Annotated in this window: 55 protein-coding genes and 2 pseudogenes; 30 read left to right on the plus strand and 27 right to left on the minus strand. The window is 72.7% G+C overall.

Features of this window, described 5'->3' with window-relative positions:
• Nucleotides 1-468: 468 nt before the first annotated feature.
• Nucleotides 469-1,683, plus strand: a complete 1,215-nt coding sequence (locus J7E94_RS25325; protein WP_215019102.1) for a S8 family peptidase — start codon at nt 469-471, stop codon at nt 1,681-1,683.
• 61 nt (nt 1,684-1,744) lie between these two features.
• Nucleotides 1,745-1,915, plus strand: a complete 171-nt coding sequence (locus tag J7E94_RS25330) for a hypothetical protein (RefSeq protein WP_251057208.1) — start codon at nt 1,745-1,747, stop codon at nt 1,913-1,915.
• 40 nt (nt 1,916-1,955) lie between these two features.
• On the opposite strand, the gene J7E94_RS25335 is transcribed toward J7E94_RS25330, so the two are convergent.
• From J7E94_RS25335 to J7E94_RS25350, 4 genes are all read right to left on the minus strand, one after another.
• Nucleotides 1,956-2,474 (minus strand): intradiol ring-cleavage dioxygenase, encoded by a 519-nt coding sequence (locus tag J7E94_RS25335; RefSeq protein ID WP_308345447.1) that lies wholly within the window; start codon nt 2,472-2,474, stop codon nt 1,956-1,958.
• Between the two features lie 433 nt (nt 2,475-2,907).
• A complete protein-coding gene (locus tag J7E94_RS25340; RefSeq protein WP_215019104.1) occupies nt 2,908-3,444 on the minus strand; it encodes a hypothetical protein in 537 nt (178 codons plus the stop codon).
• 53 nt (nt 3,445-3,497) lie between these two features.
• Nucleotides 3,498-4,277: a VOC family protein gene (locus J7E94_RS25345; RefSeq protein ID WP_215019155.1), complete on the minus strand. Its 780-nt coding sequence runs from the start codon at nt 4,275-4,277 to the stop codon at nt 3,498-3,500.
• Between the two features lie 92 nt (nt 4,278-4,369).
• Complete coding sequence (locus J7E94_RS25350; protein ID WP_215019105.1) at nt 4,370-4,645, minus strand: isoamylase early set domain-containing protein; 276 nt, start codon at nt 4,643-4,645, stop codon at nt 4,370-4,372.
• A 282-nt stretch (nt 4,646-4,927) separates the two neighbouring features.
• On the opposite strand from J7E94_RS25350, the gene J7E94_RS25355 reads away from it, so the two are divergent.
• The 3 genes from J7E94_RS25355 (at nt 4,928) to J7E94_RS25365 (ending at nt 8,056) form a co-directional block, all read left to right on the plus strand.
• Nucleotides 4,928-6,301, plus strand: a complete 1,374-nt coding sequence (locus tag J7E94_RS25355; protein WP_215019106.1) for a cytochrome P450 — start codon at nt 4,928-4,930, stop codon at nt 6,299-6,301.
• Nucleotides 6,302-6,353: 52 nt separating this feature from the next.
• On the plus strand, nt 6,354-6,932 hold the full coding sequence (locus J7E94_RS25360) for a hypothetical protein (protein WP_215019107.1): 579 nt from the start codon (nt 6,354-6,356) through the stop codon (nt 6,930-6,932).
• 206 nt (nt 6,933-7,138) lie between these two features.
• Complete coding sequence (locus tag J7E94_RS25365; RefSeq protein WP_215019108.1) at nt 7,139-8,056, plus strand: Rieske (2Fe-2S) protein; 918 nt, start codon at nt 7,139-7,141, stop codon at nt 8,054-8,056.
• Nucleotides 8,057-8,104: 48 nt separating this feature from the next.
• On the opposite strand, the gene J7E94_RS25370 is transcribed toward J7E94_RS25365, so the two are convergent.
• Both J7E94_RS25370 and katG read right to left on the minus strand, forming a co-directional pair.
• Entirely contained in the window at nt 8,105-8,833 is a 729-nt protein-coding gene (locus tag J7E94_RS25370; protein ID WP_215019109.1) for a DUF72 domain-containing protein, read from the minus strand.
• A 123-nt stretch (nt 8,834-8,956) separates the two neighbouring features.
• Complete coding sequence (gene katG / locus J7E94_RS25375; protein WP_308345448.1) at nt 8,957-11,146, minus strand: catalase/peroxidase HPI; 2,190 nt, start codon at nt 11,144-11,146, stop codon at nt 8,957-8,959.
• A 273-nt stretch (nt 11,147-11,419) separates the two neighbouring features.
• Here katG and J7E94_RS25380 point away from each other — a divergent pair, with 273 nt between their 5' ends.
• Both J7E94_RS25380 and J7E94_RS25385 read left to right on the plus strand, forming a co-directional pair.
• Entirely contained in the window at nt 11,420-12,697 is a 1,278-nt protein-coding gene (locus tag J7E94_RS25380; RefSeq protein ID WP_215019110.1) for a molybdopterin-dependent oxidoreductase, read from the plus strand.
• On the plus strand, nt 12,694-13,176 hold the full coding sequence (locus J7E94_RS25385) for a hypothetical protein (RefSeq protein ID WP_215019111.1): 483 nt from the start codon (nt 12,694-12,696) through the stop codon (nt 13,174-13,176). Before J7E94_RS25380 ends, J7E94_RS25385 begins: the two co-directional genes overlap by 4 nt.
• On the opposite strand, the gene J7E94_RS25390 is transcribed toward J7E94_RS25385, so the two are convergent.
• From J7E94_RS25390 to J7E94_RS25405, 4 genes are all read right to left on the minus strand, one after another.
• The gene (locus J7E94_RS25390; protein WP_308345449.1) at nt 13,157-14,611 is read right to left on the minus strand and encodes a glycosyltransferase 87 family protein; all 1,455 of its coding nucleotides are present in this window, start codon (nt 14,609-14,611) and stop codon (nt 13,157-13,159) included. The genes J7E94_RS25385 and J7E94_RS25390 overlap by 20 nt on opposite strands.
• 312 nt (nt 14,612-14,923) lie before the next feature.
• Nucleotides 14,924-15,580, minus strand: a complete 657-nt coding sequence (locus J7E94_RS25395; RefSeq protein WP_215019113.1) for a methyltransferase domain-containing protein — start codon at nt 15,578-15,580, stop codon at nt 14,924-14,926.
• Entirely contained in the window at nt 15,577-16,197 is a 621-nt protein-coding gene (locus J7E94_RS25400; protein ID WP_215019114.1) for a DUF2064 domain-containing protein, read from the minus strand. The genes J7E94_RS25395 and J7E94_RS25400 overlap by 4 nt, the downstream gene beginning before the upstream one ends.
• Nucleotides 16,194-16,913: a glycosyltransferase family 2 protein gene (locus J7E94_RS25405; RefSeq protein WP_374224499.1), complete on the minus strand. Its 720-nt coding sequence runs from the start codon at nt 16,911-16,913 to the stop codon at nt 16,194-16,196. The genes J7E94_RS25400 and J7E94_RS25405 overlap by 4 nt, the downstream gene beginning before the upstream one ends.
• A gap of 123 nt (nt 16,914-17,036) precedes the next feature.
• On the opposite strand from J7E94_RS25405, the gene J7E94_RS25410 reads away from it, so the two are divergent.
• Nucleotides 17,037-17,882, plus strand: coding sequence for a response regulator transcription factor (locus J7E94_RS25410; protein WP_215019116.1), 846 nt, complete (start codon nt 17,037-17,039; stop codon nt 17,880-17,882).
• Nucleotides 17,879-18,991, plus strand: a complete 1,113-nt coding sequence (locus J7E94_RS25415) for a sensor histidine kinase KdpD (RefSeq protein ID WP_215019117.1) — start codon at nt 17,879-17,881, stop codon at nt 18,989-18,991. Before J7E94_RS25410 ends, J7E94_RS25415 begins: the two co-directional genes overlap by 4 nt.
• Here the strand turns inward: J7E94_RS25415 and J7E94_RS25420 are convergent.
• From J7E94_RS25420 to J7E94_RS25440, 5 genes and pseudogenes are all read right to left on the minus strand, one after another.
• Entirely contained in the window at nt 18,988-20,052 is a 1,065-nt protein-coding gene (locus J7E94_RS25420; protein WP_215019118.1) for an NAD(P)-dependent oxidoreductase, read from the minus strand. The genes J7E94_RS25415 and J7E94_RS25420 overlap by 4 nt on opposite strands.
• Nucleotides 20,053-20,145: 93 nt before the next feature.
• Nucleotides 20,146-20,898 (minus strand): MBL fold metallo-hydrolase, encoded by a 753-nt coding sequence (locus J7E94_RS25425; RefSeq protein ID WP_215019119.1) that lies wholly within the window; start codon nt 20,896-20,898, stop codon nt 20,146-20,148.
• 90 nt (nt 20,899-20,988) lie between these two features.
• Nucleotides 20,989-21,972, minus strand: a complete 984-nt coding sequence (locus J7E94_RS25430; RefSeq protein ID WP_215019157.1) for a GlxA family transcriptional regulator — start codon at nt 21,970-21,972, stop codon at nt 20,989-20,991.
• A 102-nt stretch (nt 21,973-22,074) separates the two neighbouring features.
• The gene (locus J7E94_RS25435; protein WP_215019120.1) at nt 22,075-22,692 is read right to left on the minus strand and encodes a class I SAM-dependent methyltransferase; all 618 of its coding nucleotides are present in this window, start codon (nt 22,690-22,692) and stop codon (nt 22,075-22,077) included.
• Nucleotides 22,693-22,785: 93 nt separating this feature from the next.
• Nucleotides 22,786-23,243, minus strand: a pseudogene (locus J7E94_RS25440) (potassium-transporting ATPase subunit C); the annotation flags it as partial.
• A gap of 632 nt (nt 23,244-23,875) precedes the next feature.
• Between J7E94_RS25440 and J7E94_RS25445 the strand changes: the two are divergent.
• The 18 genes from J7E94_RS25445 (at nt 23,876) to hypE (ending at nt 42,966) form a co-directional block, all read left to right on the plus strand.
• Nucleotides 23,876-25,288: a family 2B encapsulin nanocompartment shell protein gene (locus J7E94_RS25445; protein ID WP_215019121.1), complete on the plus strand. Its 1,413-nt coding sequence runs from the start codon at nt 23,876-23,878 to the stop codon at nt 25,286-25,288.
• Nucleotides 25,289-25,389: 101 nt separating this feature from the next.
• On the plus strand, nt 25,390-26,724 hold the full coding sequence (locus J7E94_RS25450; RefSeq protein ID WP_215019122.1) for a family 2 encapsulin nanocompartment cargo protein terpene cyclase: 1,335 nt from the start codon (nt 25,390-25,392) through the stop codon (nt 26,722-26,724).
• A 2-nt stretch (nt 26,725-26,726) separates the two neighbouring features.
• Nucleotides 26,727-27,641, plus strand: coding sequence for a geranyl diphosphate 2-C-methyltransferase (locus J7E94_RS25455; protein ID WP_251057210.1), 915 nt, complete (start codon nt 26,727-26,729; stop codon nt 27,639-27,641).
• A gap of 309 nt (nt 27,642-27,950) precedes the next feature.
• Nucleotides 27,951-29,723, plus strand: a complete 1,773-nt coding sequence (locus tag J7E94_RS25460; protein ID WP_215019124.1) for a hydrogenase maturation protein — start codon at nt 27,951-27,953, stop codon at nt 29,721-29,723.
• A 97-nt stretch (nt 29,724-29,820) separates the two neighbouring features.
• Nucleotides 29,821-30,876: a hydrogenase expression protein HypE gene (locus tag J7E94_RS25465; protein ID WP_215019125.1), complete on the plus strand. Its 1,056-nt coding sequence runs from the start codon at nt 29,821-29,823 to the stop codon at nt 30,874-30,876.
• 90 nt (nt 30,877-30,966) lie between these two features.
• On the plus strand, nt 30,967-32,751 hold the full coding sequence (locus J7E94_RS25470; RefSeq protein ID WP_215019126.1) for a nickel-dependent hydrogenase large subunit: 1,785 nt from the start codon (nt 30,967-30,969) through the stop codon (nt 32,749-32,751).
• The gene (locus tag J7E94_RS25475; RefSeq protein WP_215019127.1) at nt 32,748-33,287 is read left to right on the plus strand and encodes a hypothetical protein; all 540 of its coding nucleotides are present in this window, start codon (nt 32,748-32,750) and stop codon (nt 33,285-33,287) included. The genes J7E94_RS25470 and J7E94_RS25475 overlap by 4 nt, the downstream gene beginning before the upstream one ends.
• Complete coding sequence (locus J7E94_RS25480) at nt 33,284-33,955, plus strand: DUF5947 family protein (RefSeq protein ID WP_374224500.1); 672 nt, start codon at nt 33,284-33,286, stop codon at nt 33,953-33,955. Before J7E94_RS25475 ends, J7E94_RS25480 begins: the two co-directional genes overlap by 4 nt.
• Nucleotides 33,952-34,656: a DUF6084 family protein gene (locus J7E94_RS25485; RefSeq protein ID WP_215019128.1), complete on the plus strand. Its 705-nt coding sequence runs from the start codon at nt 33,952-33,954 to the stop codon at nt 34,654-34,656. The genes J7E94_RS25480 and J7E94_RS25485 overlap by 4 nt, the downstream gene beginning before the upstream one ends.
• Complete coding sequence (locus J7E94_RS25490; protein ID WP_215019129.1) at nt 34,653-36,083, plus strand: hypothetical protein; 1,431 nt, start codon at nt 34,653-34,655, stop codon at nt 36,081-36,083. Before J7E94_RS25485 ends, J7E94_RS25490 begins: the two co-directional genes overlap by 4 nt.
• Nucleotides 36,080-36,652 carry a hydrogenase maturation protease gene (locus J7E94_RS25495; RefSeq protein WP_215019130.1) on the plus strand — a complete coding sequence of 191 codons (573 nt, stop codon included), beginning with the start codon at nt 36,080-36,082 and terminating at the stop codon, nt 36,650-36,652. Before J7E94_RS25490 ends, J7E94_RS25495 begins: the two co-directional genes overlap by 4 nt.
• A complete protein-coding gene (locus tag J7E94_RS36030; protein WP_374224501.1) occupies nt 36,649-36,753 on the plus strand; it encodes a hypothetical protein in 105 nt (34 codons plus the stop codon). The genes J7E94_RS25495 and J7E94_RS36030 overlap by 4 nt, the downstream gene beginning before the upstream one ends.
• Nucleotides 36,754-36,867: 114 nt before the next feature.
• Nucleotides 36,868-37,263 (plus strand): hydrogenase maturation nickel metallochaperone HypA, encoded by a 396-nt coding sequence (locus J7E94_RS25500; protein WP_215019131.1) that lies wholly within the window; start codon nt 36,868-36,870, stop codon nt 37,261-37,263.
• 3 nt (nt 37,264-37,266) lie between these two features.
• Nucleotides 37,267-38,043 (plus strand): hydrogenase nickel incorporation protein HypB, encoded by a 777-nt coding sequence (gene hypB / locus J7E94_RS25505; protein ID WP_215019132.1) that lies wholly within the window; start codon nt 37,267-37,269, stop codon nt 38,041-38,043.
• On the plus strand, nt 38,043-40,445 hold the full coding sequence (gene hypF / locus J7E94_RS25510) for a carbamoyltransferase HypF (protein WP_215019133.1): 2,403 nt from the start codon (nt 38,043-38,045) through the stop codon (nt 40,443-40,445). The genes hypB and hypF overlap by 1 nt, the downstream gene beginning before the upstream one ends.
• The gene (locus J7E94_RS25515; RefSeq protein WP_215019134.1) at nt 40,414-40,746 is read left to right on the plus strand and encodes a HypC/HybG/HupF family hydrogenase formation chaperone; all 333 of its coding nucleotides are present in this window, start codon (nt 40,414-40,416) and stop codon (nt 40,744-40,746) included. The genes hypF and J7E94_RS25515 overlap by 32 nt, the downstream gene beginning before the upstream one ends.
• Nucleotides 40,743-41,876, plus strand: coding sequence for a hydrogenase formation protein HypD (hypD, locus tag J7E94_RS25520; RefSeq protein ID WP_215019135.1), 1,134 nt, complete (start codon nt 40,743-40,745; stop codon nt 41,874-41,876). Before J7E94_RS25515 ends, hypD begins: the two co-directional genes overlap by 4 nt.
• 100 nt (nt 41,877-41,976) lie before the next feature.
• The gene (hypE, locus tag J7E94_RS25525; protein WP_374224502.1) at nt 41,977-42,966 is read left to right on the plus strand and encodes a hydrogenase expression/formation protein HypE; all 990 of its coding nucleotides are present in this window, start codon (nt 41,977-41,979) and stop codon (nt 42,964-42,966) included.
• A 180-nt stretch (nt 42,967-43,146) separates the two neighbouring features.
• Here the strand turns inward: hypE and J7E94_RS25530 are convergent, their stop codons facing one another.
• From J7E94_RS25530 to J7E94_RS25570, 9 genes and pseudogenes are all read right to left on the minus strand, one after another.
• Entirely contained in the window at nt 43,147-43,518 is a 372-nt protein-coding gene (locus J7E94_RS25530) for a hypothetical protein (protein WP_215019136.1), read from the minus strand.
• 41 nt (nt 43,519-43,559) lie between these two features.
• Nucleotides 43,560-43,793, minus strand: coding sequence for a hypothetical protein (locus tag J7E94_RS25535; protein WP_215019137.1), 234 nt, complete (start codon nt 43,791-43,793; stop codon nt 43,560-43,562).
• Between the two features lie 173 nt (nt 43,794-43,966).
• Nucleotides 43,967-45,079 (minus strand): ABC transporter substrate-binding protein, encoded by a 1,113-nt coding sequence (locus J7E94_RS25540; protein ID WP_215019138.1) that lies wholly within the window; start codon nt 45,077-45,079, stop codon nt 43,967-43,969.
• Nucleotides 45,080-45,210: 131 nt separating this feature from the next.
• Nucleotides 45,211-45,836, minus strand: a pseudogene (locus J7E94_RS25545) (hypothetical protein).
• Nucleotides 45,837-46,455: 619 nt separating this feature from the next.
• Complete coding sequence (locus tag J7E94_RS25550) at nt 46,456-46,833, minus strand: hypothetical protein (protein ID WP_215019139.1); 378 nt, start codon at nt 46,831-46,833, stop codon at nt 46,456-46,458.
• A gap of 135 nt (nt 46,834-46,968) precedes the next feature.
• Nucleotides 46,969-48,258, minus strand: coding sequence for an MFS transporter (locus tag J7E94_RS25555; RefSeq protein ID WP_215019140.1), 1,290 nt, complete (start codon nt 48,256-48,258; stop codon nt 46,969-46,971).
• Nucleotides 48,255-49,349 carry a PLP-dependent cysteine synthase family protein gene (locus J7E94_RS25560; protein ID WP_215019141.1) on the minus strand — a complete coding sequence of 365 codons (1,095 nt, stop codon included), beginning with the start codon at nt 49,347-49,349 and terminating at the stop codon, nt 48,255-48,257. The genes J7E94_RS25555 and J7E94_RS25560 overlap by 4 nt, the downstream gene beginning before the upstream one ends.
• Before the next feature lie 76 nt (nt 49,350-49,425).
• Complete coding sequence (locus tag J7E94_RS25565; RefSeq protein ID WP_215019142.1) at nt 49,426-49,890, minus strand: hypothetical protein; 465 nt, start codon at nt 49,888-49,890, stop codon at nt 49,426-49,428.
• A gap of 185 nt (nt 49,891-50,075) precedes the next feature.
• On the minus strand, nt 50,076-50,456 hold the full coding sequence (locus tag J7E94_RS25570) for a hypothetical protein (protein ID WP_215019143.1): 381 nt from the start codon (nt 50,454-50,456) through the stop codon (nt 50,076-50,078).
• Between the two features lie 342 nt (nt 50,457-50,798).
• On the opposite strand from J7E94_RS25570, the gene J7E94_RS25575 reads away from it, so the two are divergent.
• A complete protein-coding gene (locus J7E94_RS25575; RefSeq protein WP_215019144.1) occupies nt 50,799-51,077 on the plus strand; it encodes a hypothetical protein in 279 nt (92 codons plus the stop codon).
• 43 nt (nt 51,078-51,120) lie between these two features.
• On the opposite strand, the gene J7E94_RS25580 is transcribed toward J7E94_RS25575, so the two are convergent.
• Both J7E94_RS25580 and J7E94_RS25585 read right to left on the minus strand, forming a co-directional pair.
• The gene (locus tag J7E94_RS25580) at nt 51,121-51,771 is read right to left on the minus strand and encodes a DUF305 domain-containing protein (protein ID WP_215019145.1); all 651 of its coding nucleotides are present in this window, start codon (nt 51,769-51,771) and stop codon (nt 51,121-51,123) included.
• An 84-nt stretch (nt 51,772-51,855) separates the two neighbouring features.
• Nucleotides 51,856-52,272, minus strand: coding sequence for a DUF6153 family protein (locus tag J7E94_RS25585; RefSeq protein ID WP_251057212.1), 417 nt, complete (start codon nt 52,270-52,272; stop codon nt 51,856-51,858).
• Between the two features lie 199 nt (nt 52,273-52,471).
• Here J7E94_RS25585 and J7E94_RS25590 point away from each other — a divergent pair, with 199 nt between their 5' ends.
• Nucleotides 52,472-53,026, plus strand: a complete 555-nt coding sequence (locus tag J7E94_RS25590; RefSeq protein ID WP_215019147.1) for a YbaK/EbsC family protein — start codon at nt 52,472-52,474, stop codon at nt 53,024-53,026.
• Here the strand turns inward: J7E94_RS25590 and J7E94_RS25595 are convergent.
• The gene (locus J7E94_RS25595) at nt 53,023-55,119 is read right to left on the minus strand and encodes a SpoIIE family protein phosphatase (RefSeq protein WP_215019148.1); all 2,097 of its coding nucleotides are present in this window, start codon (nt 55,117-55,119) and stop codon (nt 53,023-53,025) included. The two genes, J7E94_RS25590 and J7E94_RS25595, sit on opposite strands and share 4 nt — an antisense overlap.
• Nucleotides 55,120-55,795: 676 nt before the next feature.
• On the opposite strand from J7E94_RS25595, the gene J7E94_RS25600 reads away from it, so the two are divergent.
• Complete coding sequence (locus J7E94_RS25600; protein ID WP_215019149.1) at nt 55,796-56,122, plus strand: hypothetical protein; 327 nt, start codon at nt 55,796-55,798, stop codon at nt 56,120-56,122.
• Nucleotides 56,123-56,215: the final 93 nt, after the last annotated feature.

A 56,215-nucleotide genomic window follows, 5' to 3' on the forward strand; every position in this document is an offset into this window, starting at 1 on the left:
CGGCTGCCGGGAGGGCAGTCGTCAGGCGTGCCAAGCGCGTCAAGCCCGCTACCGCAAGGTAAGCAGGAACCTCCCGGCTTCAGCCGGGAGAGCACTTCAACGGACGTCCTCACGCAAACCCCCCGAGGCGCACGCATCTCCCGCACCTCGTGAACCCGTACCTCCCTGCGGTCGTGGAAGCCGGCCGGCAGACGTGCGCTGCTCGGGCGTGTGTTCGCGCGCATTCGCGAATGCACTGCGAAGTGGCGTGTATGTGTGGGCCGTTCGAAGAGTGTGCCCATTCCGAGGGGCCGACGGGGAGGTCTCATTGAGAAACCTTGTTGAAGAACACGCACGCGCCAGGCGGCCTTGAATCAACTCCGGCAATCGGTCAGGGTTTCGAAGGTCACTCCGGAGATGTTCCGGCTCGGGAGGGGCTGCGCAGCACGCTTTGACGCCCCACACGTCAACACGAGGAGCACTCTCTCCATGTCGACTCACAAGCACGCACGCACCCGTTCCCGCGGCCTCCGAATCCTTGCAGTGGCCACGGGAGTCGCCACTGCAACCGGTGTCTGCATGCTGTTGTCGCCCCTCGCCGGCGCGAACACTCCGGCGGAGGGGACGGTGTACGGGCTGGGCGCACCCGGAGCGCTCAGCGGCAGCTACATCGTCATCCTGGACAAGGACGCGGACAAGCAGGCGCTCGCCAAGAAGTACGGCGGCGAGCTGAAGCGCACCTACACGTCCGCCGTCAACGGCTTCTCGGCATCCGGGCTTTCGGAAACCGACGCCAAGCGCCTCGCCGCCGAGCCGGCCGTGGGCAAGGTCGTCCAGAACAAGAAGTTCTCCATCAATACCACCCAGGACAACCCCCCTTCCTGGGGCCTCGACCGCATCGACCAGGCGGCGACCGCAGGGGACAAGAAGTACACGTACCCCGACGCGGGCGGTGAGGGCGTCACGGCCTACGTCATCGACACCGGCATACGGATCAGCCACAAGGACTTCGGAGGCCGGGCCGCGCACGGCTTCGACGCCGTGGACAACGACCAGACCGCCGACGACGGCAATGGGCACGGTACGCACGTCGCCGGGACCATCGCGGGCTCCTCCCACGGGGTGGCCAAGAAGTCCAAGATCGTTGCCGTTCGCGTGCTCGACGACAACGGGTCGGGCACCACCGAGCAGGTGGTGGCCGGCATCGACTGGGTGACGCAGCATCACACCGGGCCCTCGGTGGCCAACATGAGCCTCGGCGGCGGCGCCGACGAGGCACTCGACGAGGCGGTGCGCCGGTCGATAGCCGCCGGTGTCACCTTCGCCGTCGCGGCGGGCAACGAGTCCTCCGACGCCGGGCAGGGCTCTCCCTCTCGCGTCCCCGAGGCCATCACCGTGGCGTCCAGCACGGCCGACGACTCCCAGTCCTCGTTCTCCAACTTCGGTTCGATCGTGGACCTCTACGCACCGGGCTCCGACATCACCTCCGCCTGGAACGACAGCGACAGCGGTACGAAGACCATCTCAGGCACCTCGATGGCGACCCCGCACGTGGTGGGGGCGGCCGCCCTCTACCTGGCCGGCCACAAGGACGCGTCGCCCTCGCAGGTCGCGCAGGCCCTGACAGTGGGGGCGACCCCGGGGAAGATCACGAACCCGAGCAGCGGCACCTCGAACAAGCTGCTGAAGGTGTCCGCGCAGTAGGCACAGCCGCCCGTGAACGCGCCGGGGCCGTCGCACCTGAGGGGGTTGCGGCGGCCCCGGCGTGACCCCCGTCCGGGCGATGGGCATCCGGAGCTTCTCCGCGTTCACCGATGAGGAGGAGTACAACCTCGCGCCGGGTACGCAGCTCACGGTGACGGACGTGAAGACCGAGCGCGGCGGCCTGTGCACGGTGAAGCTGACCGAGCTGGAGGAGCAGACCCTGGTGTCCTGAGCCTGCGTTGGGGGAGGCGTGGCGGCGCGGGATGCGAGGCTCAGGCGATTCCCACGGTGTACGCGGCGCGGTAGCCGTCGCCGTCGGGGACGGGGGCCAGTGTCATCGCGGCGCCGGAGGCCCGGTAGCGGCTGTCGCGGGCGTTGGGGTGCTCCGGCGCGCGGCGGCGGTCGTACGGCGGGCGGGCGTACACCTTCACCAGGAGCTCCTCGGGGAAGAAGAGCTGCGCGGTCGTTTCGGTCCGGCTGTCGGGGCGCACCTTGAAGTGGATGTGCGGTGCCAGCCCCGCGTACCAGCCGGGCACGATCGTCCGGAACGTGCAGCGGCCGGCGCCGTCCGCGACCTGCGTACCGCGCAGGAAGGCGGCGCCGCCGGTGGAGTAGGTGCCCGACGCGTCGGCGTGCCAGACGTCGACGGCGGCGCCCGCGACCGGCCGGCAGCCCGCCGAGACCCGTACCACGGTCAGGTCCAGCCGGAACGGCACACCGTCCCGGCCTTCCGTGATGTCCGACCGGACCCGGTCCAGGTCGAGGTAGTACGGGCCGGCCCCCGATTCCACGGTGAGAACGCAGGAGGGGGTGCTCCCACCGGGTGACGGCGACGGTGACGGCGACGCGGACGACGCTGCCGGGGCTGACGGCTGCCCGGCCGCCCCGCGGGTCCCGGCCGGGCCGGAGCACGCTGACGCCAGCGCTGCGGCCCCGGCCGATCCGGCGGCCAGCAGGAGCGCGCGGCGGCTGGTCGGGGAACTGCCGTTCTCGGTCATGCCAACCTCTCCCGCGCGCTGCGCGACCGTCGCACGGGACGGCCACCGACCGCGCCCACCGTGCCGGACGGAAGGCACACAGGCCACCACCGACACGCAGGCCGGGCCCGGAAACGGCGGAGCCCCCGCTCCCGTCGGACAGGAGAGGGGGCCCTGCGGTATCAGGACCGGCTCGGCACGTGCCGGCGAACCGCGCGGTTGGGCGGCCGGCACACGCGGCCAGGCGTCAGAGGACGTTCTTCGACGCGCTGGCGACGACGCATTCCTCGTACTCGCTGCCGTCGCCCTTCCCCGTGTACGTGGTGGTGGCCTCGGCCTGCCGGGACGCACCCGCCTTGACCGTGAGACCGGTGACCTTGGCCTGGGCCACGGTCGCGCTGGAAGCGGTGTCCCCGCGGAACTTCATGGTGATGTTGTAGGTGTAGTCCACCGAGCCGCTGTTGGTGACGGTGAGCCGGGCGACGAGGTTCTTGCCCGAGTCGTCCAGCTTGCACGCGTCGATCTTGATGTCGCGCTCGGCCTTGTTGCTGCTGCTGGAGCCGCCGGGGACGGAGGTACCGCCCGAGCTGCTCCCGCTACTGCTGCTGCTGCTGCTGTCGCTGTCGTGGTTGCCGCCGGTGGTACCCCCGCTGGAGCTGCTGGAGCCCGATCCGGAACCGTGGCTGCCGCCGCCGCAGCCGGCACCGTGTGAACCACGGGCTCCCGTAAGTGCGACGATGGCGATACCGAAGACGGCGACCGCGCGGACATGGCGAAGCTTCACGTCAACCCCGTTGAAATGTCGTAAGTGAGAGCGCCCAACTTGACGGGCGCACGTCACCCTAACAGCGGAGGAGGAGCCTTCGATTCACCGCCGAGGCCGAGGGGAAGGGCTGCGTTGAGGGTGAACAGCCCTCCGTCCGGGTCGCGCACGGCCACCCACTGCTCGGTGGCGTTCGAGGTGATGCCCGAGACGGTGCGCCCGCCGAGCGACGTGGCCACTTCGATCGCCGGCTCGAGTGCGGGCACGCGGAAATGGACGCGCCAGAGGGGCCTGGCGTGCGGTGCGTGGTCGGCTGTCTCGACGGGGCCGCTGCACAGGCGCGCGACCGGGTCCTCGCCTTGCCGCAGGACGACCTGGTCGTTCTCGTAGGAGACCTCGCAGCAGCCCACACGGCCGCTGGCCCATTCCAGTACCCCGCCGTAGAAGATCGCCGCGTCGAACGCGTTCCTGGTACGCAGCTCCAGCCAGGCGGGCGCCTGGCCCTTGCCCACCCGCCAGTCGGCGGAGACCGGCCCTTCCCAGATCCCGAACGCCGCGCCGTCGGGATCGGCGACGAGGGCGCCGCGGCCGCCGGCGGCGAACGAGAGCGGGCCGACGGCGATCGTGCCGCTGCGCTCGCGGATGCGGGAGGCCGCCACATCGGCGTCCTCGACGGCGAAATACACCGTCCACTCCACCGCCACCCCCAGGTCCCCGGCCAGCGCCCCGATGCCCGCGACCGGGACGCCTTCCGCCCTGGCCACGGTGAACGCCTCCCCGAGCCGGCCGGGCGTGAACTCCCAGCCCAGCACGGCACCGTAGAACCGCTGCGCCGTGTGGAGGTCCCTGGCCATCAGGCTGACCCAGCACGGCGCGCCGAAGACGTCCCGCGTCGAAATCGCCAAAGGTCACGCTCCGCTTTCTGGGTGGCTACGGCGGCGGTCGATCAGGTGTGCAGGCGGCTGTTCACGCCGTCGTGGCTGTCGGCGCTGTCATCGTTGAACCAGTAGTCGCCGGCCGCCAGGTAGCGGAAGGCGTGCGTGCTCTCGCCGGGCAGGGCCACGGTCACCGCCCTGCTGCCGTCCTTCCTGCTCCGCAGTTCGTGGGCGCCGGGCTCCCAGTCGTTGAAGTCACCGACCACACTGACCGGACCGGGCGGGGAATCGGCCGGAAGGACGAAGGTGATCTCGGTACGGTCCTTGCGTCGCTTGCGTTCCAGCACGGAAGCCTCCAGTCGGTGGTGCAGGTCGGGGCCCATCCTGCTGCCCGCGCCTGTCCGCGGCGCGACGGCGCGGCGGCGGAACACCCGTCAGAGTGCGAGCGGCACCCTTACGCACGCACCGGCGCCGGGCCGGACCAGGCCTGCGCGGTGCGGGTCCCGCCCGCGGCGCCGGCAGCAGGGCAGCCCCGGAAGTCCTTCCCGCTCCTGCCCCACCCGGAAGCGACCGGCTCACGCAGAAGGAATGTCCTGCGTGAGCCCGGGCAGGCGCCCCTCATGCTTCCGATGATCGACAGCACGCTTCCGCTGCTGACCCAGGGCTACGCATGGCTCCCGGACCTGCGCCGACGGCACGGCGGCGACACCGTCGTGCGCACGCGGCTCGGCGGTCGCGCGGCCGTGGCGCTGCACGGCCGCGAAGCGGTCGAGTTCTTCTACGACGGCCGTCACGTGATCCGACACGGCGCGCTCCCGACACCCGTGCTGGACACACTGTTCGGCCGGGGCGCCGTGCACACCCTCGACGGCGGCGTCCACCGCGTCCGCAAGGACATGTTCGTGTCCCTGCTGATGGCGGACCAGGGCATCGAAGCCCTGCTCAGCCGGGTACGGGAGTACTGGAGCCAAGCAGTCGAGAGCTGGGCGGGGCGCGAGGTGGTCCTCTTCGACGAGACGGCCGGCGTGCTGGCCCGGGCGGTCTGTGACTGGACGGGGCTGCCCGTCTCCGAGGCGCAGGCCCGTGAGCTCACCGCCGACTGCGTGGCCATGGTCGACGGCTTCGCGACCCCCGGACCGCGCCACTGGAGGGCTCGTGGTGCCCGGCGCCGGCAGGAGGGGCGGCTGGCCCGCACCGTCGAGGAGGTCCGCCGGGGAGTGGCCCACCTGGGCCTCGCCGTGCCTCGCGGCGACAGTGCGGGGGCCCGCAGTGCCGGGCCCCACAGTGCCGGGCCCCACAGTGCCGGGCCCCACAGTGCCGGGCCCCACAGTGCCGGGGCCCGCAGTGCGCTGAAAACAGTGAGCCGGCACCGGGATGCCGACGGGAGGCTGCTCGACGCCCGTACCGCGGCCGTCGAGCTGCTCAACGTCATCCGCCCGACCGTCGCCATCGCCTGGTTCGCCGTGTTCGCCGCGCACGCCCTCCACCGCGACCCCGCGCAGCGGATCGCCCTCCGCTCGGACCCGGGCCCGTACGCCAGGGCCTTCGCCCACGAAGTGCGGCGGTTCTATCCCTTCGTTCCCTTCCTCAGCGGTCTCGTCCCGCAGGACGTGGAGTTCCGTGGCGAAACGATCCGGCAGGGAAGCCTCGTGCTCCTCGACGTCTACGGGCACCACCACGACCCCGCGCTCTGGCCGGATCCCTACCGTTTCGACCCGCAGCGCTTCCTCGGCCGCGAACCGGCTCTGGGCGATCTCATCCCGCAGGGCGGCGGCGACGCACGGACCGGTCACCGGTGTCCTGGCGAGGACATCGCGGTGCAGGTACTGGCCGAGCTCGCCGCCGCTCTGGCCGGCCTCGACTTCGACGTCCCGGAGCAGGACCTCACGATCCCGATCCACCGCATCCCGACACGGCCGCGCAGCGGCTTCGTCGCGTCCTTCCCGGGCCGGGCGGACGTCGGCGCGGCGGCGGGCGCGCGTGAGGCGGCGGGGCGGGGGTAGTCGCAGGGGGGAGCCGCATCCCGGCGCCCGACCCGAAACGGGAGGTGAGGCCATGCGCACGACCTCGGCACACGACACCCCGCACGATGCCCGGAAACTGCTCGGCATCTACCTCAATGACCACCTGGCGGGTGCCACCGCAGGGGTCGATCTCATGCAACGGTCGGCAAAGAGCCACCAAGACAGTCCCCTCGGCCCCCAGCTGGAACGCCTGGCACGGGAGGGTGCACAGGACCGCGAATCCCTGAAGGAGATCATGCGGAGCCTGGACGTGCCCGAACGCCGCTCCCGGGCCGCCCTGGGCCGGCTGGTCGAGAAGGCGGGACGCCTCAAGCTCAACGGACGCCTCTTCTCCCGCTCCCCGCTCAGCGATGTCCTCGAACTCGAGGCCATGCGGCTGGACGTCCAGGGCAAAGCGTCCGGCTGGCTCAACCTGCGCGCCCTCGCCCAGCGCGACGACCGCATCGACACCGCGCGCCTCGCGCGGCTTCTGGAACGGGCCGAAGAACAGGCCGAGATGCTCGAAGAGCTGCGCACCCGGTGCGCCGTACGGACCTTCGCCACCGGCCACGCCGCCGCGACGGCCGGCCACCCCAAGGGCCACCATCCGAAGCCCCGCGGCACCTTCTGAAGGCCGTCCGTCTGAAAGAGGAGGGCACGGGACCGACAGCTCGGCTTGCCACCGTCGACGGCTTCCTCGAGGACGACCCGTGGCACGACGCCCCCCGTGGCCGTTCCCTGACCCGGGCCCGGCGGCGCCTCGCCGCGCTGAACGTCTCGCAGGGGGCGAGGCCGTGAAACGCACATAGGCCGGGCGGCCAGGGGTAGGCGGGGGCCATGGACACACTCCGCTTGCATCCTGCTGCCGGCAGCGGCCCCGGGCCCTTGCTGGCGGCCGTGGAACGCCTGGAGCAGACCTCGCTTCCCGACCCCCTGATCGGCGTCGTCCGCCGGGCCGTGCGGGCCGTCCCCCTGGGGCCGGTCCGCGATGTGCTGCACGGCCGGCCCCTGGGCCACCCGGCCCACCCCCTGCTCGTCCAGGTCCCGCTCGGAACCTGGCTTTCCGCGGCGGTTCTGGACCTGCTGCCCGGCCAGCGCCGCGCCGCCCACGTACTGGTCGGGACCGGTCTGGCGGCGGCGGCGCCCGCTGCGCTGGCGGGCTGGGCCGACTGGGCGGAACTCCCGCCCGAACAGGCCCGTACCGGCCTCGTGCACGCCCTGGCCAACAGTGCGGGAGTGCTGCTCTACGCGGGCTCCTTCATCGCCCGGACGCGTGGCCGGGCCCTGCGCGGCAAGGCGCTGGCCATGGCCGGCCTGGCCGCCGTGGGCGTCGGCGGCGCGCTGGGCGGACACCTCGCCTACCGCCAGGCGGCCGGGGCGAACCACGCCGAGCACGTGGCACACCTCGTGGGAGAGGGCTGGCACCGCGTCGGGCCGGTGGCCGACTTTCCCGTGGGCCGGGCGGTACGTGCCGCCGTGGACGGCGTGGACGTGCTCGTCGTACGCCAGAGCGGTGGCGCCGTCCGCGTCCTGGCCGACCGGTGCGCCCACATGGCCGGGCCGCTGTCGGAGGGAGAGGTCATCGACGGCTGCGTCCGGTGCCCGTGGCACGGCAGCCTGTTCCGCCTCTCGGACGGCTGGAACGTGGAGGGCCCGGCCACCGCACCCCAGCCCGCCTTCGACACGCGCATCATCGACGGGAACGTCGAAGCCCGGCTGCGCCACTTCCACCAGCCCCGCTCGTCGGCGCGGTGACCGCCCACTGGCCCGGCCCGGCGCGGCGGCCGCCACCGCGCCGGGCTCTCACCGCCCGCCCACAAGACGCCGGAATGCCCTGGCGTCGACCACGGCGGCTCCGCCCGGGTCGTTGTTGAAGTACGCGAAGACGTCGGCCTCGGCGGGCCACGCATCGGCGATGCGCTCGGCCCAGGACCTCAAAGCCGTCCGGCCGTACCGCGGGGCAGGCGTGGCCCGGCCCTCGTGAAACCGTACGTAACCCCAGTCGGCCGTCCGCCAGAGCGGCGTCAAGGGACGGGAGCCCCGGTCCGCCCAGCAGAGGGCGGCCCCCCGCCCGGCCAGTACCGCCCGCACCTCCGGGATCCACCAGGAGTCGTGGCGCGGTTCTACGGCCACGCGCGCCCCAGGGGGGAAGCAGGCGAGGCAGGCGTCCAGGGCCTCCGGGTCGACGCGCAGAGTCGGCGGCAGTTGGAGCAGGACCGGCCCCAGCCGGTCACCCAGTGCGCCATTGTGCTCCATGAGGCGACGGACCGGCTCTTCCGGCTCCCGCAGGCGTTTGATGTGGGTCAGGAACCGGCTGGCCTTCACCGCCATGACGAAACCGTCCGGAGTCCGCTCACGCCACGCGGCAAACGTCTCCGGACTGGGAAGCCGGTAGAAGGCGTTGTTGCTCTCCACCGTGACGAACTGCTGCGCGTACTCCTCCAGCCAGAGCCGTTGCGGCCGTCCTTCCGGGTAGAGGAGGCCCGCCCAGTCCCGGTACTGCCACCCGGACGTGCCGACGAGAACGGGCATGGCGCGCTCACCTGCCTTCGGAGGGGTACGACCGACCCCGCCGATGGGCGGCTACCCGCGTGCCGACCGCGCATGTACGGGGTCCCCGGCCGGCCGGTGGGCGGCCGACCCGGGACCTCGGGTTCAGGCGAGGTCGAACCGATCGAGGTTCATCACCTTGTCCCACGCGGCCACGAAGTCACGCACGAACTTCTCTCCCGCGTCCTGGGACGCGTACACCTCCGAGACGGCTCGGAGCTGGGAGTGCGAGCCGAAGATGAGGTCCACGGCGGTGGCGGTCCATGTGACCTCGTTCGTGGCGCGGTCCCGGCCCTCGAATACGTTCTCGGCCGAGGTCGACGCCTTCCACTCCGTGCCCGGGGCGAGCAGGTTGACGAAGAAGTCGTTGGTCAATGTCTCCGGCCGGTGGGTGAAGACGCCGTGCGGGGATGACCTGAAGCCGGCGTTAAGGGCCCGCATGCCGCCGATCAGGACCGTCATCTCGGGAGCGGTCAGCGTCAGCAGATTCGCGCGGTCCAGGAGAAGGGTCTCCGGGGACAACTTCTCTCCTGCGCGCAGGTAGTTGCGGAATCCGTCCGCCCTGGGTTCGAGCACGCCGAACGACTCCACGTCGGTCTGCTCCTGCGAGGCGTCCGTGCGCCCCGGTGCGAACGGGACCGTGACGGCGTGGCCGGCGTTCTTCGCGGCCTGCTCGACGGCCGCGCACCCGCCCAGGACGATCAGGTCGGCGAGCGAAACCTTCGTTCCGCCGGCCTGTGAGCCGTTGAAGTCCTGCTGGATCCCCTCGAGGGTCCGCAGCACCTCGGCCACCTCGGGCAGGTCGTTGGCCTCCCAGTCCTTCTGCGGCGCGAGCCTGATCCGTGCCCCGTTGGCCCCGCCCCGCTTGTCGGTGGCGCGGAAGCTCGCCGCCGACGCCCAAGCGGTGGTGGCCAGCTGGGAGACGGACAGCCCCGAAGCGAGGATGCGGGCCTTGAGGGCAGCGACGTCCTCGTCCGAGACCAGGGGGTGGTCGACCGCGGGGACGGGGTCCTGCCACAGCTGCGGCTCGGGAATCCACGGGCCGAGGTAGCGCGAGAGGGGGCCCATGTCGCGGTGCAACAGCTTGTACCAGGCCTTGGCGAACGCCACCGCGAGCTTGTCCGGGTTCTCGTGGAAGCTCTTCGAGATCGGCCCGTAGACCGGATCCAGCTTCAGCGAGAGGTCCGTCGTCAGCATCATGGGAGCGTGCCTCTTCGACGGATCGTGGGCGTCGGGCACCGTATCCGCGGCCGACGGATCCGTGGGAGTCCACTGGTGGGCGCCGGCGGGGCTCCTGGTCAGCTCCCAGTCGTAACGGAACAGGTTGTCCAGGTACCCGTTGTCCCACGTCGTCGGTGCGGTGGTCCATGCGCCTTCGAGCCCACTGGTGAGCGTGTCGGCGCCCTTGCCGCTGCCGTACGTGTTGGCCCAGCCGAGGCCCTGCTGTTCGATGGGGCAGGCCTCGGGTTCCGGGCCGATGTAGCTGGGATCGACCGCGCCATGGCATTTGCCGAAGGTGTGGCCGCCGATGATGAGCGCAGCCGTCTCCTCGTCGTTCATCGCCATCCGCGCGAACGTCTCGCGAATGTCCCTGGCGGCGGCCAGCGGATCCGGATTGCCGTTGGGCCCCTCGGGATTGACGTAGATCAGGCCCATCTGCACGGCACCGAAAGGACCGGTGAGTTCCCTGTCGCCGCTGTAGCGCTCATCTCCGAGCCAGGCGTCCTCGGGCCCCCAGAAGATCTCCTCGGGCTCCCAGATGTCCTCCCGTCCGAATCCGAAACCGAACGTCTTGAACCCCATCGATTCCATGGCGCAGTTTCCGGCGAAGACCAGAAGGTCGGCCCAGGAGACTTTCCGGCCGTACTTCTGCTTGACCGGCCACAGCAGACGGCGCGCCTTGTCGAGGCTCGCGTTGTCGGGCCAGCTGTTGAGCGGGGCGAAGCGCTGAGCGCCGGAGCCGCCACCGCCCCGGCCGTCGGCGATGCGGTACGTCCCCGCGGCATGCCAGCTCATCCGGATGAAGAGCGGCCCGTAGTGGCCGTAGTCGGCAGGCCACCAGTCCTGGGACGTCGTCATGACCTCGAAGACGTCCCGCTTCAGCGCCTCGACGTCGAGGGTCGCGAACTCGTCCGCGTAGGTGAAGTCCTCGCCCATCGGATTGGACCGCGACGAGTGCTGGTGGAGAACCTGAAGGTCCAGCTGATTCGGCCACCAGTCGCGATTCGTCCTGGGACGAGTCGGCGTGGCGGTCGGGGAGGGGATTGCCGGGTTCTCGCTTTCGCTGCCGGACACGTCCGTCCTTCTTCCTGTCTCGGTGTTTCTGGCGGCCGGCGAGAACCGTTCCTCACGCACGACGCCCATGATGGTGCCTGTGTCGGCGTCCGTATGGTCGCGCACCGCAGACCGCTGTGCCACGAGAACACGCAGGGGCGTCCCCGTGTAACAAGAACTCAAAAGGTGGCTTTTTCCGATCATCATCATGATTCCGCTGACGTGAGAAGCGGAATCGGCGGTTATAGGCTGGCCCGGCACCCGATGGAGCGGTGAATCTGCGGAGGTTGTCCGATGGACGTGAGCGATGGCGCCCCTCCGCCCGGTCCGGCGCGGCCGGAGTTCTGGCGCAGTCCGCTGCGGGGGCCGTGGCTGACCGCGGTGTTCGGCCTGGTCCTGCTGTTCGGCGTGACGGTCCTGTTCGTGACCGGGCTGCTGTCGTACGCCGCGTACAACCCGGATCTCGCGCCGGTCAACGATCAGACGCCCGACAAGGGGTGGCTCGGCTTCTACCTCTTCTCCTGGCCGACCTCGCCGTACTGGCTCTACCGGCTCACCCAGGGCGTGCACGTCGTCCTCGGGGTGGTGCTCGTGCCCGTGCTCCTCGGCAAGCTCTGGTCGGTCATCCCCAAGCTGTTCGCTTGGCCGCCCATTCGGTCGCTCGGCCAGGCCATCGAGCGGCTGTCCCTGCTGCTCCTGGTCGGCGGCGCGGGCTTCGAGTTCGCCACCGGCCTCCTCAACGTGCAGCTGCACTACATCTTCCCGGGCTCCTTCTACGCTTTGCACTTCTACGGGGCCTGGGTGTTCATCGGCGCGTTCGCGGTGCACGTGTCCCTCCGGCTGCCGCGCGCGATCCGCGCCGTACGCGCCGGACACGCCGCGCAGCCCGCCGCCGGCAGTGAGGAGGCGGCCGGTCTGGTCTCGCCGCGACCGGCGCAGCCGACCCTCTCCCGCCGGGGCGCGGTCGGCCTGGTCGGCCTGGGGTCGCTGGCGCTGTTCGCGGTGACGGCCGGGCAGAGCGTGGGCGGCCGGTGGCGCCGGACCGCGCTGCTCGCCCCGCACGGCGGCCGGGATCCCGGGCCGGGCCCGAACGGCTTCCAGATCAACAAGACCGCCGGATCGGTCGGCATCCGCGCGAGCGACATCGGTCCCGCCTGGCGGCTGACCGTACGCGGCGCGGGGCGGCAGGCCGTCCTGACCCGCGAGGAGCTGCTGGCCCTGCCGCAGCACGAGGCGGCCCTGCCCATCGCCTGTGTGGAGGGCTGGTCGACGACCGATCAGCTGTGGAGCGGGGTACGGCTCACCGACCTCGCCGCCCTCGTGGGACTCGGCGGGCCCGACGGCGACGTTCCGCACGTCCTGGTGGAATCCGTCCAGCGGGGCGGCCCGTTCGGCTCCGCCGCCCTGCGCGACAACCAGGTACGCGACCGCCGCGCCCTGCTGGCCGTACGCGTCAACGGCGCCGTCCTGTCCCACGACCACGGCTACCCGGCCCGCGTCATCGTCCCCGGCGCTCCGGGCGTCCTCAACACCAAGTGGGTCACCCGCCTCACCTTCGGGGAGCCGGCATGACCCGGTTCCGCCGGTGGTACGGAGCCTCGGCGCTCCACCTGGTCCTCCTGTCGGCGTCCTTCGCCCTGACCGGCTACGCGGGTGTGCGCCTGCTGAAGGGGGACATCCTGGGCGTGGCCCTCTGGTTCGTCGGCGCGGCCGTCCTCCACGACCTGGTCCTCCTGCCGCTCTACTCGGTGGCCGACCGGGCCGCGCAACGTCTGTCCCCGGGCAGTGCGAGCGTCAACCACGTGCGCGTTCCGGCCTTCCTCTCGGGCCTGCTGCTCCTGGTCTGGTGGCCGCTGATCCTGCGCCGGGTCGGCCACTACACGGCGGCCACGGGACTCCCGGCGGATGGGTTCCTCGGGCGCTGGCTGCTGATCACGGCAGGCCTGTTCACCGCCTCGGCGGCCGTGCTGCTGCTGCGGATGTGGAACGCATCGCGGCCGGCGCGCCGCGCGGCCCGGCGGCAGCGCCGGTCTACGCGCAACGCCCGCTGAAAGTACGCCGTCTGACCGCCGAGGCGAGGAGGACCAGGAGGACCGCGATGCCGTACGCGGTCGTGCTCAGCGCTGCCCGGTAGTCGAACTCCGGTGCGAGAACGTAGACGGCCGCGCCCGCGAGGGCGATGCCCAGCCACTCCCAGCGTCCGTCCAGGGCCACGAGGGCGATCAGCAGCAGGGCGTACCAGGAGTAGCCGGGAGTGAGGAGGGCGAAGGCCCAGCCGGTGACCAGGAGGGCGCCGCTCCAGGGGCGTTGCGGGTCGCCGCGCCACATCACGCGGAGGGACACGCCCGCCATGGCGGCGATGAGCACCGGGAACGCCCAGCTGTCGGGCAGCACCAGGCGCAGCAGGGCGTAGCGGGAGCCGGCGGAGGGCTCGTCGTAGCCCTCCTCGTCCAGGTAGCCGCCGAGGTAGCCGAAGACGGAGCCGTGCGAGAGGAGGACGTAGGGGAGGTAGCCGAGCAGGACGAAGGCCGCGGCGGGGACCAGGACCGCGGCCGCGTCGCGGAACCGGCGCACCCCGGACAGCGCGCCGGGCAGGACGATGGCGGGCATGAGTTTGGTGGCGACGGCTGCCCCCAGGGCCAGGCCTCCGGCTGCCCGGCGGGCCGGGCCGCCCGCCGCGACGAGTCCGAGGCCCGTCACGGCGAACAGCACGCCCAGGACGTCCACGTGCGCGTTGTTCACGGCCTCGATCGGTACGGCGGGGCACCAGGCCCAGCAGGCGGCTCTGCGGAGGTCCTGGCCCCGGCGGCGCAGGATCAGCAGGAGCGCGCCGGTCACGCCGAGGGAGATCAGGCCGGCTCCGATCTGGAGCGGCTTGTGCCGGGCTCCTTGCGGGGAGAGCCGGTCGACCGCGAGGAAGTACGCCTCGGCGACGGGCGGGTAGATGGTGTGCGCGGCGGGCCGGTTGATGCGGGTGCAGTGCGGGGCCGGGCCGTGGCCGGGGATGCGGGCCCGGTCCGGGCCCGCGCAGTCGGCGCCCGTGGGGAAGAGCCAGGCGTCGCGCAGCCGGGCCGGCTGCGGGTCCTGCGGGGCGTGGTCGTACGGGGAGATGCCGGCCGCCTGGACCCGGCCGTCCCAGGCGTAGCGGTAGGAATCGGTGCTGGTCCGGGGCGGCGCCACCAGCCCGGTCACCGCCACGGCGAGCGCACCGGCCAGGAGCAGGGGCACGACGCGGGCGGTCGGGACCCCGCGCAGCGCGAGCAGGGCGAGGGCGAACAGCGTCCAGCAGGCCGCGTACCACCGGAACAGCCCGGCGGGGTCGGTGTGGTAGCCGTCGTACCGGAGGGTCAGGACGAGGACGGCGGTAAGGGCGGCGAGGGCCGCGGCGGCCAGAGCGGTGGCGGTGCGAGCGGTGGCGGTGCGAGCGGTGGCGGTGCGAGCGGTGGTGGTGCGGGCGGTGGCGGTGCGAGCGGTGCGCGGGTTCACGTCCGCAGCGTTCCAGGAACGCACCCGGAACCGGGGGCCCGCAGCCCGCATGTCCGCAATCCGTAAGGTGTTCCACCCGCCCACTCGGGCACCGCCGGGGGTGCCCTGGGCGCATGCGCTCCACTCCGCCACCCGGCCCGCCGGTCGCCTTCACGGCGCGGCTGCACGACGCCCGTACCGCGACGGTGACCGGACACCTGCTCGGGCCGCTGGTCGCCGCCGCAGTCTTCGAGCTGTCCGCCGGGCTGCTGAACACCTTCCAGTGGTACCCGCGCACACGCGTCAGCCGCCCGAGGCGCCGGCACCGGCCTGTCAGCGCCGCAGGCCCACGAAGCTGCGGCCTGCGGCCTGCCACGTCACGGACCGGGTCCAGCCGGCATCCGCGGCTTCGGCGCACAGGGCGCGGCTGCCGAGGCGGGCCCACGAGAAGGGCGCTCCGCGGCCGCCGCGGCCGTCGTCGACGTGGACCTCGACGCGTTCGTCGACGTCGGCGGTGGCCGCCTCGACCAGCAGGGAGCCGCCCGGTGAGGCGAGTTCGGCGGCGCGGCGGAGCAGGGCGGCCGGGTCGCCTCCGATGCCGATGTTGCCGTCGATGAGCAGGACCGTGCCCCAGCGGCCCTCGCCCGGCAGCGGATCGAAGACCGACCGGCACAGCGCGCTGCCGCCGGCCCGCATCGTACGGGCCACCGCCTCCGGGGTGACATCGACGCCCAGCGCCCGGTGCCCGCGTGCGGCGAGCGTGGCGACAAGGCGCCCGGGGCCGCAGCCGACGTCCAGGACGGGCCCGGTGCAGCGGGCCAGGACGGTGCCGTCGGCCTCGTCGGGTTCGGCGCACCAGCGCTCCACATCCAGCGGCAGCATCCAGCCGTCCGAGCGCCGCAGGTAGAGCGGGCCCTGCCCGGCGCGCAGCGCGTCGGCGTACGGGTCGGCCCGCCAGGCGAGGGCGGGCTCGGTGAGCTGGGCGGTCATCGCGTCACCGCGCGGAGGCCGCAGTGCAGGGCGCCGAAGCGGGTGTCGGGTACGGCGGCGGCGACCCGCGCCGCGTCGGCCGGGGTGTCCACGTCGCACAGCTCGGGCAGGTCCCGTACCGCCCGCCCGGAGGCGGTCAGCCGCCCGCGCTGCACCTCGCCGGTGGTCGGCAGGGACATGGGGACGCCGAGGAGCAGGGCGGGATCGGGCTCGGCCAGCCCGAGCGCCCAGAAGCCGCCGTCGTCGGCGGGTCCGAACCAGGCGTCCGTCTCGCTGAAGTCGAGTCCCCGGGCGAGGAGTTCCGGGGTGACCTGCGGGGTGTCCATGCCGACGAGCAGGGCCGGTCCGTCGGTCTGGGCGAAGGCCGCGGCCAGCCGGGCGTCGAGCCCGCCCGCGCTCTGCGGGACGACCTCGATGCCGTGGGGCAACCAGGGCCCCGGCTGCCCGTCGAGGACCAGGACACGCCGCCGGGCCGGGGTGGCGAGTACGGCGGCGAGGGTGTCCTGGAGCGCGGCGCGCGCCAGGTCGGCGGCCTGCTCGGGGGTGAAGTGCGGGGTGAGGCGGGTCTTGACCCGTCCGGCGACCGGGGCCTTGGCGATGACGAGGAGGGTGCTCATGCACGGACCCCGCCGGTCGGCGCGGACCGGACGCCCGGCGGCGGCTCGGCGAGCACCTTGCGCATGTCCCGTACGGCGTGCCAGGTGCCCCGCCAGGTACCGGTGACCTTCGACTTCCCGGAGCGGGGCAGGTACGGGACGTCCGTCTCGGCGACCCGCCAGCCGGCGTCGGCGGCCCGCACGACCATCTGGAGCGGGTAGCCGCTGCGCCGGTCGGTGAGCTCCAGGCCGAGCAGTGCCTCGCGGCGCGCCACCCGCATCGGTCCCAGGTCGTGCAGCCGCAGCCCGGTGCGGCGGCGCAGCATCCGCGCCAGCGCGAGGTTCCCGGCGCGGGCGTGCGCGGGCCAGGCGCCGCGTCCCTGCGGGCGGCGCCGGCCGAGCAGCAGGTCGGCCTCCCCGGCGGCGACCCGCGCGGCCATGGGGGCGAGCAGGCCGGGGTCCATGGAGGCGTCGCAGTCGCAGAAGCAGACCAGGTCGGCGTGCGCGGCGAGCAGCCCGGCGTGGCAGGCGGCGCCGAAACCGCGCCGGCTCTCGTGCACGACGGTGGCACCGAGGCTCCGGGCGATCTCCGCCGAGCCGTCGGTCGACCCGTTGTCGACGACGATGGCCCGCCACCCGGCCGGCACGCGCGCCAGCACCCAGGGGAGCGCTTGCGCCTCGTCGAGGCACGGCAGTACGAGGTCCGCGCGGGGCGGAGCACAAGCAGATGAAGTCACCCTCGACACCGTAGGAAGCGGGGACCGGGATGAGGGGCTTCCAGACCTTACGAAACGCGGACGCCGTCCCGGATGGGGGGGTGTCCGGTGCACGTGGGCCCGGACGGGTGACAGCCTGGGGCCATGGCAGTGAGCAATGTGGAGCGTGCGAACGAGGGCCAGCGCGCCGCCGGCAGCGAGGAGGCCGGCGCCCTGGGCGGTGCTCTGGGCGGCGCCTTGGGCGGTGTTCTGGTCGTGGACGACGATCCGACCGTCTCGGAGGTCGTGGCCGGGTACCTGGAGCGGGCCGGCTTCGCCGTGCGGCTGGCGGCCGACGGCCCGGCCGCCCTGCGCGCCGCCGAGGAGCGCCGCCCGGACCTGATCGTCCTCGACCTGATGCTCCCCGGCATGGACGGCCTGGAGGTCTGCCGCCGGCTGCGGGCACGGGAGGGCGGCGCCCCGCCCGTCCCGGTGATCATGCTCACCGCGCGGGGAGACGAGGACGACCGGATCCTCGGCCTGGAGGTGGGCGCGGACGACTACGTGACCAAGCCCTTCAGCCCGCGCGAGCTCGTCCTGCGTGTGCAGTCGGTGCTGCGCCGGGCGACGGCCGGCGCGACGGCCGGCGACCTGGCCGGCGGGCCGCGCCTCACCACGGCGGGACTGGCCCTGGACCCGGCGGCTCGCCGCGTCCACAAGGACGGCAGGGAGCTTGCCCTGACCCTGCGCGAGTTCGATCTCCTCGCCTACTTCCTGCGGCACCCCGGTCAGGTCTGCGATCGCGAGCGGCTGCTGCGCGAGGTGTGGGGCTGGGACTTCGGCGACCTGTCCACGGTCACCGTCCACGTCCGGCGGCTCCGCGGAAAGGTCGAGGACGATCCGGCGAGCCCGCAACTGATCCGGACCGTGTGGGGCGCCGGCTACCGCTTCGAAGCAGCCCCGGACGCCGAGGCCGCACCGGCAGTCCGCCCGGACGGAGGACAGGCATGAGCGACCTCCTGCTGATCGCCCTGTACGCCCTCCTCGGAGCCGGCACCGCCGGGCTGCTGGGAGCCGCGGCGCTGCGGATCCTGCGCCGACGCAGCGTCGCCGTCTCCCTCGCGATCGTCGCCGCGGTCGCCGTGTCCGCGATGCTCGCCGGGACGCTGTCGGTGGCCTGGGCCATGTTCCTGTCCTCCCACGACCTGGCCGTGGTGACCATGGTCGTCGCCATGGCCGCCGCCGTCTCGATGGCCACCGCCCTGCTGCTGGGCCGCCAGGTCGTACGGCGCTGCCGGGAACTGGTCGGCGCGGCCCGCACCTTCGGCGAGGAGGGCACCTTCACGGCGCCCCTCGTGCCCGCCCCCGCCGAACTCACGGCCCTGAGCCGCGAGCTGGCCCTCACCGGCGAGCGGCTGGCTGCCTCCCGTGAACGCGAGCGGGCCCTGGAGACCTCCCGGCGCGAGCTCGTGGCCTGGATCTCGCACGATCTGCGGACCCCGCTGGCCGGGCTGCGCGCCATGTCGGAGGCGCTGGAGGACGGCATGGCCGCCGACCCCGCCCGCTACCACCGGCAGATGCGCACCGAGGTCGACCGCCTCAACTCCATGGTCGGCGACCTCTTCGAGCTCTCCCGCATCCACGCGGGCGCGCTGTCCCTCAGCCCCACCCGGATGTCCCTCTACGACCTGGTCGGCGACGCCCTGGCCGGCACCGACGCCCTCGCCCGGGAACACGGCGTCCGCCTGGCCGGCGAGAACGTCGCGCCGGTCCCGGTGGAGGTGGACGGCAAGGAGATGACGCGGGTGCTCTCCAACCTCCTGGTCAACGCCATCCGCCACACCCCGGCCGACGGCACGGTCGCGATCGCCGCCGAACGCCGCGCGGACTCGGTGGTGCTCTCCGTCACCGACGCCTGCGGAGGCATCCCCGAGGAGGACCTCCCGAGGGTCTTCGACACCGGCTGGCGCGGCACCCCGGCCCGCACCCCTCCCTCGGGGGCGGGCCTCGGCCTGGCCATCGTCCGGGGCATCGTCGAGGCTCACGCGGGCCATGCGAACGTCCGCAACGTCTCCGGCGGCTGCCGCTTCGAAGTGACCCTGCCGGCGGCTGTGGCCTAGGGGGTTCCGACGGGGTTCCGGCCGGTGTTCGGCCGCCGGACGAGTTCTGTCACCTCGGGAGTTCGCGATTGGGCCCCGGCTGCCGGCTCGGCCATGCCCGCGGTGAACGGCACCGCCGGGCGCCAGCCCAGTTCGCGGCGCAATCGCGCCGAGTCGGCGGTGATGTGCCGGACGTCGCCCAGCCGGTACTCGCCGGTGACGACCGGGTCCGGGCCCGCGCACGCGGCGGCCAGGGCCCTGGCCATGTCGCCGACGGTCCGGGGATCGCCGCTGCCCACGTTGTACGCGGTGAAGCCCGGCGGCGTCTGCTGCGCCAAGGCCTCGAGCGCGACCACGTTGGCCCCGGCCACGTCCCGCACGTGCACGAAGTCCCGGCGCTGTCCGCCGTCCTCGAAGACCCGCGGCGCCTCGCCCCGCGCGAGGGAGGACCGGAACAGCGCGGCCACCCCCGCGTACGGGGTGTCGCGGGGCATCCCCGGCCCGTAGACGTTGTGGTAGCGCAGCGAGATGACGCGCCCGCCTGTGGCTCGCGCCCACGAGGCGGCGAGGTGTTCCTGGGCGAGCTTGGTGGTGGCGTAGACGTTCCTGGGGTCCATCGGCGCGTCCTCGGCGACCAGCCCGGGGGCGAGGTCGGCGCCGCAGTGCGGGCAGCGCGGTTCGAACCGGCCCGCCGCCAGATCGGCCTCCTCGCGCGGGCCGGGCCGGACCACGGCGTGCGCGGGGCACTCGTAGCGCCCTTCGCCGTAGACGACCATCGACCCGGCGAGCAGGAGGTCCCGTACGCCTGCCTCTGCCATCTGGGCCAAAAGCACCGCGGTGCCCAGGTCGTTGGCGGAGACGTAGCCGGGCGCATCCCCGAAGTCCTTGCCCAGGCCGACCTTGGCCGCCTGGTGGCAGACCGCCTCCACGCCGGCCAGCGCCTCCCGCACGGCACCCGGGTCCCGTACGTCCCGCCCGTCCTCGGCCAGGTCGAAGACCACCGGGTCGTGCCCGCGGCCGATCAGCTCGGCGACGATGTGCGAGCCGATGAAGCCCGCTCCTCCGGTCATAAGTACGCGCATGCCCCGAAGCTATGCCGCGTGCGGCGCGGCGGCGCGCTCGCCGGGCCGCACGTCACGGATCCGTAAGAACGACCCGTGCCGGAGCGTGCCCGCTCAGCCGAGGGTTTCGCGAGCTCCGGGTGTGAGCCAGCGGAGGCGGTCGCCGACTCCGGCCGCGGCGAAGGCGGCGGTGATCTGCTCGCGGTCCTCGGTGAAGTGCTCCCACGAGGTGTAGTGGAGGGGGATGGCGGTGTGGGCGCCGAGGGAGAGGGTGAGGGCCGCGCCCTGGTCGGCGTCCATGGTGAGGAGGCGGCCGTCGCCGAAGGCCGCGATGCGGGCGGCACCGAGGTGGAGCAGCGCGGTGCCGATGTCGAAGCGGCGGGAGATCTCGTCGAGGGTGTCCACGTAGACGGTGTCGCCGGAAATGTAGAGCGCCTCCGTCTCCCCTTCGGACTCGACGACGAAGCCGATGACGTCGCCGACCGGGCCGTGCACGCCGGGCGTGGCGGTGATGCGCAGGGCAGTGCCGCGCACGGTGAGCTCGTACGTGGACCAGGGCGCCAGGCCCACGGCCTGCCCGCCCAGGCGGCCGGCGCCGCTTTCGGTGGTCAGGACGGGGCGGCCGCCGAGCAGGGTGCGCCCGGTGGCGTCGAGGTTGTCGGGGTGGTCGTCGTGGCTGAGCAGGATCGCGTCGACGGCCGGGAGGTCTTCGACGGCGACCGCCGGTCCGGCGGTGGAGCGCAGGACCACGGGGTCGTGGCGGTATTCGGCGGGCGCCGGGTCGAAGACCGGGTCGGTGAGCAGGCGGACGCCGCCGATCTCCAGGAGGACGGTGGCGGTGCCGATGTGGGTGGCCGTGAACTTCACGGTGGTGGCTCCAGGGTGTGGTGAGGGCGTGCGGGATCACCGCCGCACCCGGTACGGGGTGCGGCGGAAGAGGGGAGGGGGAGGGCAGGGTCAGGCGGCGGTGCGGAACCGGCCGCGGTACTCGCCGGGAGAGGTGTTCAGACGGTCGCGGAAGACGCGGTGCAGGGTCTCGACCGAGCCGAAGCCGCAGGCCTGCGCGATGTCGGGGGCGAGTCGGGAGGTCCGCTCCAGCAGTCGGCGGGCCGCCTCCAGCCGCATGCTCTCGACGAACGCGCCGGGTGCGCTGCCGGTCTCGGCTTTGAAGACCCGGGCGAAGTGGCGCTCGCTCATGGCCGCGCGCGCGGCCAGCGCGGGCACCGACAGATCGCTGTCGAGGTGCTCGGCGATCCACTGCCGGAGCTCGCGCACATCCGTACGGGTTCCGGCCGGATGGGCCAGGGGCACGCTGAACTGGCTCTGACCGCCGGCCCGCTGGAGGTACATGACCATGATGCGGGCGACGTGGAGGGCGACCTCGTCGCCGTGGTCGTCGGCCACGAGGGCCAGGGCGAGGTCCATGGACGAGGTGATGCCGGCACTCGTCCACATCCGGCCCGAGCGGACGAAGATGGGATCGGGGTCCACCTCGACGGCCGGGTGCTCCGCCGCGAACCGCTCGGCGGTCGCCCAGTGGGTCGTGGCGCGGTGGCCGTCGAGCAGACCGGCCGCGGCGGTCACATGGGCGCCCACGCACACGGAGGCGACCCGGCCCGCGGCCGGTCCGGCCTCGCGGAGCCAGGCCACCACGGCGGGATCGACATGCGGCTCGGGGCCGTCGGCGCCCATTCGGATCCGGCCCGGCACCACCAGCGTGTCGATGGTTCCCTGCTCGGAGAACAGCTCCTCCACGTGCAGCCGTACGCCGGCGGAGGTCGCCACCGGGCCGCGCCGCTCGCCGGCCCAGTGCACCTCGTAGCCCGGCCGACGTCCCCCGAGCACGAGGTTCGCCATGGCGAAGACCTCCGCGGGACCGGTCACGTCGAGCGCGTCGATACCGGGGAACATCGCGAACACGACCGCGTGGGGGCCGGACAGAGAGGAGTTCATGCCCCCAATATCCGGCCCCGGCCCCGCGTCTGCAATGACAGGTATCTGCAAGATACGGACATCAGCCCGGAACGGCGCCGCCCGCCCGCCTCAAGGGGACACCGCGATGCCGAGCGAGTCGGCGGCCAGGGGCTTCGGGGCGCCCTTCTCGTAGAAGACGTCGAGCTCGGTGATGGTGAAGCCGGCGGCGGTGAGCAGGTCGGCGATCGGCCTGGTGAGGTGGCATCCGGCGAAGACACGCTGCTCCAGCGGGTCGAGGCGGCGTTGCCAGCGGCGTACCCGCTCTTCCGGGGCCAGGCCGTGTTCCATGAAGTGCAGGGTTCCGCCGGGCTTGAGGACGCGCCGCACCTCCCGCAGGGCGGCCTCGGCGTCCGGGATGGTGCAGAGCGTCCAGGTCGACAGAGCGGCGTCGAAACTCGAGTCCGCGAAGGGCAGCGACTGGCCGTCCAGCCCGGAGCGCTCGACCGGGATGGTGGTCGCGCTCACCCGCTCGGCGGCCAGCTTCCAGGCCACGTCCGAGGGGTCGACGGCGGCCACCCGCGTGACGGCCGCCGGATAGTAGGGGACGTTGTGCCCGGAGCCGAATCCGATCTCCAGGACCTCACCTGCAAGGCCCTGACAGACCCGGCGCCGCAATGCCTTGGCCTCGCCCATGGCGCAGGCGACGTTGATGACCCGCGGGACGATGTGCTCGGCGTAGAACCCCATGGCAGCCTCCGGCCCTCACGAAAAGTCTGGCACCGCGCCGGGAGCGGTGCGAGTCGCGGGCCCGCCGGCTCCCCGTCCGTGCGAGCGGGACCATCAGCTCATGGCCGGCGCCTTCAGCGCGGTGTTGAGTGCGAGGACGTTGACGCGGGGCTCGCCCATGAAGCCGAGCGTGCGGCCCTCGGTGTGGTCGGCGACGAGCTTCTCGACCTGCCGCACGTCCAGCTTGTTCCGCTCGGCGAACCGGTGGACCTGGAGCCCGGCGTACGCCGGGAGATGTGCGGGTCGAGGCCGGAGCCGGAGGAGGTGACGGCGTCGGCCGGCACGTCCTCGGGCCTGACCTTGTACGAGGGCGTGGAATTGTCCGCCACGACCGCCTCCTGGGCGGCGAGGACCTGGGCGCAGAGGGTGCCCTTCTGCGCGTCTCGGGTGCATGTGCCGTCGACGGCGCCGGTGTCGGCTGAGCGGTTGGTGGCGCCGGAGAGGATCAGCGAGTACCGGGTGTTGACCGAGTTGGTGCCGAGGCCGTTGGAGGGGCGCGGCTGGAACCACTTCCCTGCTCGGGCGGAGCCCGGGGCTCGGGGGAGTGCGAAGCCCCGTAGGCGGGCCAGCGCATCTCGGCGGCGAAGACCGCGACCGTGGCGAAGACGAAGGCCAGATCGGCCATCGTGAGCTCCTGGATGAAGTGATGAGAAGGGAATCGGCCTGTATGGCCGGACCCGAGCCAACCGCCTCCCCACGAGGGCGTCGGGACGTCTTGACGGACTCCATACGGGCCCACGGAAACCCTTGACGCCACGCTGACGCGAGCCCCCGACCCGACGGCGTCAGCCCTGCGCTCCGGGACCGAAAGGCAACGCGGTGGCCGACTGCGACTGGGCCCTTTGCGCCGGCGCCGCGGCCGTCCGGCCCGGTGCGAGCGTGTCGTGCGTGTCGTCGGCGTGACCGCGGGGGTGCGGTGCCTTGACCTGGCCGGATGCAGTCGTTCGCCTCGGCAAACACCGCTCGGGACAAGATCACTGCATCGAGGTAATGCCAGGGGTTCCTCAAGGTCCAGTGGGCGAATGGGCCGTTAGTGTTCCCCGAGATCTGGAGGGATCCCCGGATACTCGCCCCCTTTTTTTCCTCTCTCACCGGTGAGGCACACCCATGCCCGTCACCGCCCTGACGAAGGAGCGCTCGCCCGATGACCGTTGACACCAGCCCGGAAGCTCAGCTGGAGCCGCCGCAGCAGTCCAGCCTGAGCACGGCAGCTGCCCGCAACCTTGCCAGCACGACCAAGTCCGCCCCGCAGATGCAGGAGATCACCTCCCGGTGGCTGCTGCGGACGCTCCCCTGGGTGGAGACCAAGGGCGGCACCTACCGGGTGAACCGCCGGCTGAGTTACACCGTCGGCGACGGACGCATCGAGTTCATCCAGGACGGCGGCGACGTCCGGGTGATCCCCCGCGAGCTCGGCGAAATGGCCCTGCTGCGCGGCTTCGACGACGAAGAGGTGCTGACCGCGCTCGCCGGCCGGTGCGTCCAGCGCGACTTCCGGGCCGGTGAGGTGCTCGTCGAGCGCGGTACCGCCGCCGACCAGATCCACCTGATCGCCCACGGCCGGATCAGCCAGACCACCCTCGGCAAGTACGGCGACGCCGTCGCCGTCGCCGTACTCGCCGACGGCGAGCAGTTCGGCGAGAACGCCCTCCTGGACGCCGACGCCACGTGGGACTACACCGCCACCGCCGAGACCCCCGGCACCCTGCTCACCCTGTCCCGCGCCGAGTTCGCCGCCGTGATGTCCACGGCGCCGAGCCTCCAGGCCCACGTCCAGCGGTTCAGCTCCCTCCCGCAACAGCGGCAGAACAAGCACGGCGAGGCCGAGATCGCCATGTCGGCCGGCCACACGGGCGAGGCCGAACTGCCCGGCGCCTTCGTCGACTACGAGCTCAAGCCCCGCGAGTACGAGCTCTCCATCGCGCAGACCGTCCTGCGGATCCACACCAGGGTCGCCGACCTCTACAACGGGCCGCACAACCAGACCGAGGAGCAGCTCAGGCTCACCATCGAGGCGCTGCGCGAGCGCCAGGAGCACGAGCTGATCAACAACCGGGAGTTCGGTCTGCTGGCGAACGCCGCCTTCAAGCAGCGGATCCAGACCCACTCGGGCCCGCCCACCCCGGACGACCTCGACGAGCTGCTCTGCCGCCGACGCGGCACCAAGTTCTTCTTCGCCCACCCCCGGACGATCGCCGCGATCGGGCGCGAGCTCAACGCCCGCGGGCTCTACCCCGACCACGTCGACCTCGGCGGGCAGCAGGTCCCGGCCTGGCGCGGGGTCCCGATCCTGCCCTGCAACAAGATCCCCATCAGCAAGGACAACACCAGCTCGATCCTCGCCATGCGAACCGGCGAGGACAACCAGGGCGTCATCGGTCTGCGCCAGACCGGTCTGCCGGAGGAGTACGAGCCCGGCCTGTCGGTGCGCTTCATGGGCATCAACGAGCAGGCGATCATCTCCTACCTGGTCACCACCTACTACTCCGCCGCCATCCTGGTGCCCGACGCGCTCGGCGTGCTGGAGAACGTGCAGATCGCCCGCAGGCGCGACTGAGAGGCGGATCCGCCCGACGGCCACGACAGCCCGGACCTTCCCGGGTCTACCGCGCATGCCCGGGATCCGGACAGACCACCCACCTCATCAAGGAGCCACGGATGCCCGATCCCGGGCCTTCCCCTCAGCAGTCGAGCCTGCCTGCCGCTGCGGCCCGCTTCGGGGCCCACGTCCTCGCCACCGCCCAGGCCGCCGGTGTCGAAGCCGCGGCCGACGCCCTGCCCGTCCTGCCCGTGCCGCCCGTCCTGCCTTCTGTGCCCTCCCTGCCCTTCGGCCCCGTCTCCGTCCCCGTCGCGAGGGCCGTGCCCGTACCGCAGCAGGGTCCGGCCGACGTGGGGCAGCCGGACCCCGCCCTGGCACGGATCCTGCGCGGCCCCAGCGGGCTGGGCACGGAGAGCCTGCACTGGGCGCGCCGCGAGGAGCCTGCGGCACCGCCGGAGCCCGAGGCACCGGTGGCGGGCCGTCCGATCCCCGGCCTCTACCACCACCCGGTGCCCGAGCCCGACGCGGCTCGCGTGGAGGAGGTCAGCCGCAGGATCAAGGCATGGGCGCTGGACGAGGTCGAGCTGTACCCCGAGGACTGGGAGGACCAGTTCGACGGCTTCCACGTCGGGCGCTACATCGTCGCGTGCCATCCGGACGCTCCCACCGTCGAGCACCTGATGCTCGCCACCCGGCTGATGGTCGCCGAGAACGCGGTCGACGACTGCTACTGCGAGGACCACGGCGGCTCGCCCATCGGCCTCGGCGGACGCCTCCTGCTGGCGCACACCGCCCTCGACCCCCTGCACACGACGAAGGAGTACCAGCCGGAGTGGGCCCAGTCGCTCCATTCGGACGCACCCCGGCGCGCCTACCGCTCCGCCATGGAGTACTTCGTCCAGCAGGCCAGCCCCTCGCAGGCGGACCGCTTCCGGCACGACATGGCCCGCCTGCACATGGGCTACCTCGCCGAGGCGGCGTGGGCCCAGACCGAGTACGTCCCCGAGGTGTGGGAGTACCTGGCGATGCGGCAGTTCAACAACTTCCGCCCCTGCCCGACCATCACCGACTCGGTCGGCGGCTACGAACTGCCGGCGGATCTGCAGGCCCGGCCGGAGATGCAGCGGGTCATCGCACTCGCCGGCAACGCCACCACCATCGTCAACGACCTGTACTCGTACACCAAGGAACTCGCCGCCCCCGGCCGGCACCTGAACCTGCCCGTGGTGATCGCCGAACGTGAGGGGATCTCCGCGCAGGAGGCCTACCTGAAGGCGGTCGAGGTCCACAACGACCTCATGCACGAGTTCGAAGCCGAAGCCGCCGCCCTGGCCGCCGCCTGCCCCGTTCCGAGCGTGCTGCGCTTCCTGCGGGGGGTGGCCGCGTGGGTCGACGGCAACCACTACTGGCACCAGACCAACACCTACCGCTACAGCCTGCCCGACTTCTGGTAAGGATGGACTTATCCGTGACTAGCACCGATCTCACCGCCGGCGCCACCGCCACCACTTCTGCCGACACCTCCGTGAGGATCCCCTCCCCGGCCACTCCCTACCAGGGGGATATCGCCCGTTACTGGAACAACGAGGCCAGGCCCGTGAACCTGCGGCTCGGCGACGTCGACGGCCTTTACCACCACCACTACGGCATCGGCGACGTCGACCACTCCGCCCTCGGCGACGCCGACGACAGCGAGTACGAGAAGAAGCTGGTCGCCGAGCTCCACCGGCTGGAATCGGCGCAGGCCGAAGTCCTCCTGGACCACCTCGGCCCCATCGGGCGCGACGACACCCTCGTGGACGCCGGCTGCGGCCGCGGCGGCTCGATGGTCATGGCCCACCAGCGCTTCGGATGCAAGGTCGAGGGCGTCACCCTGTCGGCCAAGCAGGCCGACTTCGCCAACCAGCGCGCCCGCGAACTCGACATCCAGGACCATGTCCGCGCCCGCGTCTGCAACATGCTCAGCACGCCCTTCGACACCGGGCAGGCCGCGGCCTCCTGGAACAACGAGTCGAGCATGTACGTCGACCTGCACGACCTCTTCGCCGAGCACTCCCGCGTCCTCGCGGTCGGCGGCCGCTACGTGACCATCACCGGCTGCTGGAACCCGCGTTACGGCCAGCCCTCGAAGTGGGTCTCCCAGATCAACGCGCACTTCGAGTGCAACATCCACTCCCGCCGTGAGTACCTGCGCGCCATGGCGGACAACCGTCTCGTACCGCAGGCCGTCATCGACCTGACCCCCGAGACGCTGCCCTACTGGGAGCTGCGGGCCACGTCTTCGCTGGTCACCGGCATCGAGGAGGCGTTCATCAACTCCTACAAGGACGGCTCCTTCCAGTACGTCCTGATCGCAGCGGACCGCGTCTGACCGACCGCGTCTGACCGACGGCGTCTGACCGACGGCGTCTGACCGACGGCGTCTGACCGACGGCGTCTGACCGGCCGCGTCCCACCCGACCGGGGACCGAAAGGGCCGGGCCCGTCACCCGACGGGCCCGGCCCTTCCGCCCCGGTGCCCGTGCCGTCGCGCATCCACCACGTGGCGGCCCACGCGCCCCCCTTCCGAGTGACACCCAAGCAAGGCCTCCGCGTCCGGCGGGCGGCCAGGACCGACGATCGCCAGCGGCCGTACCGTTCCGGCCGGCGATCACCGAGGTCCGGATGCTTGGGAGATCACGTGCACGTCCTGCTCGCCGCCAGTGCCTTCAACAGCCTCACCCAGCGTGTCCACGCCGAACTGAGGGACCACGGCCACCACGTGGCGGTCGAACTCGCCCTGTCGGGCGACTCCCTGGCCGACGCCGTCCGCCGCCACGGGCCGGACCTCGTCCTGGCGCCGATGCTGAAGACGGCCGTCCCCCGCGAGGTCTGGTCCGCGCACACCTGCCTGATCGTCCATCCGGGGCCCGTCGGCGACCGGGGTCCCTCCTCGCTCGACTGGGCCATCACCCAGGACGCGACCCGATGGGGCGTCACCGTCCTGCAGGCCGGCGAGGAGATGGACGCCGGCGACGTCTGGGCATCCGTCGACTGCCCGCTGCCGCCCGTCGGCAAGAGCGACGCCTACCGCGGCGAGATCGCCGACGCGGCACTGGCCGCAGTCCTCCTGGCCGTCGACCGCTTCGCCTCCGGCACCTACGTCCCGCAACCGCAGCGCTCCGGCCACGCCCGGCCGTACCTGCGCCAGGAACACCGCCGGATCGACTGGGCCCACGACACCACGGAGAGCGTCGTACGCGCCCTGCGCGCTGCCGACTCGCAGCCCGGCGTCCTCGACGAACTGCTCGGCGGCCAGTGGTACCTCCACGGCGGCCACCCGGAGGACCGGCTGCGCGGCCGCCCCGGAGCGCTCCTGGCCACCAGGGCGGGCGCGGTCTGCCGGGCCACGGCCGACGGAGCCGTGTGGATCCCCGAACTGCGGGCCCGGCGCGTCCCCGGCGAGCCCGCCCCCGTCAAACTGCCCGCCGCGCTCGCCCTCGGGGACCGGCTCCCGCCGCTGCCCGAGATCCCCGCCCCGCCGTACGCCGACCCCCCGGTGCGGACCTGGGCCGACATCGGCTACCGGGAGGAGGGCGGCGCCGGCTTCCTGTCGTTCTCCTTCCCCGGCGGCGCGATGAGCACCGAGCAGTGCCGGCGCCTGCTGGCGGCCTACCGTACGGCCTGTTCCCGCCCCACCTCCGTACTCGTCCTCGGCGGCGGCCGCGACTTCTTCTCCAACGGCATCCACTTGGGCGTCATCGAGGCGGCCGCCGACCCGGCCGCCGAGTCCTGGGCCAACATCAACGCCATGGACGACCTGGTCGAGGCCGTGCTGACCACCACCGACCGGCTCGTCGTGGCCGCCCTCGGCGGCAACGCGGCGGCCGGCGGGGCCATGCTCGCCCTCGCCGCCGACGAGGTCTGGTGCAGGGCGGGGGTGGTCCTCAACCCGCACTACCGGCTGATGGGGCTGTACGGGTCGGAGTACTGGACGTACACCCTGCCCCGCCGGGTCGGCACGGGCGTGGCGGAGCGCCTCACCACCGAGGCCCTGCCGCTCAGCGCCGACGCCGCCCGCCGGCTCGGGCTGACCGACCGCACCATCGCCTGCGGCCCGCAGGCCTTCGCGGCCGAGACCGCCCGGCTCGCGGCCCGCCTGGCGGCCTCACCCGCCACGCAGACCGCGATCGCCCGGAAGAAGGACCGGCGCGGCCGCGAGGAGGCGGTCCGGCCGCTCGCCGCCTACCGGGAGGCGGAGCTGGCCCAGATGCGCGAGACCTTCTTCGACCCGCGGGCTCCCTACCACGCGCTGCGCCGCGCCTTCGTACGCAAGGAGCCCCCGGACCGGACCCCGCCGCACCTGGCGCGGGCCGTGCCCGGCCGGCGCACGGCCCCGCTCCCCGCCCGGCGGCCCGTCGTCATCACTGGACCGGCCCAGCACGACAGGGCAACAGGCCCGAAGAGCTGCTAGCAAGAAGAGTGGAGGCGGGCCGGAGAGGCCGCCTCCACCGCACACCCGGCCCCCCGGCCCCACCCCCCTCCGCATCCCTCCCCAAGGAGCGATCCTCATGGATGCAGCAACGCCCAGCACGGTAGAGGACCCCCCGATCCACATCCTCTGGATCAACGCCGGACTGAGCTGCGACGGCGACTCGGTGTCCCTGACGGCAGCGATGCAGCCCAGCATCGAGGAGATCGTCACGGGCACGCTCCCCGGCCTGCCAAAAATCGCCGTGCACTGGCCGCTGATCGACTTCGAATGCGGCCCGGTCGGCGGCGCGGACACCTTCATCGAATGGTTCTTCCAGGGGGAGCGCGGCGAGATCGACCCCTTCGTGCTCGTCGTCGAAGGGTCGATCCCCAACGAGAAGATCAAGCCCGAGGGCTACTGGTGCGGCTTCGGCGACAACCCCGAGACCGGCCAGCCCATCACCACCAGCGAGTGGATCGACCGGCTCGCGCCCAAGGCCCTCGCCGTCGTGGCGATCGGCACCTGCGCCACGTACGGCGGCATCCACGCGATGGAGGGCAACCCCACGGGCGCCATGGGCGTGCCCGACTACCTGGGCTGGGACTGGACCTCGAAGGCCGGCATCCCGATCGTGTGCGTGCCGGGCTGCCCGATCCAGCCGGACAACTTCTCCGAGACGCTCACCTACCTGCTCTACCAGGCGGCCGGCTCCGCCCCGATGATCCCGCTCGACGACAAACTCCGCCCGACCTGGCTGTTCGGCGCCACCGTGCACGAGGGGTGCGACCGCGCCGGCTACTACGAGCAGGGCCAGTTCGCCCAGACCTACGACTCCCCGCAATGCCTGGTCAAGATCGGCTGCTGGGGTCCCGTCGTCAAGTGCAACGTCCCCAAGCGCGGCTGGATGAACGGGATCGGCGGCTGTCCGAACGTCGGCGGCATCTGCATCGCCTGCACGATGCCCGGCTTCCCCGACAAGTTCATGCCGTTCATGGACGAGCCCCCCGGCGCCAGGGTGTCCGCGACGGCGAGCGGCGCGTACGGAGTCCTGATCCGCAAGCTCCGCTCGCTCACCGGCCGCACCGTGGACAAGGAGCCGAAGTGGCGCCACACGGGCCGGCAGCTGACCACCGGCTACCGCCCGCCCTGGTGACCCCGGCCGCAGGCCCGGTCCTCCTCCGACCTGCGCCTGCCTGGCACACGTTCCCCGCTCCCGTTTCCAAGAAGGGTCACGGCACACAAGATGACACCGAAGACGAAGGCGGCCGGTGACGGCAGCGGCCTGGTGGAGATGGCCTGGGATCCGATCACGCGGATCGTGGGCAGCCTCGGCATCCACACGAAGATCGACTTCAAGCAGAAGCGGGTCGCGGAGTGCTACAGCACCTCCTCGGTCTTCCGCGGCTACAGCGTCTTCATGCGCGGCAAGGACCCCCGCGACGCGCACTTCATCACCAGCCGCATCTGCGGGATCTGCGGCGACAACCACGCCACCTGCTCCGTGTACACGCAGAACATGGCCTACGGGGTGAAGCCGCCCCACCTCGCCGAGTGGATCATCAACCTGGGCGAGGCGGCGGAGTACATGTTCGACCACAACATCTTCCAGGAGAACCTGGTCGGGGTCGACTACTGCGAGAAGATGGTCCGCGAGACCAACCCGGGCGTCCTCGAACTGGCCGAGCGCACCGAGGCCCCGCACGCAGGCGACCACGGCTACCGCACCATCGCCGACATCATGCGCTCGCTCAACCCCATCGAGGGCGAGTTCTACCGCGAGGCCCTCCAGGTCAGCCGCTACACCCGCGAGATGTTCTGCCTGATGGAGGGCCGCCACGTGCACCCCTCCACCCTCTACCCGGGCGGCGTGGGCACGATCGCCTCCGTGCAGCTCTTCACCGACTACCTGAGCCGCCTCATGCGGTACGTGGAGTTCATGAAGCGCGTCGTCCCGCTCCACGACGACCTCTTCGACTTCTTCTACGAGGCCTTGCCCGGGTACGAGGAGGTCGGCCGGCGCCGGGTGCTGCTCGGCTGCTGGGGCGCGCTCAACGACCCCGAGTACTGCGACTTCACGTACGCCAACATGACCGACTGGGGACGGAAGATGTTCGTCACCCCCGGCGTGATCGTGGACGGCAAGCTGGTCACCAACGACCTCACCCAGATCAACCTCGGCATCCGCATCCTGCTGGGCAGCTCCTACTACGACGACTGGGCGGGCCAGGAGAAGTTCGTCACCCACGACCCGCTGGGCAACCCGGTCGACGCCCGCCACCCCTGGAACCAGCACACCATCCCCGCCCCGCAGAAGCGCGACTTCGACGACAAGTACAGCTGGGTGATGTCGCCGCGCTGGTTCGACGGCAAGGACCACCTCGCGCTGGACACCGGCGGCGGCCCCATCGCGCGCCTGTGGTCCACCGCCCTGTCCGGGCTCGTCGACGTCGGCTACGTCAAGGCCACCGGGCACAGCGTCGTCATCAACCTGCCGAGGACGATGACCAAGCCCGAGAAGCGCTTCGAGTGGCAGATCCCGAAGTGGAGCAACGCGCTGGAGCGCAACCGCGCCCGCACCTACTTCCAGGCCTACGCGGCCGCCATCGCGCTGCACTGCGCGGAGAAGGGGCTGGCCGAGGTCCGCGCCGGGCGCACCCAGACCTGGGAGAAGTTCGAGGTGCCGGACGAGTCCATCGGCGTCGGCTTCACCGAGGCCGTCCGCGGCGTGCTCTCCCACCACATGGTGATCCGCGACGGCAAGATCGCCAACTACCACCCCTACCCGCCCACCCCGTGGAACGCCAGCACCCGTGACACCTTCGGCACCCCGGGACCGTACGAGGACGCCGTGCAGAACACCCCGATCTTCGAGGAGAACCCCCCGGAGAACTTCAAGGGCATCGACATCATGCGCACCGTGCGCAGCTTCGACCCCTGTCTGCCCTGCGGCGTCCACATGTACGTCGGCGGCGGCAAGACCGTGAAGTCGATGCACGTCCCCACCGGCCTGAGCGGACTGGGCGGATGAGCGCGGGGACGACCGCGGCCCGGGAGGCGGGCCGGCGGGTCGAGGAGGTCCTCGACGGGCTGGCGGCCGCCGGCGACCGGCAGGCCCGCGAGGCCGCCGAGGAACTGGTGCGCACGCTCATGGACTTCTACGGGGCCGGGCTGGCCCGGGTCGTGGAGCGGATCGGCGGACTTCCACCCGGCGCCGACCCGCTCGCCCGGCTGCTCGACGACGAGCTGGTGTCGAGCCTGCTGGTCCTGCACGACCTGCACCCCGAGGACGTGCACACCCGGATCGCCCGCGCCCTGGACGCCGCGGCGCAGCCCGTGGAGCTGGTCGGCTTCGAGGAGGCCGCCGGCACCCTGCGACTGCGGTCCACCGCCACGGGCGGCGGCTGCGGCTGCGGGAGCACCGGCGACGCGGTCCGGCAGCGGATCGAGGACACCGTGGGCGCCTTCGCACCCGAAGTGACCTCCGTGGACCTGGCGGCTGCCGACCCGCAGCCGACCCTGCTCCAGATCGGCACCCGGCCGCAGACCCCGGCGCGGGCTTCGTGAACACGGGCCACCTGGGGGCGGCGCCCGCACCCGCGCGCGGCCTGCGGCGTTTCACCGGGCCGCGCGCACCGCGCCCCGAGACCTGCGAACTGTGCGGGGTGGCGGTGGCCGAGGACGGCCACCGCCACCTGGTGGAGACCGAGAAGCGGGCCCTGGTCTGCGCCTGCACGGGCTGCGCCCTGCTGTTCGAACGGCCGGGCGCGGGCGCGGGGCGCTTCCGCACCGTCCCGGACCGCTACCTGGCCGACCCCGACCACCAGTGGGACGACGGCGCCTGGGAGCTTCTCCAGATCCCGGTCGGCGTCGCCTTCTTCTTCCGCAACGCAGCACTCGACCGGCTCGTCGCGCTCTACCCGAGCCCGGCCGGAGCCACCGAGAGCGAACTCGATCCGGGGACCTGGCAGCGCGTGCTCGGCGCCGGCCGGCTGGCCGGGCTCCTCGAACCCGACGTGGAGGCCCTGCTGCTGCGCCGCAACGAGGGCCGGACCGAGTGCTACCTGGTGCCGATCGACGTCTGCTACGAGCTGGTCGGGCGGATGCGGCTGCTGTGGCAGGGCTTCGACGGCGGAGCCGAGGCCCGCGCCGCGCTGCGGGCCTTCTTCGAAGAGGTCGAACGGCGCTCCCGGGTCGTGCCGTCCCCGGCCGCGGCAGCGGAGGCACGGCCGTGACCGAGTTCGCCTTCGCCTGCACCGGAGTCAGGGCCGACCCGTACGCCGCCGGCCCCACCCTCGTCTTCCGGCTGCGCATCACCGCCTCCGCGGACACCCGCGTCCACGCCCTCGCCCTGCGCTGCCAGCTGCGCATCGAACCGGCCGGGCGGGGCTACGGGCGCGGCGAAGCCGCCGCGCTGCACGACCTGTTCGGCGAGCGCTCCCGGTGGGGCAGCACGCTCCAGCCCCTCCAGTTCGCCCAAGTCGCCGTGATGGTCCCGAGCTTCACGGGGGAGACCGAGACCGAGGTCGCCGTGCCCTGCACCTACGACATGGACATCGCGGCCGCCCGCTACTTCGACGCCCTGGAAGACGGCGAGGCACCGCTGCTGATGCTGTTCTCCGGTACGGCCTTCACCGGGTCCGGGGGCTTCCACGTCGAGCCCGTGCCCTGGGACCGCGAAGCCCCGTACCGGATGCCCGTGGCCGTGTGGCGGGAGATGGTCGAGCAGCACTTCCCCGGCTGCGGCTGGCTCCGCCTGCCGCGCGACACGATGGCGGAACTCCTCGCCTACCGGTCGCGGCACGCGCTCGCCTCCTGGGAGTCGACCGTACGGGCACTCCTGGACGCCGCGGAGGTCAACGAGCCGCCGCCCCCCGACTCCGACCGGGCCGGTGCCCCCGTACTGCAGCGCGTCACCGGGAGGGCGACCCCATGACCACGACATCCCCGCCCGCGGCGAACGCCCGCTTCGCCGCCGCCCGGCAGGTGGCCGATGCCGTCCTGTTCGAGGGGTACGTGCTGTACCCCTACCGGGCCTCGGCGGCCAAGAACCGGCTGCGCTGGCAGTTCGGCGTACTGGTCCCGCCCGTGTGGGGCGCGGCGCACCACGAGCACTCCTTCCAGCGGACCGAGCTGGTCATGGAGCCCAGAGGGGCGGCGACCCTCGCCGTCGAGCTGCGCTTCCTGCACGCGCAGCGGCGTACGGTCGAAGAGGCCCGCGGGGACGGCTCCTTCGCGGCCGTGCCCGAGCTGCACCTGCCCGACCGGGTCCTGGTCCCCTGGGACGAGGGGACCGAGGAGCACGTGAAAATGACCGTCTCCGTGGCCGAGTTGGCGGCCGGAGAGGTCACCCTCGCGTTCGCCCGGCCGGCCCGGACGGAGACCGAGCCCGTCCTCGGCGCCGACGGCCGGGAGCGGGGCCGCCTCGTCCGCCGGACCGAACGGATCGACGGTGTGCTGCGGCTGCGCGCCGAGGAACTCGACGTCCCCTACCGGGCGTTCAAGCTCACGGCCGTCGTGGAGAACACCAGCTCCTGGACCCCGGAGGCGGACGGCGCCGACCGTGACGCGGCCCTGCCGCGGTCGCTGGTCGCCGCCCACCTGCTGCTGGGCCTCGACTCCGGCTCCTTCCTGTCGATGACCGACCCGCCCGAATGGGCCAGGGCCGCCATCGCGACCTGCGAGAACCGGCACACCTGGCCCGTGCTCGCCGGGGAGCCCGGATGCGCGGACGTGGTCCTCTCCTCTCCGATCATCCTCGAAGACCACGCCGCCATCGCCCCCGAGAGTGCCGGGGCCATGTACGACGCCACCGAGATCGACGAGATCCTCGCCCTGCGCACGGCCGCCCTCACCGACCGGGAGAAGCGCGAGGCACGCGGGACGGACGCCCGCGCCGCCGCCGTGATCGACCTGGCCGACTCCATGCCCCCCGAGGTGCTGGAACGCCTGCACGGCGCGGTCCGGGCCCTTCGGGAGATCACCCACCCGGGCCCGCCGGACCGGCCGTCCGCGGCCCCCGGACTCCCCGGGGACGAGGCCGTGTTCAAGCCGGACACCCCCTGGTGGGACCCGGCGCACGCGGACCCGGCCGACCCGGCCCGCGACCGGATCCTGATCGACGGCACGTCAGTGGGCGCGGGCAGCCGCGTCCTGCTGCGTCCGGGCCTGCGCCGCACCGACGCCCAGGACCTGTTCCTCCACGGCCGCACCGCACAGGTCGAGGGGGTCCTGCACGACGTCGACGGGGGAGTGCACCTCGCGGTCACCGTCGAGGGCGACCCCGGGGCCGACATCCGCCGGGAGCAGGGCCGGTTCCTGTACTTCCAGCCCGATGAGGTCACCCCCCTGGAGGACGCGTGAGGGCCCGGACCCTCGTGGCGGGCATCGGCAACGTCTTCCTCGGCGACGACGGCTTCGGCGTCGAGACCGTGCGCGCCCTGGGCGCTCACCCCGTGCCGGACGGGGTGGAGGTGGTGGACTTCGGCGTGCGCGGGATCCACCTCGCCTACCAGCTGCTCGACGGCTACGACACGCTCGTCCTCGTCGACGCCACCGCCCGGGGCGGCGACCCGGGAACGCTCTACCTCATCGACGCCGGTGCGGGCGCCGAGCCCGCGGACCCCCACGGGGCCGGGGATACCGCCGGGGCCGGGGAGAGCGCCGGGCCCGGCGGCGCCGTACTCGACGGGCACCACATGTCCCCCGACGCGGTCCTGGCCCTGCTGGGCACCCTGTGCGCCGGCACCGGCTCCACCCCGCCCCGGCGCACCCTGGTCGTGGGCTGCGAGCCCGCCTCCGTCGAGGAGGGCATCGGCCTGAGCCCGCCCGTGGCCGCGGCCGTACCGCACGCCGTACGCATGGTCCTGGACCTGCTCACGCCCGGGACCCAAGCCCCGAGGCCGCCCCGCGAACTGAGGAGAACCCCATGAAGAAGGCCGTCATCGGCGGGGCGACCGCCGCCGCCCTGGCATGCGTACTGATCCAGATCCTTCCCGACCTCAGGCGCTACCTGCGGATGGTCCGGATGTGACGTGCACGCCCGCCCCGGCGCCCGAATGGCGTACGGGGCGGGCGGGGTGTCGGCGCGCCCGCCCGCGGCGCCTCGGTCCCGCCGGTGTAATGAGCTCCGGCAGGACGGAGTCCGATGCACGAGATGTCGATCGCCATGGCCGTCGTGGGCCAGGTGGAAGAGGCGGCGCGGGCCGGCGGGGCGCGGGCCGTGAGCTCCGTACGGCTCGAGGTCGGAGAGCTGGCGGGCGTGGTCCCCGACTCCCTCGCCTTCTGCTTCGAACTGGCCTGTGCCGGAACGCTCCTCGAGGGCGCCGAGCTCACCACCGAATCCGTCACCGCCCGCGCGCGCTGCGGCTCCTGCACGGGCGAATGGACCGTCGGAATGCCCCCTGACCTGTGCTGCCCCGGATGCGGCAAGGCCACCGCGGTGGAACTGCTCGCGGGCCGCGAGCTGCGGATCCTCAGCGTCCGCTGGGAGGACGGCCCCGCCCACCGCCCCGTACGCGAACCGATCCCCGAGGAGGCCTGAACCATGTGCCGAGTGGTCGACCTGCAGCAGGCGGTGCTCGCCAAGAACGAGGAGGCGGCGCAGGTGCTGCGCGCCGAACTCGCCGCCCGCGGAACCACTGTCGTCAACCTGCTCTCCAGTCCGGGCAGCGGGAAGACGGCACTTCTGGAACGGGAGCTGCTGCTCGCCCGGCAGCAGGGAGTGGCCGTCGCCGCGCTGACCGCCGACCTGGCCACCGAGAACGACGCGGTGCGGCTGGCGCGTTCGGGCGTCCCGGTCAAGCAGGTGCTCACCGACGGGCTCTGCCACCTGGAGGCCGGAATGCTGGGCCGCCACCTCGACGGCTGGCTGCCCGCCGACACCCGGCTGCTGTTCGTGGAGAACGTCGGCAATCTCGTCTGCCCGGCCTCGTACGACCTGGGGGAGTCCCTGCGCGTCGTGCTGGCCTCGGTGACGGAGGGCGAGGACAAACCGCTGAAGTACCCGACGGCCTTCGGACTGGCGCACCTGGTGGTGGTGACCAAGACGGACATCGCGCATGCCGTGGAGTTCGACGAGGCCGCCTTCCGCGCCCACGTCCAACAGGTCAATCCCGGGGTGGAGGTGGTGCTGACCTCGGCGCGCGCGGGCGGGGGCGTGGGAGCACTGCTGAACCGGGCGCTGGCCGTCGGCGCGGGCGGTGCGGTGCACTCGCCCGTCATGGCCCAACAGCCCCACCCGCACGCCCACCCTCACCACGAGGGCCCTTCACACGTGCATCCGCATCCGCACCAGGACCCCGCCGTGGCACAGGCCCGGTGATGGAGGCAGTCCAGCGCCGCCGGATCCTCGTCCGCGGGGTGGTGCAGGGCGTCGGCTTCCGCCCGTACGTGTACACCCGCGCGACCGGGCTCGGCCTCGCCGGGCACGTCACCAACACCCCCGAGGGCGTCGTCGCCGAGGTCGAAGGCGCGCCCGCCGCCGTATCCGCCTTCTGCGAGCGGCTCGCCGCGGAGGCCCCGCCGCTCGCCGTCGTGGACGCCGTCGACCACTGCGAGGTCCCGGTCGCGGGCGGTGCGGGCTTCACCATCGTCGCCTCCCGCTCCGGCGGGCCCGCGCGCACACTCGTCTCCCCGGACGTGGCCACCTGCGCCGACTGCCTCGCCGAGCTGGCGGACCCGGCCGACCGGCGCCACCGGCACCCCTTCATCACCTGCACCCACTGCGGGCCCCGCTTCACCATCGTCACCGGGCTGCCGTACGACCGGGCCCACACCACCATGGCCCGGTTCCCGATGTGCTCCGACTGCGCCCGGGAGTACGCCGACCCGGCCGACCGGCGGTTCCACGCCCAGCCGGTGGCCTGCCCGGCCTGCGGGCCCCGGCTGCGACTCCTCGCCGGGGCTCCGCCGCGGGAGGTGGCGGGCGCCGACCCGGTGGCGCAGGCCCGCCGGCTGCTGGCCGAGGGGGCGATCCTCGCGGTCAAGGGCCTCGGCGGCTACCACCTGGCATGCGACGCCACCCGGCCGGCGGCCGTGGCCGAGCTGCGGCGCCGCAAGGCCCGCGGGGACAAGCCGTTCGCCCTGATGGTCCGCTCCCTGACCGACATCGAACCCCTGGTACACCTCGACCCGGTCGCACGGGCCCTGCTCACCGGTCCGGCCCGGCCCATCGTGCTGCTGCGCCGGCGCCCGGAGCCGGCTGCCGCGACGGCCGCGGCCATCGCGGACGGGGTCGCCCCGCGCTGTCCGGACCTCGGTGTGATGCTCCCGTACACGCCCGTCCACCACCTGCTGCTCGGACTCCCCGGCGACCCGCCCGGCCCCCGCCTGCTCGTGATGACCAGCGGCAACCTGTCCGGCGAGCCCATCGTCACCGACGACGCCGAGGCCCTGGAGCGCCTCGGCCGGCTCGCCGACGCCTGGCTCACGCACGACCGCCCCATCCACGTTCCGTGCGACGACTCCGTGGTGCGCGTCTGCGACGGCGAACCGCTGACCGTACGCCGCTCGCGCGGCCACGCCCCGCTGCCCCTGACGCTGCCGCTGCCCGTACCGGCGACGCTCGCCGTCGGGGGAGACCTCAAGAACGCCTTCTGCCTGGGCGAGGGCCGCAAGGCCTGGCTGTCCGCGCACATCGGCGACATGGACGATTTGGCCACCCAGGAGGTCTTCGAACGCGCCGAGCGGCAGTTGGAGTCGATCACCGGCGTGACGCCGGGACTGCTCGCCGCCGACCGGCACCCCCGCTACCGCTCCGCGCAGTGGGCCGGGCGGCAGGCGGGCGCGCGCCCGCTGGTCCGCGTCCAGCACCACCACGCGCACATCGCGTCGGCGATGGCAGAACACGGACTGGACGGAACCCACCGGGTGATCGGGATCGCCTTCGACGGCACCGGCTACGGCGACGACGGGGCGGTGTGGGGCGGTGAGACCCTGCTCGCCGACTACACCGGGTACACCCGCTTCGCGCACCTCGCGTACGTGCCCCTCCCGGGCGGCGACGCCGCCGTGCGGCGCCCCTACCGCATGGCGCTGGCGCACCTGTGGGCGGCGGGCATCGACTGGACCCCGGACCTGCCGCCCGTGGCGGCCTGCCCGGACGACGAACTGCGGGTGCTGCGCCGCCAGTTGGAACGGAATCTGAACTGCGCGCCCACGTCCAGCATGGGACGCCTCTTCGATGCCGTGTCCTCCCTGGCCGGCGTCTGCCACCACGCCGGATACGAGGCCCAGGCCGCCGTCGAACTGGAGGCGGCCGCCCTCGCAGGGACCGACGGGGTCCCGGATCCGGCGTACCGGTTCGCCGTGCGCCACCCGGAGCCCGGCACCGGCGATCCGGTCACCGCCGACCCGGCCCCCCTGCTGGCCGCCGTGGTGGCCGATGTACGCGCGGGCGCCGCGCCGCCGCTGATCGCCGCCCGGTTCCACGCCGCGGTCGCCGCCCTCGTCGGCGCACTCTGCGTCTCGGCGCGCGAACGGCACGGGCTCGACACCGTGGCGCTGACCGGCGGAGTCCTCGCCAACACCCTGCTCTCGTCGGCCTGTTCGCGGCTGCTGCGAGAGGACGGCTTCACCGTACTGCGCCACCACCGGGTCCCCCCGAACGACGGGGGACTGGCACTCGGCCAGCTCATGGTGGCGGCTGCGGCTGCGGCCCCTGCCACGGAAAACCCACAGCAAGGAGACGCCCATGTGCCTGGCGGTACCCGGCAGAGTGATTGACATCGGGGAGCAGGACGGCACCCGCATGGCCACGGTCGACTTCGGCGGCGTGGTCAAGGAGGTGTGCCTGGAATACCTGCCGGACCTCCAGGTCGGTGAGTACGCCATCGTCCACGTCGGGTTCGCCCTGCAGCGCCTGGACGAGGAGTCTGCCCGGAAGACCCTCGAACTCTTCGCCGAACTCGGCATGCTCCAGGAGGAGTTCGGCGACCCCTGGGAGACCGCCGCCGAGGCGGGCGGCGCCCCCTGGCCCTTCACCGACGACCCGGAAGACGTCCCGCAGGAGGCGGCGCAGCAGTGAAGTACATCGAGGAGTTCCAGGACCCGGCCCTCGCCCGCCGGCTGCTCGACGACATCCACGCCACCGTGACCCGGCCCTGGGCGCTGATGGAGGTCTGCGGGGGCCAGACCCATACCATCATCCGTCACGGCATCGACCAACTGCTGCCCGAACAAGTCGAGTTGATCCACGGACCCGGGTGCCCGGTGTGCGTGACCCCGCTGGAGGTCATCGACAAGGCCCTGGAGATCGCCTCCCGCCCCGGTGTTGTCTTCTGCTCCTTCGGCGACATGCTCCGCGTCCCCGGGACCGGCCGCGACCTCTTCCAGGTGCGCAGCGAGGGCGGTGACGTACGGGTCGTCTACTCCCCGCTCGACGCCCTGCGGATCGCCCGGCAGAACCCGGACCGCGAGGTGGTGTTCTTCGGCATCGGCTTCGAAACCACGGCGCCGCCCAATGCGATGACGGTCCATCAGGCGAAGCGGCTAGGCATTGCGAACTTCAGCCTGCTCGTATCCCACGTCCGGGTCCCCCCGGCGATCGAGGCGATCATGACCTCCCCGAGCTGCCGCGTCCAGGCCTTCCTGGCCGCCGGGCACGTGTGCAGTGTGATGGGCACGGCCGAGTACCCGGAGCTGGCCGCCCGCCACCGCGTCCCGATCGTGGTGACCGGCTTCGAGCCGCTGGACATCCTGGAAGGTGTACGCCGGGCCGTACACCAGCTGGAGCGGGGAGAGCACACCGTCGACAACGCCTACGCGCGCGCCGTCCGTTCCGAGGGGAACCCGGCCGCCCTCGCCATGCTGGAGGACGTCTTCGAGGTCACCGACCGCGCCTGGCGCGGAATCGGAGTGATCCCGGACAGCGGGTGGCGGCTGTCCGACCGCTACCGGGAATTCGACGCCGAGCACCGCTTCTCGGTGTCCGGCATCACCACGCGGGAGCCGGCCGAGTGCCGCAGCGGCGAGGTGCTCCAAGGCCTCATCAAGCCGCACGAGTGCGAGGCCTTCGGTACCACCTGCACCCCGCGCACCCCGCTCGGCGCCACCATGGTCTCCAGCGAGGGCGCGTGCGCCGCGTACTACCTCTACCGGCGCCTGGACATCCCCACCGCCACGAAGGCCCCGCTGGAGGCGAGCCCCGTTGTCTGAGACCGCACTGGACGCCGCAACCGCCCCGGACTCCGAGTCCGTACTGGACGTCACCGGATGGACCTGCCCGGCCCCGCTGCGCGACCGGCCCCGCGTGGTGATGGGCCACGGGGGCGGCGGCGCGCTCTCCGCCGAGCTCGTGCAGCACCTCTTCGCCCCCGCCTTCGGCGGGGAGGTGCTCGCCCAGCTCGGCGACGCGGCCGCGGTCACCCTCGGCGGGGCCCGCCTGGCCTTCTCCACCGACTCGTACGTGGTGCGGCCGCTGTTCTTCCCCGGCGGCAGCATCGGAGACCTCGCGGTCAACGGCACCGTCAACGACCTGGCCATGAGCGGAGCCCGGGCCGCCTACCTCTCCTGCGGATTCATCCTGGAGGAAGGCGTCGAGATCTCCGTGGTGGCCAGGGTCGCCGAAGCGCTCGGCGCGGCCGCGCGCGCCGCCGGCGTCGAGGTGGCGACCGGCGACACCAAGGTCGTGGAATCCGGCCACGGCGACGGCATCTACCTCAACACCGCCGGCATCGGGCTGATCCCCGACGGGGTGGACCTGCGCCCGCAGCGCGTCGTACCCGGCGATGTCGTCATCGTCAGCGGCGAGATCGGGCTGCACGGCGTGGCCATCATGAGCGTCCGCGAGGGCCTCGGCTTCGGCGTGGAGATCGAGAGCGACTGCGCGCCGCTCGGCGGGCTCGTGCAGGCGATGCTCGCGGTCACCCCAGACCTGCACGTCCTGCGTGATCCCACCCGCGGGGGCCTGGCCGCCGCCCTGAACGAGATCGCGGCCGCCTCCGGCACCGGGGTCGTGCTCCAGGAGAGCCGGGTGCCGGTCCCCGACGCCGTGGCCAATGCCTGCGCGATCCTCGGCCTCGATCCCTTCTACGTGGCCAACGAGGGCAAGCTGGTGGCGTTCGTACCCCGCGAACACGCCGAAGCGGTACTCGACGCGATGCACGCCCACCCGCTCGGCCGCCGCGCCGCGGTGATCGGCGAGGCGGTCGAGGCCCATCCCGGCCTGGTCGTGGCCCGCACCGGCCTCGGCGGCACCCGCGTGGTCGACCTGCCGCTCGGGGAGCAGCTGCCCAGGATCTGCTGACGCCGCACGCGTATGGGCGGTGTCCCTTTCGGGCCCCCTGGCCCGCCTGCTTGGGGTGCGGCGGCCCGCGGACAGCGGCGGTGCGGAGCCCGGCGGGAAGGGAGGGGTTAGCGGCCGTGGGGCCCGGCCGGGCCCCACGGCCATCGCCGTCCACATGTGGCCCCCGTTTCCGGGGCGGCGCTACAGCTCCTCCATCCGGATCGCGGACTTCAGGTCCTCGTGGGCCTCGCCCCGCTTGCCCTCCTGCTGCTCCAGGAGCGCCGCGGCGATGGCGTCGAGCTTGCGCTGGATGGCGTGCTCGGCGCGCTGCTCGGAGTTCTTCAGCAAGGCCAGCAGCAGCAAGGCCACCGCGCTGATCGCGTCGCCCGCGAGGTGCTGCCACTCGTAGGCCAGGCCCAGGACGTGGACCACCACGAGGCCGGCCACCAAGGCCACGCACAGGAGGGAGAAGGCGGCCGAGCTCGTGAAATTCGAGGCCAGCTCGGCGAGCCTCTCGAAGAGGCCGGCCCGCCCTCGGTCCCCGCTCTTCTCCGCCGGGTGTCGAAAGGCCATGGCGTGCGCTTACCCGCCGCGGCCCGGCCCACACCCCGCGGCTACGCGGGCTCCTTTCGGCTGCTCGGATCGGCCCACGCCTGCAGTGCCGTTCCGAAGGCGGTCATGCAGGGGTCGCAGTAGCGTTCGGTTGCCGCTGTGACCGCAGGCTCGGCGGCGGTCGCATGCGGTGCGAGGCGGCCTCCGCAGAGGGTGCCGGCGATGGTGTCCTTGGCAACGACGTGCCAGATCAGTTCGCATGGGTCGTCGGTGGACTCGGCGCGCATCTCGTACATGGGCGTGCCTTTCTGCGAGTGAGCGGGGTGGGTACCTGCCCCAGTTTCATGAGAGGGCCGTCCGTCCCAAAGGGCTAGCCGGAGTAGGCCATCGGAGGGAAAAGTGGCTGCCGGGGGTTTGACCGCCTGCACACGTACCCCGGAGGTCGCGGCACGGATCGCTCCGCTTCCCCTCAGCCGGCGTGAAGGATCCGGAAGCGCTCGGGTTCCGCCGGATCTCGATCAACGACTTGGATGGGCGTCCAAGCCCATTGCCACACGCTGATGCCCGGCGTGCGGGAGAACCGGATCTGCCCGCGGGTGCCTTCGACTGCGACGCGCGGCCAGGATTCGGCAAGGCGCGCCCGGTCCGCGCCGTGAGAACGCAGCACATCGGCGAGGACGACGACCGTGTCGTAGCCCTCGAAGGCGACGAAGGAGGGCGCTTCGCCCAACCGCTCGCGCAGGGCCGTCTCGACTCGTGCACCGAGTGGGCCGAGGCGCTCGGGCAGGTAGCGCAGGAACGGGATCGCGGCGCTGTCGTCGCCCAGCAACGTCGCCCATTCGGCGAACTCCGGTTGCCCGGCCGGAGCACCCATCATGATCTCGGCAAGGCGCTCGTCACGGCGGACCGACTTGACGATCGACACTGCGGGCTCCGGGAAGCCGGTCAACAGAAGGAGGGCTGTCGCGCGATTGCCGACGAGCTCGTCACACACGGCCGTGGGGGCGAGCGCACGTACATCGAGTTCGATGACGGTGCCGCCGCGTGGAGCGAGGTAGTCACGCAGAATGCGGGCCCCAGCGGCCCAGTAGACACTCGGCTCGGCTGCTACGGCGATTCGGCTGTGGCCCGCGCCGAGGAGGAAGTCCGCGTAGATCTGCCAGCCGTGGGACTGCGCCGGGGCGAGGCGCGCGACCCATTCCGTCGGCTGTTCCGTGAGCGCGTCGAGAACCGCTGACGAGCAGAGGAACGGCAGGCCGAGGGCGTCGGCCCTGGCGGCAGCGGCGCGAGCGACGACGCTGTGATACTCCCCCGCCAAGGCGGCCACGCCCAGGCGGGCCAATTCATCCACGGCCGCTGCGGCCCGCTGGGGATCAGCCGCGGTGTCTCGGACCACCAGTTCGAGTGGTCTTCCGCCGATCCCGCCGGCCTCGTTGACTTCGCCGACGGCCAGCTCGAGTCCAGCGAGCAAGTGCCGGCCTGCCTCGACCCAGCCAGGCCGAGTCAGCGGAACGAGAGCGCCGATCCGGACGGATGATCCGTCAGTCCGCTCCGATCCAGGTGACGATGGTGGCGTATTCATGCGTTGGCGTCTCCCGTGTGACGTTCGGTTGCAGTTCGTCCGGATCGCAGAATGGCAAGGCCCGGTAGTACGCGTTCGTCTTGTCTCATCTCGCCGTGGTGGACGCACCTGGGTGGCCATGCCCCAAGCGTTCAGCCTGGGATGAGTGCGTCCCACTGGTCTCGGGTCGGGCCGTCGTGCTGCGGCGAGAAGTCCGGGTGCGCGGTCAGCCAGGCGGTGACGTGTCGGTCCACTTCGTCGGTGCCGTAGGCGTCGTGGGCTGGTCGCAGGAGACGTACCTGGGCTCGGGCTCTCATGACGACGGGATCGTCGAAGGCGCAGGCGGCCAGGGCAGCAGCCCGCCGGTCTGAGGGTGGTGCGCTCTCGGCGAGGCGTTGCTCGTTGGCACGGCCGGCCGTCACCTGCGCGTCGAACCACGGGCGGAGGGCGGCCTCCAGCACGATGCGGCGGGTGCGCAGGGTCACCAGTCCTCATCGCCGGCCCGATGCGGCGGATGCTCGCCGAACCAGTCGAACTCGTGGTACTCCCGGGCTCCGCGTGCCAGCAGGTCCGCGTAGACATCAGGGGTCTCGGTGCGCAACACGGTGCGTACGGGCGCGAGGAGCGAGTGGGGCTGGGTGGCCTGCGGGATCCGGGGTCTGTCCCAGTGGAAGAAGTCCTGGTTCAGGTCCTCTCCGGCCTGCCGGGCGTCCTGCTCGAACAACGTGACCGTATGGCCCCGCCGGCCAAGCGTGAGCGCCGTCCCCAGCCCGCTGATACCCCCACCGATCGCCGCAACCCGCCACTGAGCCCCCCTTCGCGTCGTGTTGCGGAGCGAGCCTACTGCTTGGCGATCTTCGGTCGAGCACCGGCGTCGTCCGAGCCGCCGACTACGCGGAGAGCGTGGCCGAGGGCTACGGGTACGGCCCCGACCTCCAGGCTCACCTGGCGGCTCCTCAGCCCCCGCCGGGGCGTCACACTGGCCACAGTGCTGATGGCCGTGGAGGCGTGACGGAGCCCCCGCTCGCCGAACACCGCGATCGGCAAGCAGGGGCTTCCTGCACCACGCCCGCTGTGACAGCGAGAGCCGCCAAGCAGTCCAGGGGCGGGTGTCCGTGGCCGGTGGACCCATGGTCGACCGGGTGGGGCGGGCCTGTCTGGACACAGTGAATCACCCACGAGGCGAATATGCCAGGCTGGCCTGCATTTGCGCTAGAGGAATCGCGCTCTGCCTTGCGGCTGCCGGTCAGGATGGTGTCGTGTCCGTAGCGTTGATGGCCACCAGTCCCTTCGCGCCCATGCCGTACACCCGTCCGCCGCCCGCCCGGATCGGGACCTGGCTGTACGTCACGGTCCGTTCGGCTCGGACGTCCAACGGGCTTGGCCGCCCTGGGTGTTCAGCACCCACATCCGGCCGCTCGAACGGGGTGGGATGCTGCCCCAGCGCCTGTTCCGGCGACATGTAGGGCGCCGAGCCGATCAGCGATCCGGTGGAGGTGAGCGCCGTCCCGTCGGTGGTCGATCACGTGCGGCCCGTCCAGGGCCAGGAGGACGTTCGCCGGCCTCAGGTCCCGGTGGATCACCCCGGCTCCGTGCACCGAGACCGGCGCCTCCGCGAGGCCGGCCGTCAGCATCCGCAACGCGTCCTCGGGCAGCGGTCCGTGGGCCCCGGCCGCCGAGTGCAGCGAGAGGCCGACGACGAACGAGGTCGCCATCCACGGAACTTCGGCGTCGGTGTCGGCGTCCACCACCGGGGCCGTGAACGCCCCTGACACCTGCCGCGCCCCCGCGCATCCGCACTTGGGACGGCGGGCCGTCAGACGCGCGCTACAGGAGACGGCGCCGAGGGGCGGGCGGTGTGACGCGCCCGCCCCTCGGCCACCGGTGATGCGGTCAGACGGCCGGGGCGATCAGACGGTCGCGGGTGCGGACCGGGACTGCGGCGCCGGCGGCGCGAGGCGGCCGGTGCGGTGCAGTGCGTACAGTGCGCCGCCGCACACGAGGCCGAGCGCGCACAGCGCCAGCCACGGCAGCGCGGACATCCCGGCGTCGCGCGCCGCGTCCAGCGCCACGCCCGTGAGGAGGTTGCCGAGGGTGATGCCGACCCCGCAGATGGTGTTGTACAGCCCGTAGTGGGTGGCCACGAGCCGGTCGTCGGCCAGCCGGACGATCGTGTCCATCTCGAACGGGTACGCGATCATCGTGCCGAGCGCCAGCAGCAGCGCGGACAGCGCGGGCGGTACGGAGGCCAGCAGCCACAGCCCCGGCCCGCCGCCCGGCACCGGCACGGCCGAGGCCAGGAGCAGGGGTACGAACGCCACCCCCATGGTCAGCAGGCCCCACACCAGGGCCCGGCCGGGCTCGGTCCTGGCCTTGCACCACGCGGTCACCTTCGTCTGGAAGAGGATCGTGCTCAGCCCGGAGACGGCGAACAGCACCGCCACCGCTGCCGTGCCGAACCGCCCTTCTCCGCCCAGGCGCCGGACCTCCAGGGGGAGGGCGAGGTAGACCTGGAAGGACATGACGTACGAGCCGGTCATGGCCATGGAGAAGAGCAGGAACGGGCGGTTGGAGAAGATCCCGCGCCACTGGGTGAGGACGCCCTCGGCGGTCCTCCTGTCCGCCGCCCGTCGCGCGGGCAGCGCCCGGATCTGTACGAGGCTCAGCACCGCGAAGATCCCCGATGCCACCAGGCAGGTCACGCTGAAGTCGACCCCGGTGAGCACCATCCCCACCAGGGGGCCGAGCAGGATTCCGGCCTGGTAGAAGACGTTGAACAGGGCGAACGCCTCCACCCTGCGCTCTCCCGCGTCGGCGGCGAGGTAGGCGCGGGACGCGGGGTTGAACAGGGCCCCGGCCAGCCCCGTCGCCGCGGAGGCCGCGAGCAGGGCGGGTACGGACTCCACGAGCCCCAGGACCGCGAAGCCGGCGGTGCGCAGCACGAGTCCCGCGATGATCATCGGTTTGTAGCCGAGCCGGTCGGCCAGGGTTCCGCCGATCAGGAACATGCCCTGCTGGCTGAAGTTGCGGACGCCGAGGATCAGCCCGACCAGCCAGCCGGCGAGCCCCAGCGGGCCCGCCAGGTGGGTGGCGAGGTAGGGCATGAGCATGTAGAAGCCGAGGTTGATGGTGAACTGGTTCACCATCAGCAGTCGGACGCTCCGCTCGTAGGTGCGGACCTGTGCGAGGGTCCCCTTCACCGCGCCTGCTCCTCGGAGCCGAGCGTGAGCGGGTCGACCACCGCCGTGCAGCGGGTCCAGCGGGTGACCTCCTTCTCGTCCAGGCGGCCGATGAGATCCGGTTCGGACGCCGGCGGGGCGTCGAGCAGGCCGTGGGCGCGGCAGTAGTCGTCGTCGTAGACGGTGCCGAGGTAGCGCTGCGGGCCGTCCGGGAAGACCGCCGCGATGCGGGTGTCCTCGGGCAGGGACCGAGCCGTCCAGCCCGCGACCAGAGCGACCGCGCCGACGCTCCATCCGCCGGTGGCGTAGTGGGAGCCCGCCAGCCGGCGGCAGGCCCACACGGCTTCCGCCGGGGAGACCCAGTGGACCTCGTCGAAGTTCTCGTAGGCGACGTTCCGGGGGTAGATGCTGGAGCCGAGGCCGCGCATCAGCCGGGGCCGGGCAGGCTGCCCGAAGATCGTCGAGCCGATGGTGTCGACGCCGACCAGCGTCAGGTCGGGATACAGCCGGCGCAGCGCGCGGGAGATGCCCGCGGAGTGGCCGCCGGTGCCCACGCTGCACACCAGGACGTCGATGTGCTGGAGCGCGGTGGCGAGTTCGAGCGCCAGGGGCGTGTAGGCCGTGGTGTTGTCGGGGTTGTTGTACTGGTCGGGGCACCAGGAGTCCGGGTGCCGCGCCAGCAGGTGGCTGACCCGGTCGCGGCGGGCCTGCTGCCAGCCGCCGGTCGCGTGCGGTTCGGCGACCACGTTGACCTGGGCCCCGTAGGCGGCGAGCAGCCGGGTCATGGAGGCCTCCAGGCCGGGGTCGGTCACCAGGGTGACCGGGTGGCCGTACACCATGCCCGCGAGGGCGAGGCCGAGCCCGAGGGTGCCGCTGGTGGACTCGATGATGCGCGCGCCCGGCTTGAGGTCGCCGCGGGCGCGGGCGCGTTCGACCATGTGCAGGCCGGGGCGGTCCTTGATTCCGCCCGGGTTGAAGCCCTCCAGCTTGGCCCAGAAGCCGCGGCCGGCCGGTGCGAGGGGCTCGGAGATCCGCAGCAGGGGGGTGTTGCCGACGAGTGCGGACAGGGCGGAGCGCGTGGCGGATGACGTGTCGCTGATCGAGGAATGCATGACTGCGCTTTCGTTCGGTGATACGCGTCGGGTACTCGTTCGGGAGCCGCTGGGAACGGCTGCGTGACCGAGTGGCCTAGATGCGCCACCGACAGACGCTGGTGAGCGTGGTGCGGCCCGGGCGGGCTATGGCGGTTCTGCGGCGGGAGCCGGGGGCAGCCGAGGGCGCGTCCGCCGTCGGCTGCCCGGGTGTCATGGCGGGCGTCAAGGCGAGGACCGGACCGGCCGGGTGCGGGGGCTCGCCTTGGGCGGCCTGGGCGGGCAGACCGGGGAAGGTGCACGCGGCGCCGTGGTCGTGCCGGGGCCGCTCGGGTGCGTGCTGCTGGGGGTCGGCGGAGGCGGAGGCGGGCGCGGAGGTGGACGCGGGCGCGGGCGCGGGGCCGGGCGCGGAGGTGGAGGTGGGCGCGAACGCGCCGAGGGAGAGATGGCCGTGCGTGTCGCCGGACAGGTAGGAGGAGCAGTGGACCGCTGCGAGCAGCAGCCCGCTCATCAGGCAGGCGAGCAGGGCGCGCGGCCAGGGCGCGGAGTGGTGGCGAGGCACAGTTCCTCCGTACAACAGTCACTGCCGCGCCCAGGTGGGCCGGAAGTGTCGTCGGCGGTTCTCGTCGGCTGCGCGCGGTCGCGGGTGTCGGGGTGTCAGATCCTGAAGGTCTCTGAACATATCGCCCTGTTATGGGCATATCCCGCAGCGCGTCGAGTGTCGTCGGATGCGACGGATGCGACGGCCTACATCTGGAGGACGGCTCGCACTACGGGGTGTGCCGGGGCGGGACAGGCTGACCGCCCCTGATCCGCGGCGAGCGCGGGGGAGCGGCCCGGAAGGGCGGACTTCACACGGAGGGCGGCAGAGGCGGCGGTGCGCGGTGTGGCCGCGTCATGTGCGGCCGCCGGTTGCGGCGAGAGCGGCGCGCAGTCATGCGAGGGCCCGTGGTGGTCTTCGCCGGCAGGGGCGCCGGCGGCCACGGGGGAGGCGGAGGTGGGGCTTCCCGGCTCGCTGTTGTGCGGGCACAGGAAGCCCAGGATCAGCAGGGCCAGCGCGAGGATCACCAGCCGACCCGCGGACGGGCGGATCGGCCGACCGCCGGAGCGCGGCCAAGCTGTAACCATGCCGTGATCATACGGGGTCTTGTGGGAGAGCCGGGAACGCTCGCAAGAAGTAGGGGCGAACAACTCACCGGCGCGCCAAGCCTCTTGGAGAAACCTACGACCCTGGGCTGTCCTGTGCGCACCGGAAGGAGGCCGCTGCGTGACGGACGATCAGGAGCCGTCGGCCGGTGCCCGGCGAGCACACTGCCGGCAGCCCCATGCCGCGCCCCCGACCCGTACGGCGGACAGCCCTCGGCCCCGAGGGCTGTGGCGCGTCACCCTGACCCTGGCTCCGTAGCCGGTGGCGAGGCCCCGCGCGCGGGCCGTGGCTACGCTGGAAGCGGGCAGAGGGAGGCCGCACCGATGAGACGACGCCATCACTTCCACATCGATCACGCCGGGCACTCCATCAGTGCCAACGTCCAGACCGGCCACACCACCGTCGTGGAGGTCCTCGTCGACGGCAAGGAGGGCGGCTACGCCACGACGCCCGACGACCACCCCCTGACGGTGCAGGTGGAGCTGCCGACCGATCCGCCGACGCAGGTCTCCGTACGCGCGACGCCCGGCCCCGGCGTGCCGCGCTGCCTCCTGGAGGCGCCGGGGGCCGAGCCCCACATCATGTCGCCGCGCCGGTACTGACGGGCCGGCCGGCCCGAGGGGTGGTCCCTCGGGCCGGCGGTGCTCAGCTCTTGCCGAGGAGCGTGTTCATACGGGTGATCTCGGCGCTCTGAGAGGTGATGATGGCGCCGGCCATGTCCTTGGCGGGCTGGTACGAGCCGCCGGACTGCTCGGTCTTGGCCATGGCGACGGCGCCCTCGTGGTGCTTGACCATCAGCTGGAGGAACGCCGTGTCGAAGGCCTTGCCGGAGGTCTTCTCCAGGCCGTCCATCTCCTCGGCCGTCATCATCCCGGACGTGGGCATGTCGTGCCCGCCGTGACCGTCGTGGCCGCCGCCTTCCGCGGGGACCTGCTCGCCCCACGCGGTCAGCCAGCCGGTCAGGGTCGTGATCTCCGGGTCCTGGGCCTTCTTGATCTCGTCGGCGAGCGCCTTGACCTCGGCCGATTCGGCGCGCGTCGCGGCGAGGCCGGCCATCTCCACGGCCTGCCGGTGGTGGGGGATCATCCCCTGCGCGAAGGCGGTGTCGGCCGCGTTGTGGGCGCCCTGCTGCGGGGCGGCGGAGGCGGAAGGCGAGGCGGAGGCGTTGTGGCCGCCGCTGTGGGCCGACCCGCTGTCGTTGGCGCCGCTGCCGCCACAGGCGGCGAGGACGAGGGCGGCGGTGGTGGCCGCGGCCACGGCGGTGGCGCGACGGATGAGGGAACGGTTGGCGGTCATGCTGGTGCTGCTCCTGGTGTGAGGGGCACGCGCACGCAGGGCGTGCCGAGGAAAGGGCCTTGGCCGAGAGGAGGCGCGGCCGTCCTATATGCGCAGGAGCTGCAGTTCGCTCAGTGAGGGGGGAGCGCGTCCGCCGAAGGCGACATCGGGAACGACCCCGTGGCCGGCCCCCGTCAGGCCGTGGACCGTGCCGGGCAGTACGGCCGGTACGGGCAGGACGGGAGAACCCGCGACGCCGGCGGCCGCGCAGGTCGCATCGGCGTGCTCGGCATGCCCGCCGCCGCTTCCGCCGTCCGACGGATCGTCGGCGTGGACGCAACCGTCGTGGACCGCTGCGGCCTCGGCACCGTGGTGCGCGCCGGCCGTGGTGTGTGCGGCCGCGGGGAGACCCCCCGGGCCCAGGCCGTGCATCGCCACGAGGCCGAACAGCACGGTCAGGACGAGCAGCAGGCCGGAGCACAGCCCGAAGGGCACCACCGCTCGCCTCGCCTGCCGACTCATACCCCGCATCGTAAGCGGCCCCCTCCCCATCCCGCGCGACCGGGTCCCGCAGCGGACCCCACGCCGCCCACGTCCATGTGCCGCCTCATACGAGGGCTGTCACCTGGTCCGGCTGCTCCTCGACCACGAGGTGACCGGCGCCGGGCGCGACGTGCAATCCGGTTCCGAGGGCCGCACCCGTCCGGGTTACGGTGCGGGTATGCGCGCTCCCATCGGTCCCTTCGACCCCGCCCGGCCCGCCTCCGGCTGCCTCGCCGAGCTGACCCGGCCGGTGGCCGAAGCGGTCCTCGGCTGGCGGGGCGCGATGCCCGCCGAGCAGATCCTCTACGTCGACACCGATCCGGAGATCGCCGACACCGCCGCTTTCGTCGCACACTACGGGCAGGAGCTGCTCGGGCAGTCGGCCAACTGTGTGGTCGTGGCCGCCAAGCGCGGTGGCGAGACCAGCTTCGCGGCCTGCCTGGTGCCCTCGGCGGGCCGGGTCGACGTGAACGGCGCCGTCCGGCGTCACCTGGGGGCCCGCAAGGTGTCCTTCGCCCCGATGGCGACGGCCGTGGAGCTGACCGGCATGGAGTACGGCGGCATCACCCCCGTCGGCCTGCCGGCCGACTGGCCGCTGCTCGTGGACCCGGCGGTCGCGGACATGCCGTACGTCCTCGTCGGCAGCGGCCGGCGCCGCGGCAAGATCATCGCGCCCGGCAAGCTGTTCGCCGAGCTGCCCGGCGCCGAACTGGTCGACGGCCTCTCCCTCTAGCGCGTGTTCTCCAGGGGCTGGGGGCGGGCCCGGGCGATGACCAGGGCCACGTCGTCGTGGTCCTCCGGGTGGCGCAGGGAGTCCAGGAGCCGGTCGCACGTCTCCTCCAGCGTCCGGCCGGTGCCGGCGAGGAGCTCCAGCATCAGGGAGAGCCGGTCGTCGATGGACCGGTCGCGGGTTTCCACCAGGCCGTCCGTGTACAGGACCAGCTGGTCGTCGGGCTTCATCGGGACCGTGGTCGCCTCGAAGGGGCCGCCCACGCCCAGCGGTGTGCCCGTGGGCAGCTCGAGCAGGCGGGGCGCGCGGCCCTTCCGGATGAGGACCGGCGGCAGGTGTCCGGCGACGGCTATGCGGCACTCCGCGCGGTGCGGGTCGTAGACGGCGTAGATGCAGGTCGCGATGGTCTCGTCCAGCCCGGAGGTGGTGCGGTCGAGGTACTGGAGCACCTGGGCGGGATCCAGGCCCAGCTCGGCGAGCGTACGGGTGGCGGTGCGCAGCTGTCCCATGCTGGCGGCGGCGTTGATGCCGCTGCCCATGACGTCGCCGATGACGATGGCGGTCGTGTCGTCCGGTTGCGCGATGGCGTCGAACCAGTCGCCGCCGATCTCACTGGTGGCCGCCGCGGGCTGGTACCGGTAGGCGACTTCCAGACCCGGGGTGGGCGGCGGGTGGTGCGGCAGCAGGTGGTGCTGGAGGGCGAGCGCGGTGTGGTGCGCGTTGCGGTACCAGCGGGCGTTGTCGATGCACACGGCGGCGCGTGCGGCCAGCTCGCCCGCCAGGATGATGTCGTCGTCGTCGAAGGGCAGCGGGTTGCGCGTCCGCTTGAGGTCGAGCGCCCCGAGGACCTCGCCGCGGGCGATGAGCGGCACGGCCAGGTACGAGCGCAGGCCGGCGCGGGCCAAGAGGGCTGCGGCGTCGTCGTCGCGGGCGATGCGCGAGAGGTCCTGGGCATGTACGTGGGCCACGAGCACCGGGTGCCCGGTCGTCACGGACTGGGTGACCAGCCGGTCCGCCTCGTAGCGGGCGATGTCGCCCGGCGGGTCCGCTGCGCGCACGGCCTCGCTGGGGTAGGCGGCCGCCACGGCCAGCGCCCGGAACACCGCCGGCCCGCGGGCCGTCTGGGCGATGCTGGGACGGCCTTCCAGGACCGAGTCGAGGATGTCCACGGCCGCGACGTCGGCCAGCTCCGGCACGACGACGTCGGCCAGCTCGCGGGCGGTCTGCTCCAGGTCGAGGGTGGTGCCGATACGGACCGTGGCGTCCGCGATCATGGCGAGCCGGCGGCGGCTGTGGCCGATCTCCTTGGCCGCCTGGTGACTCTGGGTGACGTCCACGACCGAGGTGGCCACACCCAGCACCCGGCCGGCGGCGTCCTCCAGCCGGTAGTACGACACCGACCAGGCGTGCTCGGCACGCTGGTCGGAGTGGGTGTGGCCGGCGGTGAACTGCTCCAGCAGCGGAGTACCGGTGGCCAGCACCTGCCGCATCGCGGCCTCGACGGCCTCCGCGTCGTCCAGGAAGGACAGGGCGTCGCGGACCCGGCGGCCGATGTGGGCGGCGGCCGGCAGCCCGTTGATGCGCTCCAGCATCGGGTTGACCAGGACGTAGCGCAGGTCCGTGTCCAGGACCGCGAGCCCGATGGGGGACTGCGCCACCAGGCGCGCGGACAGGGCCAGGTCCCGCTCCAGGTGCCGCAGCCGGGTCCGGTCGGTCGCGATCCCCAGGGCGTACCGGTCCCCGCGCTCGTCCAGCAGCCGCATGTTGCGGAACTCCACGAGTGTGGAGCTGCCGTCCTTGCGCCGTACGGGGAACGCCCCGGCCCAGTCACCGGCCCCGCCCATCACCCGCGCGAACAGCTCCAGGACCAGGTCCACGTGCTCGTGGGAGGTCAGCAGCCGGGCGGCCGGCTGGCCCAGCGCCTCCTGCGCCGTCCACCCGAACAGCTGCTCGGCCTGCGGGCTCCACAGGGCGATCCGCCCCTTCGCGTCGAGGACGACCGCGGCCACGTTCAGGACGTCGAGCAGTCCGCTGGGCGGGACGAGACCGGCCACCGCGCGGTCGGCGTCAGCCCTCGGCGCATCGGCTGCATCCATTGCGATGGCTCCCTTCCGGCCGTCGGCCCGGCGCCGTGGGACCTCTGGCGGGCGAGCCTCGCGGGGCTACTCCCATCGTCTCTCGGGACCCGTGGTCCTACAGCGCGGCGCCGACCGCGCAGGCCGTCCCCAGCGCCCGCGCGGCGGGAAAACCCCGTGCCACCTGGCAGAATCGGAGGAATCTCCAATGTCTGGCGTCCGGCCGCTCGGCCTCGTGCGCGGGGCCGCGTGACGGTGCGCAGCCCCCGAGATCCGGCGTCCGGCATCCCGGAGGCCTCGTGTGCGGAGGCCTCGTGTGTGAGGTCGGCCGCGAGAACGGTACGCGGCCTCCGGCTTCCGGCTGCTTTCGGCTTCCGGTGCCCGGCCGTGGCCGAGACGGTCGCCTCCGTTCCGGCCCACTCGGGCGCGCGGCCGCCTATGCTGCGGCGGTGCCCATACCCTCCGCAACCCCCAGGTACCCGCGCGCCGGGCTGGTCGTGGTCGTCCTCCTGCTCCTCACCACGGCGGCGGGCCTCGGAGCGTGGAAGTGGTGGGAGCGGGAGCGGGCTCAGGCCGGGGAGTTCACGGCCGATCCGCACTCCTGCGAGCTGGTGACCCCGCAGACGATCCACCGGCTGTGCCGACCGCCCTCGGCGGCCGGGAAGACGCCGGCGCCTGCACCTAGGCCGCTCCGCGCGTGCAGGGCACGAACCGCTCCAACGTCCACCTGCGGCCCTTCCGGCTGACCGTGGACCTGGCCCGCGAGGACATGCGCGAGGACCGCACCGACGCATCCGGCTGGGAGAAGGACACCGTCGAGGACGTGCCCGGCATCGGGGACGAGGCCTTCCTCCGCTTCCGCAAGACCGTGCCGGGTGCGCCCGTCTCGGCGCAGCTCTGCTTCCGCCGCAGCAACATGGTGGTCTGGCTGACCTACGCGCGGAGCGATGACGACCGCCAGGCCGCCCGGGCCGGGGCCGTCGACGCCGCCCGCGAGGCGGCCGCCCGGCTCCGCTCCGGCTGACGGGCCGACGGGCCGACGGCTGACGGGCCGAGGGACTGACGGGCCGGGGGTCTTCCTGCCCGCGGTTCACTCGGAGGCGAGGCGCCCGCTGAT

Origin of the sequence: Streptomyces sp. ISL-94 (assembly GCF_018614075.1) — a bacterium.
Taxonomy (GTDB): domain Bacteria; phylum Actinomycetota; class Actinomycetes; order Streptomycetales; family Streptomycetaceae; genus Streptomyces.

Coding starts and splice junctions, on each gene's coding strand:
- J7E94_RS25435 (WP_215019120.1), bottom strand. CDS start 22,692: ATGGGGTTCTACGCCGAGCACATCGTCCCGCGGGTCATCAACGTCGCC.
- J7E94_RS25325 (WP_215019102.1), top strand. CDS start 469: ATGTCGACTCACAAGCACGCACGCACCCGTTCCCGCGGCCTCCGAATC.
- J7E94_RS25570 (WP_215019143.1), bottom strand. CDS start 50,456: ATGGTTACAGCTTGGCCGCGCTCCGGCGGTCGGCCGATCCGCCCGTCC.
- J7E94_RS25470 (WP_215019126.1), top strand. CDS start 30,967: ATGACACCGAAGACGAAGGCGGCCGGTGACGGCAGCGGCCTGGTGGAG.
- J7E94_RS25445 (WP_215019121.1), top strand. CDS start 23,876: ATGACCGTTGACACCAGCCCGGAAGCTCAGCTGGAGCCGCCGCAGCAG.
- J7E94_RS25380 (WP_215019110.1), top strand. CDS start 11,420: ATGGACGTGAGCGATGGCGCCCCTCCGCCCGGTCCGGCGCGGCCGGAG.
- J7E94_RS25370 (WP_215019109.1), bottom strand. CDS start 8,833: ATGCCCGTTCTCGTCGGCACGTCCGGGTGGCAGTACCGGGACTGGGCG.
- J7E94_RS25530 (WP_215019136.1), bottom strand. CDS start 43,518: ATGGCCTTTCGACACCCGGCGGAGAAGAGCGGGGACCGAGGGCGGGCC.
- J7E94_RS25465 (WP_215019125.1), top strand. CDS start 29,821: ATGGATGCAGCAACGCCCAGCACGGTAGAGGACCCCCCGATCCACATC.
- J7E94_RS25345 (WP_215019155.1), bottom strand. CDS start 4,277: ATGGCCAGGGACCTCCACACGGCGCAGCGGTTCTACGGTGCCGTGCTG.
- J7E94_RS25490 (WP_215019129.1), top strand. CDS start 34,653: ATGACCACGACATCCCCGCCCGCGGCGAACGCCCGCTTCGCCGCCGCC.
- J7E94_RS25560 (WP_215019141.1), bottom strand. CDS start 49,349: ATGCATTCCTCGATCAGCGACACGTCATCCGCCACGCGCTCCGCCCTG.
- J7E94_RS25500 (WP_215019131.1), top strand. CDS start 36,868: ATGCACGAGATGTCGATCGCCATGGCCGTCGTGGGCCAGGTGGAAGAG.
- hypE (WP_374224502.1), top strand. CDS start 41,977: ATGGGCCACGGGGGCGGCGGCGCGCTCTCCGCCGAGCTCGTGCAGCAC.
- J7E94_RS25585 (WP_251057212.1), bottom strand. CDS start 52,272: ATGAGTCGGCAGGCGAGGCGAGCGGTGGTGCCCTTCGGGCTGTGCTCC.
- J7E94_RS25420 (WP_215019118.1), bottom strand. CDS start 20,052: ATGCGCGTACTTATGACCGGAGGAGCGGGCTTCATCGGCTCGCACATC.
- J7E94_RS25580 (WP_215019145.1), bottom strand. CDS start 51,771: ATGACCGCCAACCGTTCCCTCATCCGTCGCGCCACCGCCGTGGCCGCG.
- J7E94_RS25515 (WP_215019134.1), top strand. CDS start 40,414: ATGTGCCTGGCGGTACCCGGCAGAGTGATTGACATCGGGGAGCAGGAC.
- J7E94_RS25535 (WP_215019137.1), bottom strand. CDS start 43,793: ATGTACGAGATGCGCGCCGAGTCCACCGACGACCCATGCGAACTGATC.
- J7E94_RS25455 (WP_251057210.1), top strand. CDS start 26,727: ATGGACTTATCCGTGACTAGCACCGATCTCACCGCCGGCGCCACCGCC.
- J7E94_RS25355 (WP_215019106.1), top strand. CDS start 4,928: ATGATCGACAGCACGCTTCCGCTGCTGACCCAGGGCTACGCATGGCTC.
- J7E94_RS25410 (WP_215019116.1), top strand. CDS start 17,037: ATGGCAGTGAGCAATGTGGAGCGTGCGAACGAGGGCCAGCGCGCCGCC.
- J7E94_RS25400 (WP_215019114.1), bottom strand. CDS start 16,197: ATGAGCACCCTCCTCGTCATCGCCAAGGCCCCGGTCGCCGGACGGGTC.
- J7E94_RS36030 (WP_374224501.1), top strand. CDS start 36,649: ATGAAGAAGGCCGTCATCGGCGGGGCGACCGCCGCCGCCCTGGCATGC.
- J7E94_RS25540 (WP_215019138.1), bottom strand. CDS start 45,079: ATGAATACGCCACCATCGTCACCTGGATCGGAGCGGACTGACGGATCA.
- J7E94_RS25360 (WP_215019107.1), top strand. CDS start 6,354: ATGCGCACGACCTCGGCACACGACACCCCGCACGATGCCCGGAAACTG.
- J7E94_RS25385 (WP_215019111.1), top strand. CDS start 12,694: ATGACCCGGTTCCGCCGGTGGTACGGAGCCTCGGCGCTCCACCTGGTC.
- J7E94_RS25590 (WP_215019147.1), top strand. CDS start 52,472: ATGCGCGCTCCCATCGGTCCCTTCGACCCCGCCCGGCCCGCCTCCGGC.
- hypB (WP_215019132.1), top strand. CDS start 37,267: ATGTGCCGAGTGGTCGACCTGCAGCAGGCGGTGCTCGCCAAGAACGAG.
- J7E94_RS25450 (WP_215019122.1), top strand. CDS start 25,390: ATGCCCGATCCCGGGCCTTCCCCTCAGCAGTCGAGCCTGCCTGCCGCT.
- J7E94_RS25475 (WP_215019127.1), top strand. CDS start 32,748: ATGAGCGCGGGGACGACCGCGGCCCGGGAGGCGGGCCGGCGGGTCGAG.
- J7E94_RS25595 (WP_215019148.1), bottom strand. CDS start 55,119: ATGGATGCAGCCGATGCGCCGAGGGCTGACGCCGACCGCGCGGTGGCC.
- J7E94_RS25365 (WP_215019108.1), top strand. CDS start 7,139: ATGGACACACTCCGCTTGCATCCTGCTGCCGGCAGCGGCCCCGGGCCC.
- hypF (WP_215019133.1), top strand. CDS start 38,043: ATGGAGGCAGTCCAGCGCCGCCGGATCCTCGTCCGCGGGGTGGTGCAG.
- J7E94_RS25395 (WP_215019113.1), bottom strand. CDS start 15,580: ATGACCGCCCAGCTCACCGAGCCCGCCCTCGCCTGGCGGGCCGACCCG.
- J7E94_RS25575 (WP_215019144.1), top strand. CDS start 50,799: ATGAGACGACGCCATCACTTCCACATCGATCACGCCGGGCACTCCATC.
- J7E94_RS25415 (WP_215019117.1), top strand. CDS start 17,879: ATGAGCGACCTCCTGCTGATCGCCCTGTACGCCCTCCTCGGAGCCGGC.